This window comes from Dactylosporangium salmoneum, assembly GCF_039532525.1.
Lineage (GTDB): Bacteria > Actinomycetota > Actinomycetes > Mycobacteriales > Micromonosporaceae > Dactylosporangium > Dactylosporangium salmoneum.
This window is the reverse complement of the sequence record NZ_BAAARV010000081.1, coordinates 55,945-112,672: the sequence shown is the minus strand read 5'-3', so window position 1 is coordinate 112,672 and position 56,728 is coordinate 55,945. Positions and strand designations below refer to the sequence as shown.

At 71.9% G+C, this 56,728-nt stretch carries 54 protein-coding genes and 1 riboswitch (2 of these 55 running past the window's edge); of the genes, 16 read left to right on the top strand and 38 right to left on the bottom strand.

Annotation, left to right across the window (positions count from 1 at the left end; all coding sequences use genetic code 11):
• On the bottom strand, positions 1-13 hold the start of the coding sequence (locus ABD352_RS41300; protein WP_344618044.1) for a hypothetical protein. The gene continues 350 nt to the left of window position 1, outside the view; 13 of the gene's 363 nt are visible here — the first part of the coding sequence; it begins with the start codon at positions 11-13; the stop codon falls past the left edge of the window.
• A gap of 141 nt (positions 14-154) precedes the next feature.
• Between ABD352_RS41300 and ABD352_RS41295 the strand changes: the two genes are divergently transcribed.
• Complete coding sequence (locus tag ABD352_RS41295) at positions 155-499, top strand: YciI family protein (RefSeq protein WP_344618043.1); 345 nt, start codon at positions 155-157, stop codon at positions 497-499.
• 124 nt (positions 500-623) lie between these two features.
• Here the strand turns inward: ABD352_RS41295 and ABD352_RS41290 are convergent, their stop codons facing one another.
• From ABD352_RS41290 to ABD352_RS41245, 10 genes are all read right to left on the bottom strand, one after another.
• Entirely contained in the window at positions 624-1,823 is a 1,200-nt protein-coding gene (locus ABD352_RS41290; RefSeq protein ID WP_344618042.1) for an MFS transporter, read from the bottom strand.
• Positions 1,824-1,907: 84 nt separating this feature from the next.
• Positions 1,908-3,545 (bottom strand): phosphoenolpyruvate--protein phosphotransferase, encoded by a 1,638-nt coding sequence (gene ptsP / locus ABD352_RS41285; RefSeq protein WP_344618041.1) that lies wholly within the window; start codon positions 3,543-3,545, stop codon positions 1,908-1,910.
• Positions 3,538-3,822, bottom strand: coding sequence for an HPr family phosphocarrier protein (locus tag ABD352_RS41280; RefSeq protein ID WP_344618040.1), 285 nt, complete (start codon positions 3,820-3,822; stop codon positions 3,538-3,540). The genes ptsP and ABD352_RS41280 overlap by 8 nt, the downstream gene beginning before the upstream one ends.
• An 18-nt stretch (positions 3,823-3,840) precedes the next feature.
• Positions 3,841-4,875, bottom strand: a complete 1,035-nt coding sequence (locus tag ABD352_RS41275; protein ID WP_344618039.1) for a zinc-dependent dehydrogenase — start codon at positions 4,873-4,875, stop codon at positions 3,841-3,843.
• A complete protein-coding gene (locus tag ABD352_RS41270; RefSeq protein WP_344618038.1) occupies positions 4,872-5,306 on the bottom strand; it encodes a PTS mannitol transporter subunit IIA in 435 nt (144 codons plus the stop codon). Before ABD352_RS41270 ends, ABD352_RS41275 begins: the two co-directional genes overlap by 4 nt.
• Complete coding sequence (locus ABD352_RS41265; protein WP_344618037.1) at positions 5,299-5,607, bottom strand: PTS sugar transporter subunit IIBC family protein; 309 nt, start codon at positions 5,605-5,607, stop codon at positions 5,299-5,301. Before ABD352_RS41265 ends, ABD352_RS41270 begins: the two co-directional genes overlap by 8 nt.
• Before the next feature lie 3 nt (positions 5,608-5,610).
• Complete coding sequence (mtlA, locus tag ABD352_RS41260; protein WP_344618036.1) at positions 5,611-6,753, bottom strand: mannitol-specific PTS transporter subunit IIC; 1,143 nt, start codon at positions 6,751-6,753, stop codon at positions 5,611-5,613.
• Between the two features lie 14 nt (positions 6,754-6,767).
• On the bottom strand, positions 6,768-7,712 hold the full coding sequence (pfkB, locus tag ABD352_RS41255; RefSeq protein WP_344618035.1) for a 1-phosphofructokinase: 945 nt from the start codon (positions 7,710-7,712) through the stop codon (positions 6,768-6,770).
• Positions 7,709-8,470: a DeoR/GlpR family DNA-binding transcription regulator gene (locus ABD352_RS41250; RefSeq protein WP_344618034.1), complete on the bottom strand. Its 762-nt coding sequence runs from the start codon at positions 8,468-8,470 to the stop codon at positions 7,709-7,711. The genes pfkB and ABD352_RS41250 overlap by 4 nt, the downstream gene beginning before the upstream one ends.
• A gap of 131 nt (positions 8,471-8,601) precedes the next feature.
• A complete protein-coding gene (locus ABD352_RS41245; RefSeq protein ID WP_344618033.1) occupies positions 8,602-9,600 on the bottom strand; it encodes a C40 family peptidase in 999 nt (332 codons plus the stop codon).
• Positions 9,601-9,605: 5 nt separating this feature from the next.
• Positions 9,606-9,748: riboswitch (cyclic di-AMP (ydaO/yuaA leader) on the bottom strand.
• 225 nt (positions 9,749-9,973) lie between these two features.
• Here ABD352_RS41245 and ABD352_RS41240 point away from each other — a divergent pair.
• Positions 9,974-10,318, top strand: coding sequence for a hypothetical protein (locus ABD352_RS41240; RefSeq protein WP_344618032.1), 345 nt, complete (start codon positions 9,974-9,976; stop codon positions 10,316-10,318).
• A gap of 11 nt (positions 10,319-10,329) precedes the next feature.
• Here the strand turns inward: ABD352_RS41240 and ABD352_RS41235 are convergent, their stop codons facing one another.
• From ABD352_RS41235 to ABD352_RS41160, 16 genes are all read right to left on the bottom strand, one after another.
• Positions 10,330-11,340, bottom strand: coding sequence for an ABC transporter permease (locus ABD352_RS41235; RefSeq protein WP_344618031.1), 1,011 nt, complete (start codon positions 11,338-11,340; stop codon positions 10,330-10,332).
• On the bottom strand, positions 11,337-12,800 hold the full coding sequence (locus ABD352_RS41230) for a sugar ABC transporter ATP-binding protein (protein WP_344618030.1): 1,464 nt from the start codon (positions 12,798-12,800) through the stop codon (positions 11,337-11,339). The genes ABD352_RS41235 and ABD352_RS41230 overlap by 4 nt, the downstream gene beginning before the upstream one ends.
• A complete protein-coding gene (locus ABD352_RS41225; RefSeq protein ID WP_344618029.1) occupies positions 12,800-13,837 on the bottom strand; it encodes a sugar ABC transporter substrate-binding protein in 1,038 nt (345 codons plus the stop codon). The genes ABD352_RS41230 and ABD352_RS41225 overlap by 1 nt, the downstream gene beginning before the upstream one ends.
• A gap of 9 nt (positions 13,838-13,846) precedes the next feature.
• Entirely contained in the window at positions 13,847-15,157 is a 1,311-nt protein-coding gene (locus ABD352_RS41220) for an enolase C-terminal domain-like protein (protein ID WP_344618028.1), read from the bottom strand.
• A gap of 277 nt (positions 15,158-15,434) precedes the next feature.
• A complete protein-coding gene (locus ABD352_RS41215) occupies positions 15,435-18,482 on the bottom strand; it encodes a DUF7910 domain-containing protein (RefSeq protein WP_344618027.1) in 3,048 nt (1,015 codons plus the stop codon).
• Between the two features lie 188 nt (positions 18,483-18,670).
• Positions 18,671-19,153 (bottom strand): SRPBCC family protein, encoded by a 483-nt coding sequence (locus ABD352_RS41210; protein WP_344618026.1) that lies wholly within the window; start codon positions 19,151-19,153, stop codon positions 18,671-18,673.
• Entirely contained in the window at positions 19,150-19,470 is a 321-nt protein-coding gene (locus tag ABD352_RS41205; RefSeq protein WP_344618025.1) for an ArsR/SmtB family transcription factor, read from the bottom strand. Before ABD352_RS41205 ends, ABD352_RS41210 begins: the two co-directional genes overlap by 4 nt.
• A 131-nt stretch (positions 19,471-19,601) precedes the next feature.
• A complete protein-coding gene (locus tag ABD352_RS41200) occupies positions 19,602-20,186 on the bottom strand; it encodes a hypothetical protein (RefSeq protein WP_344618024.1) in 585 nt (194 codons plus the stop codon).
• Between the two features lie 23 nt (positions 20,187-20,209).
• Entirely contained in the window at positions 20,210-21,052 is an 843-nt protein-coding gene (locus tag ABD352_RS41195; RefSeq protein ID WP_344618023.1) for an AAA family ATPase, read from the bottom strand.
• Positions 21,049-21,492 carry a hypothetical protein gene (locus ABD352_RS41190; protein ID WP_344618022.1) on the bottom strand — a complete coding sequence of 148 codons (444 nt, stop codon included), beginning with the start codon at positions 21,490-21,492 and terminating at the stop codon, positions 21,049-21,051. The genes ABD352_RS41195 and ABD352_RS41190 overlap by 4 nt, the downstream gene beginning before the upstream one ends.
• Before the next feature lie 116 nt (positions 21,493-21,608).
• On the bottom strand, positions 21,609-23,180 hold the full coding sequence (locus ABD352_RS41185; RefSeq protein ID WP_344618021.1) for a putative Ig domain-containing protein: 1,572 nt from the start codon (positions 23,178-23,180) through the stop codon (positions 21,609-21,611).
• A gap of 134 nt (positions 23,181-23,314) precedes the next feature.
• Positions 23,315-24,004: an RraA family protein gene (locus tag ABD352_RS41180; RefSeq protein WP_425553864.1), complete on the bottom strand. Its 690-nt coding sequence runs from the start codon at positions 24,002-24,004 to the stop codon at positions 23,315-23,317.
• Positions 24,005-24,072: 68 nt separating this feature from the next.
• Complete coding sequence (locus ABD352_RS41175) at positions 24,073-24,558, bottom strand: roadblock/LC7 domain-containing protein (RefSeq protein ID WP_344618019.1); 486 nt, start codon at positions 24,556-24,558, stop codon at positions 24,073-24,075.
• Positions 24,555-24,893, bottom strand: coding sequence for a hypothetical protein (locus ABD352_RS41170; RefSeq protein WP_425553868.1), 339 nt, complete (start codon positions 24,891-24,893; stop codon positions 24,555-24,557). The genes ABD352_RS41175 and ABD352_RS41170 overlap by 4 nt, the downstream gene beginning before the upstream one ends.
• Before the next feature lie 278 nt (positions 24,894-25,171).
• Positions 25,172-25,474, bottom strand: a complete 303-nt coding sequence (locus tag ABD352_RS41165) for a hypothetical protein (RefSeq protein WP_344618017.1) — start codon at positions 25,472-25,474, stop codon at positions 25,172-25,174.
• Between the two features lie 58 nt (positions 25,475-25,532).
• Positions 25,533-26,501 carry a cobalt transporter gene (locus tag ABD352_RS41160; RefSeq protein WP_344618016.1) on the bottom strand — a complete coding sequence of 323 codons (969 nt, stop codon included), beginning with the start codon at positions 26,499-26,501 and terminating at the stop codon, positions 25,533-25,535.
• A gap of 204 nt (positions 26,502-26,705) precedes the next feature.
• On the opposite strand from ABD352_RS41160, the gene ABD352_RS41155 reads away from it, so the two are divergent.
• Both ABD352_RS41155 and ABD352_RS41150 read left to right on the top strand, forming a co-directional pair.
• On the top strand, positions 26,706-28,142 hold the full coding sequence (locus tag ABD352_RS41155; RefSeq protein WP_344618015.1) for an MFS transporter: 1,437 nt from the start codon (positions 26,706-26,708) through the stop codon (positions 28,140-28,142).
• 240 nt (positions 28,143-28,382) lie between these two features.
• Positions 28,383-29,066 (top strand): GNAT family N-acetyltransferase, encoded by a 684-nt coding sequence (locus ABD352_RS41150; protein WP_344618014.1) that lies wholly within the window; start codon positions 28,383-28,385, stop codon positions 29,064-29,066.
• Positions 29,067-29,212: 146 nt separating this feature from the next.
• Here ABD352_RS41150 and ABD352_RS41145 read toward each other — a convergent pair whose 3' ends face one another.
• From ABD352_RS41145 to ABD352_RS41125, 5 genes are read right to left on the bottom strand one after another with little or no spacing between them, the layout of a single operon-like run.
• A complete protein-coding gene (locus tag ABD352_RS41145; RefSeq protein ID WP_344618013.1) occupies positions 29,213-30,049 on the bottom strand; it encodes a transglutaminase domain-containing protein in 837 nt (278 codons plus the stop codon).
• Positions 30,050-30,081: 32 nt separating this feature from the next.
• Entirely contained in the window at positions 30,082-31,773 is a 1,692-nt protein-coding gene (locus ABD352_RS41140; RefSeq protein ID WP_344618012.1) for a glycoside hydrolase family 13 protein, read from the bottom strand.
• Entirely contained in the window at positions 31,770-32,600 is an 831-nt protein-coding gene (locus ABD352_RS41135) for a sugar ABC transporter permease (RefSeq protein WP_344618011.1), read from the bottom strand. The genes ABD352_RS41140 and ABD352_RS41135 overlap by 4 nt, the downstream gene beginning before the upstream one ends.
• Positions 32,597-34,096, bottom strand: coding sequence for an ABC transporter permease subunit (locus ABD352_RS41130; RefSeq protein WP_344618010.1), 1,500 nt, complete (start codon positions 34,094-34,096; stop codon positions 32,597-32,599). Before ABD352_RS41130 ends, ABD352_RS41135 begins: the two co-directional genes overlap by 4 nt.
• Before the next feature lie 6 nt (positions 34,097-34,102).
• Complete coding sequence (locus tag ABD352_RS41125) at positions 34,103-35,344, bottom strand: sugar ABC transporter substrate-binding protein (RefSeq protein WP_344618009.1); 1,242 nt, start codon at positions 35,342-35,344, stop codon at positions 34,103-34,105.
• Between the two features lie 152 nt (positions 35,345-35,496).
• Between ABD352_RS41125 and ABD352_RS41120 the strand changes: the two genes are divergently transcribed.
• The 3 genes from ABD352_RS41120 to ABD352_RS41110 all read left to right on the top strand — a co-directional run bounded on the left by ABD352_RS41120 (position 35,497) and on the right by ABD352_RS41110 (position 40,357).
• Positions 35,497-36,504: a LacI family DNA-binding transcriptional regulator gene (locus ABD352_RS41120; protein ID WP_344618048.1), complete on the top strand. Its 1,008-nt coding sequence runs from the start codon at positions 35,497-35,499 to the stop codon at positions 36,502-36,504.
• 30 nt (positions 36,505-36,534) lie between these two features.
• Positions 36,535-38,097 carry a glycoside hydrolase family 13 protein gene (locus ABD352_RS41115; protein WP_344618008.1) on the top strand — a complete coding sequence of 521 codons (1,563 nt, stop codon included), beginning with the start codon at positions 36,535-36,537 and terminating at the stop codon, positions 38,095-38,097.
• A 133-nt stretch (positions 38,098-38,230) separates the two neighbouring features.
• On the top strand, positions 38,231-40,357 hold the full coding sequence (locus tag ABD352_RS41110) for a carbohydrate-binding module family 20 domain-containing protein (RefSeq protein WP_344618007.1): 2,127 nt from the start codon (positions 38,231-38,233) through the stop codon (positions 40,355-40,357).
• Between the two features lie 128 nt (positions 40,358-40,485).
• On the opposite strand, the gene ABD352_RS41105 is transcribed toward ABD352_RS41110, so the two are convergent.
• Positions 40,486-41,310, bottom strand: a complete 825-nt coding sequence (locus ABD352_RS41105; RefSeq protein ID WP_344618006.1) for an SAM-dependent methyltransferase — start codon at positions 41,308-41,310, stop codon at positions 40,486-40,488.
• A gap of 16 nt (positions 41,311-41,326) precedes the next feature.
• Between ABD352_RS41105 and ABD352_RS41100 the strand changes: the two genes are divergently transcribed.
• Positions 41,327-41,485, top strand: a complete 159-nt coding sequence (locus tag ABD352_RS41100) for a hypothetical protein (protein WP_344618005.1) — start codon at positions 41,327-41,329, stop codon at positions 41,483-41,485.
• Between the two features lie 56 nt (positions 41,486-41,541).
• On the opposite strand, the gene ABD352_RS41095 is transcribed toward ABD352_RS41100, so the two are convergent.
• Positions 41,542-42,174, bottom strand: coding sequence for a TetR/AcrR family transcriptional regulator (locus ABD352_RS41095; protein WP_344618004.1), 633 nt, complete (start codon positions 42,172-42,174; stop codon positions 41,542-41,544).
• Positions 42,175-42,260: 86 nt separating this feature from the next.
• Between ABD352_RS41095 and ABD352_RS41090 the strand changes: the two genes are divergently transcribed.
• Positions 42,261-42,680 (top strand): DUF1810 domain-containing protein, encoded by a 420-nt coding sequence (locus tag ABD352_RS41090; RefSeq protein ID WP_344618003.1) that lies wholly within the window; start codon positions 42,261-42,263, stop codon positions 42,678-42,680.
• A gap of 242 nt (positions 42,681-42,922) precedes the next feature.
• On the opposite strand, the gene ABD352_RS41085 is transcribed toward ABD352_RS41090, so the two are convergent.
• Positions 42,923-43,570, bottom strand: a complete 648-nt coding sequence (locus tag ABD352_RS41085; protein WP_344618047.1) for a lysophospholipid acyltransferase family protein — start codon at positions 43,568-43,570, stop codon at positions 42,923-42,925.
• 435 nt (positions 43,571-44,005) lie between these two features.
• Positions 44,006-44,545: a TetR/AcrR family transcriptional regulator gene (locus ABD352_RS41080; RefSeq protein WP_344618002.1), complete on the bottom strand. Its 540-nt coding sequence runs from the start codon at positions 44,543-44,545 to the stop codon at positions 44,006-44,008.
• 65 nt (positions 44,546-44,610) lie between these two features.
• On the opposite strand from ABD352_RS41080, the gene ABD352_RS41075 reads away from it, so the two are divergent.
• A complete protein-coding gene (locus ABD352_RS41075) occupies positions 44,611-45,069 on the top strand; it encodes a DUF427 domain-containing protein (protein WP_344618001.1) in 459 nt (152 codons plus the stop codon).
• A gap of 458 nt (positions 45,070-45,527) precedes the next feature.
• On the opposite strand, the gene ABD352_RS41070 is transcribed toward ABD352_RS41075, so the two are convergent.
• Entirely contained in the window at positions 45,528-46,721 is a 1,194-nt protein-coding gene (locus ABD352_RS41070) for an MFS transporter (protein ID WP_344618000.1), read from the bottom strand.
• A gap of 1 nt (position 46,722) precedes the next feature.
• On the bottom strand, positions 46,723-47,283 hold the full coding sequence (locus ABD352_RS41065) for an ArsR/SmtB family transcription factor (RefSeq protein ID WP_344617999.1): 561 nt from the start codon (positions 47,281-47,283) through the stop codon (positions 46,723-46,725).
• 107 nt (positions 47,284-47,390) lie between these two features.
• Between ABD352_RS41065 and ABD352_RS41060 the strand changes: the two genes are divergently transcribed.
• The 6 genes from ABD352_RS41060 to ABD352_RS41035 form a co-directional block, all read left to right on the top strand.
• Positions 47,391-48,194 carry a hypothetical protein gene (locus tag ABD352_RS41060; protein WP_344617998.1) on the top strand — a complete coding sequence of 268 codons (804 nt, stop codon included), beginning with the start codon at positions 47,391-47,393 and terminating at the stop codon, positions 48,192-48,194.
• A 1,704-nt stretch (positions 48,195-49,898) separates the two neighbouring features.
• The gene (locus ABD352_RS41055; RefSeq protein WP_344617997.1) at positions 49,899-50,876 is read left to right on the top strand and encodes a WD40 repeat domain-containing protein; all 978 of its coding nucleotides are present in this window, start codon (positions 49,899-49,901) and stop codon (positions 50,874-50,876) included.
• A gap of 146 nt (positions 50,877-51,022) precedes the next feature.
• Positions 51,023-52,246, top strand: a complete 1,224-nt coding sequence (locus tag ABD352_RS41050; protein ID WP_344617996.1) for an IS4 family transposase — start codon at positions 51,023-51,025, stop codon at positions 52,244-52,246.
• Positions 52,247-52,569: 323 nt separating this feature from the next.
• Positions 52,570-53,976 (top strand): IS1380 family transposase, encoded by a 1,407-nt coding sequence (locus ABD352_RS41045; RefSeq protein ID WP_425553863.1) that lies wholly within the window; start codon positions 52,570-52,572, stop codon positions 53,974-53,976.
• Between the two features lie 155 nt (positions 53,977-54,131).
• Entirely contained in the window at positions 54,132-54,926 is a 795-nt protein-coding gene (locus tag ABD352_RS41040) for a group II intron maturase-specific domain-containing protein (RefSeq protein ID WP_344617995.1), read from the top strand.
• A 239-nt stretch (positions 54,927-55,165) separates the two neighbouring features.
• On the top strand, positions 55,166-56,728 hold the 5' portion of the coding sequence (locus ABD352_RS41035) for a hypothetical protein (RefSeq protein WP_344617994.1). Its footprint extends 390 nt past the window's final position; 1,563 of the gene's 1,953 nt are visible here — the first part of the coding sequence; it begins with the start codon at positions 55,166-55,168; its stop codon lies beyond the right edge, outside the window.

Below are 56,728 nucleotides of genomic sequence, written 5' to 3'. Positions count from 1 at the left end.
GCCTGGCATCCATGCCGTCCCCGTCCCCCGATCGCATACGATCCAGATCGAGAGCCTTCGCCCCGGCGCACTCCCGTGCTGTCGATTTTCGGGACGCCCGTTCGACAGCAACGTGCAGGACGAACACGTCGCACCCGCATCGAGGAGGACGCCCATGGCGCAGTACGCGATCTTGATCTACGCCGCGGACCCGGCACCCGCCGGAGCCGAGTCGCAGGCCCACGAGCAGCACGCCGCGCGGCTGGCGGAGTCGGGCGCCCTGGCCGCGGCCTTCGCGCTGGAGCCCGCCGCAAAGGCGGCCACGGTCCGGGCCGGGGGCGTCACCGACGGCCCGTTCGTGGAGACCAAGGAGGTCGTCGCCGGCTTCTACGTCCTCGACGCCCCCGACCTGGACGCCGCCGTGCGCCTCGCGGCCACCAACCCGGCCGTCGCACAGGGCGGCGCGGTCGAGGTCCGCGCGGTCGAGGGCGCGTTCATCCGCCCACCGGCCACGCCATGAGCCCTGCCGCCGCGACGGCTGGCCGTGGCCTACACCGGCCACGGCCAGCCGTGAGCGTGGACCGCCCGGCAAGGGATCGCGCGAGCGAATGCAGCGTGAACGCGCAGCCAGGCTCAGTTCCTACCTACAGCTGAGCCTGGCGGGCCTCCGGCGGCGCCGGGGTCGCGGCCAGCAGCAGCGCCGAGGCGGCGGCGAAGGCGGCCGCGACCAGGAACGGCAGGCCCGGCAGGGGTCCGGCGAGCGACCAGGCGAACAGTGCGCTCGCGGCGGCCGGGACCGCCGTGTCGGCCAGCGCGCCGATGCCCGTCACCGCGCCCTGCACCGTGCCCTGCTCGTCGTCGCCGGTGGCCCGGGACAGCCAGGACCGGGCCGCGGCGCCGCCGATCGAGCCGAGCAGCCCCAGGCCCTGCAGGACGTAGACCTCCCAGGGGGCCGAGGCGAGGGCGGTGCCGGCCAGGGTCAGGGCGCCGGCCGCCCCGCCGAGGACCGCGGCGCGCCGGTCGCCCAGGCGGCGCACCACCGGACCGGTGGCGAGGGCCTGGAAGAGCGCGCCGGCCAGGGCGGAGGCGGCCATCACGAGGCCGAGGTGGGCGGTGGACCAGCCGAAGCGGTGCACGACGAGGAACGTCCACAGCACCTGGCCGGTGATGCGGGCGACGTCGGCGGCGCCGCGGGCCAGGGCCAGGCGGCCGAGCACCGGGCGGCGCAGCACGTCGAGCACGGCGAAGGCCGGGCGCGCGGACAGGGCCGTGGTGCGGTCGCCGGGGCGGGACTCCGGCAGCACGAACAGGCCGTAGGCGACGTTGGCCAGGGCGAGGGCGGCCGCGGCGACGAAGGGCAGGCGGACGTCGACGGCGCCGAGGAGGCCGCCCAGGGCCGGGCCGGCGGTGAAGCCCAGGGCGAAGGCGGCGCCGAGCAGGCCGTAGGCGCGGGCCCGGGCGGGCGGGGCGGTCACGTCGGCGACGTAGGCGTCGACGACCGTGGTCGTGCCCGCGCAGGCGCCGGCCAGGGCGTGGAAGGCCAGCAGCCAGCCGGCGGCCGGGGCGGTGGCGTGGGCGAGGTAGTCCACGCCCAGGCAGGACAGCGACAGCAGGAGCACGGGGCGGCGGCCGTACCGGTCGGCGGCCCGGCCGAGCACCGGGGCGGCGAGGAACTGCAGCAGGCCGTAGCTGGACTGGATCCAGCCGGCCCAGCGGGCGCCGCCGGCGGGGTCGCCGGTGAGGGCGGTCAGCAGGGCCGGCGTGATGGGCACGATCAGGCCCAGGCCGAGCATGTCGACGAAGACGGTGACGAGGAGGAACGACAGGGCGGGGGCCCGGCGCATGGGAACGCTCCGTGAGGCTGGGAGGGACACTGGGTCCCCCCACCGCGCCTCACGAAGGCACGGAGGATCAGATTATCGGTACCGTCAAATGGTTTTTTGCAGAGCGCGTCGCGCGGCCTCGGGCGTGTCGGCGGCGAGGGCGGCCTTGGCGATCCGGCGGCACTCCTCGAGGGTGTGGGCGGCCAGGGCCTCGCGCACGGCGGGGATGCTGCGCGGCGCCATGGACAGGCTGGAGATGCCCAGCCCGGCGAGGACCAGCGCGAAGCCGGGGTCGGCGGCCGACTCCCCGCACACGCCGACCGGCTTGCCGGCCTCGAGCCCGGCGGCGGCGCAGGCGGCGATGAGCGAGATGAGCGCGGGCTGCCACGGGTCGAGCAGCTCGGCGAGGTCGCCGCACATGCGGTCGGCCGCGAAGGTGTACTGGCTGAGGTCGTTCGTCCCGAGACTGAGGAAGTCGGCGTCGCGCAGGATCGCGCCCGCGCGCAGGGCGGCGGCCGGCACCTCGATCATCACGCCGGCGGCCGGGAGCCCGTGGGCGCGGCAGGCGGCCGTGAACTCGGCGGCCTCGGCGGCGGTGGCGACCATCGGGGCCATCACCCACACCTCGGCCTCGCACGCGGCCGCGGCGGTGGCGATCGCGGCGAGCTGGGTGGCCAGCACGCCGGGGTCGCGGCGGGCGACCCGCAGGCCGCGCACGCCCAGGGCGGGGTTGGGCTCGGGGGCCTGGCGCAGGAACGGCAGGGGCTTGTCGGCGCCGGCGTCGAGGGTGCGCACCACGACCTTGCGGCCGGGCAGGGCCGAGAACACCGCGGTGTACGCGGCGACCTGCTCCTGCTCGCTCGGCGGGTCGGCGTGGTCGAGGTACAGCAGCTCGGTGCGGAACAGCCCGACGCCCTCGACGTCGCCGGTGAGGTCGCGGGCGGAGCCGATGTTGGCCAGCAGCGCGACGGGGTGCCCGTCGGCGGTCCGCCCCGGCCCCGTGGAGCTCGCCCGTGCTGTCCGGACCAGCGCCTCCGCCTCGTTCACCGCGGCGGCCTCGTCCTCGCCGACCCCCACCACGACCACGCCGGCGGCACCGTCGATGGAGAGCACCGACATGTCCGGAATATCGGCAATGCCGCCGCACCGCACGACGGCCGGGATGCCCAGGGTCCGTGCCAGGATCGCGGTGTGGCTCGTCGGGCCGCCCTCGGCGGTCACCAGGCCGAGGACCACCGCGGGGTCCAGCCCCGCCGTGTCGGCCGGGGCCAGGTCGCGGGCGGCCAGGATGAACGGGTGGCCGGGCGACGGCACGCCCGGCATGGGCAGGCCCAGGCAGGCCGCGACGAGCCGGTCGCGCAGGTCGTCGAGGTCGGTGACCCGCTCGGCGAGGTATCCCCCGGCCGCCTCGAACGCCGCCCGGTGCTCGGCGAGGACCGCGGCGAGCGCGTGCGGGGCCGGGGCGCCGGCGTCGATCGCCGCGAAGGCCGCGTCGGCGAGCATCTCGTCGGTCGCCATGAGCACCTGCGCCCGCAGCACCTCCGCCGCCGTCGGGTCGGCGGCCGCGTCGGCCCGGCGGGTGAGCTCGGCGGCGACGATAGCCACAGCCCGCCGTACCGCATCCCGCTCCTCGGCGGCCGAGAGCACCGCGGCCGGCGAGGGCAGCGACGGCGGCGACGCGAGGTGCAGCACCGGGCCCGCGGCCCGCCCGGGGCTCACCCCGAGTCCGTTGAGCTCAGGCATCGGACGCGTCCAGATCCAGGTCGCGGGCGAGGAGCGCGGCCAGTTCGTCGAGGGCGGCCTCCGCCCCCTCGCCGGAGGCCTCCAGGGTCACCGCCGTGCCCTGCTTGGCGCCGAGGGACAGCACTCCAAGCATGCTACGGGCCGGGACGGGCTTCCTGCCGTTGTCCGTGCTGATCGTCACGGCCACGGGTTGCTTCGCCGCAGCGGCGACGAACAGGGCGGCGGGGCGGGCGTGCAGGCCGCTCGACGACCCTACGATCACGGTCCGGGTGGGCACGACAGACCTCCTGAAGCTCTAGGGCTCGACGGTGACCTTGATCGCCTCGCCGCGGGCGACGATGCCGAACGCGTCGAGGGCGCGGTCCAGCGGCAGGCGGTGGGTGATGAGGTCGGCGACCGGCACGGCGCCGGTGGCGATGAGGCGCAGCGCCTCCTTGTTGTGCGCGGGGCTGGAGCCGTTGGCACCGACGATGGTCAGCTCCCGGTAGTGCACGAGGTTGGAGTCCAGCGCGATGACCGGCTTGTCCTTGGGCAGGCCGCCGAAGAAGCTGATCCGGCCCTGGCGCGCGGCCATCTGCACGGCCTGCTCCTGTGCGGCGCCGGCCGCGGCGGCGGTGATGACGACGTCGGCGCCGCGGCCCTCGGTGAGCTTGAGCACCGCGTCGACGACGTCGGTCTCGGCGCCGCAGATCGCCGCGTCCGGACCGACCAGGGCGGCGGCCAGGTCGAGCCGCTCCCGGTTGAGGTCGACCAGGAACACCCGGCCCGCGCCCCGGGCCCGGGCCAGGCGCACGTGCAGGCAGCCGATCGGGCCGGAGCCCATGACCACCACGTCGTCGCCGTCGCCGACCCGGGCCAGGCCCTGGCCGTTGAGCACGCAGGCGAGGGGCTCGGCGACCGAGGCCTCGGCGTAGCTCAGGCCGTCGGGGATGCGGTTGAGCCCGTCGACGGCGAGCACGTTGACCGGCACGATCATGTGCTCGGCGAAGCCGCCGTCGAAGTGGTACCCCATGGAGACCTGGTTCGGGCACACGGTCATCCGCCCGCGGCGGCACTCCGCGCACGTCCCGCAGGGGATCGCGGCGATGACCTGGACCCGGTCGCCGGGCACCCAGCCGTCCGCGCCGGACTCGACGACCTCGCCGGCGATCTCGTGCCCCATCACCCGCGGCGGGACGATGTGGTGGTGCCCGAAACGCAGGATCTTCACGTCGGTACCGCAGGTCGAGCACGCCCGGACCCGGATCTTGACCTCGCCGGGCCCCGGCGACGGCTCGGGCGCGTCCTCGATGCGCACGTCGCCGGGGGCGTGGAACCGTACAACTCTCACGATCGCTCCATCACTAGCAGGTCGAGCACGTCGTCGGCCGTCTGCGCGGCGCGCAGCCGGGCGGCCTGGTCGGGGTCCATGAGGATCTCGGCGAGCTGGGCGAGGATGTCGACGTGGCCGTCGCCGGCGGCGGCGATCGCCACGCAGACCCGCACGTCCTCGCCGTCCCAGTCGACGCCGCCGGGAAAGCCCAGCACCGCCAGCGCGTCGCGGGCGACGGTCTCCTTGCTGCCCAGGGTGCCGTGCGGGATGGCGACGCCCTCGCCGATGTACGTGGAGACGCTGCGCTCCCGCTCCAGCATCGCCTCGACGTAGGCGGGGGCGACGGCGCCGATCTCGACCAGCACCTCGCCGCAGCGGCGGATCGCCTCCTCGCGCGATCCGGCCCGCTCGCCGAGCCGGATCGCGTCGCGGGCCAGCAGGTCAGCCACTGAGCTCGCCGCCGCGCTGGACCGCGTTGACCACCCTGGTGACGGCCGGGTCGCCGATGAACACCTGGAACGGGATGATCACCTTGTCGGGGGCGCTGACCCGGGCCCGGGCGGCGAGGCCCTTGTGGCACAGCACCACGTCGGCGTCGGCCGGGATCGAGTTCACCGGGGTGTGCACGACGGTGACGCTGTTCTTGGCCAGCTGCCGCTTGAGCTGGCTGGCCAGCATCACGCTGCTGCCCATGCCGGCGTCGCAGGCCACGACGACCTTCTTCACGTCGCTTCCGCTGATGGTGGGCACGGCTCACGCCTCCTGTCGAGTCAGCTTGGCCCGGGCGTTGGCGACCTCGTCCGGGTCGACGACCGTCTCCTCGTCCGGGCCGAGGACCTCCTCCTCGGCCGGCTCGTTGCGGCCGAAGCCCAGCAGCAGCGAGGCGATCGCGAAGGTGACGGCGGCGGCGACCACGATGCCGAGCAGGACGACGAAGTACCCGCCCTTGGGGGTGACGGCCATGTAGGCGAAGATGCTGCCCGGCGACGGGGTGGCGACCAGGCCCGCGCCGGTGACCATGAAGGTGCCCACGCCGGCCGCGCCGCCGCAGATCATGGCGAGGATCAGCTTCGGCTTCATGAGCACGTACGGGAAGTAGATCTCGTGGATGCCGCCGAGGAACTGCACGATGATCGCGGCCGGCACGGTCGGGCGCAGGGAGCGCGGGCCGAAGAGGAAGAACGCCAGCAGCAGGCCGAGGCCCGGGCCCGGGTTCGACTCGATCATGAACAGGATCGACTTGCCCTTGTCGGCCGCCTCGGCGACGCCGAGCGGGCCGAACACGCCGTGGTTGATGGCGTTGTTGAGGAACAGGACCTTGGCCGGCTCGACCACCACCGAGGTCAGCGGCAGCAGGTCGTGCCCGACGAGCCAGTCGGCGCCGTGGCCGGCCTGCCTGGTCAGCCACTGCACGACCGGGCCGATGCCGTAGAGGCCGCCGATGGCCATCGCGCCGCCGAGGATGCCGGCGCTGAAGTTGTCCACGAGCATCTCGAAGCCGGGCCGGATCCGGTTCTCCAGCAGGCCGTCCCACAGCTTCAGCAGGTACGCGGTGAGCGGTCCGATGAGCATGGCGCCGAGGAACATCGGCACGTCGGCGCCGACCACGATGCCCATCGTGGCGACCGCGCCGACGACCGCGCCGCGCTGGCCGTGCACGAGACGGCCGCCGGTGTAGCCGATGAGCAGCGGCAGCAGCACCTTGATCATCGGGCCGACCATCTGGGCGATGTGCCCGTTGGGCAGCCAGCCGGTCGGGATGAACAGGGCGGTGATGAGGCCCCAGGCGATGAACGCGCCGATGTTCGGCATGACCATCGAGGCGAGGTAGCCGCCGACGCGTTGCACGGAGGCCCGGAAGCCCGAGCCGGTGACCTCAGGTGTGTAGGTCGTCACGGGGGTGTCTCCATTCAGGAGGGCGTGTTGTGCACGGGGGCTTGTTCCAAGGGGGTGTTGATGGTGACGTTGTGCCGGATCAGGTCGGCCGGGCCGGGCATCCGGCTGCCGGGCAGGCTCACCGCGGCGGCGCCCCAGGCGAGGCCCTCGGCCAGGGCGGCGGCGCCCCGGGCCCCGGCCGCCAGGAACCCGGCGAGCAGCGCGTCCCCGGCGCCGACGGTGCTGCGCGGGCGGGTGACCGGGCAGGTGCCGGTGACCACGCCGTCGTCGTCGACGAGGACGGCCCCGTCGGCGCCGAGGCTGGCCACCACGGTCCCGGCCCCCCACGCGCGCAGCTCCCGCGCGGCGGCGACCACCGCGCCGACGTCGGGCAGCGGCCGCCCGACGACCTCGGCGAGCTCGTCCCGGTTGGGCTTGAGCAGCGTCGCGCCGGCCGCGGCGGCCTCGCGCAGCGCCGGCCCGCTGGTGTCGACCGCGACCCGCAGGCCGGCCGCCCGCAGGCGCCGGCACAACTGCGCGTAGGCGTCGGACCCGAGGCCCGGCGGGACGCTGCCGCACAGCACGACCCAGTCGGCGCTGCCGGCCCGGGCCAGCACCACGTCGGTGACGGCGTCGAACTCGGCCCGCACGAGCCGCGGCCCGGGCTCGTTGACCTTGGTCACGGTGCCGTCGGGCTCGGCCAAGGTGAGGTTGGAGCGGGTCCGGCCGCCGATCGGCACGGCGAGGACCTCGACGCCCTCGGCCTCGAGCAGCCGGACCAGCTGGCCGCCCTCGTCCCCGCCGCACGGCAGGACCGCGACCGACGGCACGCCGTTGGCCAGCAGCGCCCGGGACACGTTGACGCCCTTGCCGCCGGGGTCGAGGCGGGCCTCGCGGGCCCGGATGACCTCACCCCGGGCGAGCCGTCCCACCTCCATGGCCCGGTCCAGGCTGGGGTTGAGCGTGACGGTGACGATCATGCCCGCACCACCCGGACGCCGGCGGCCTCGATGTCGCCGGCGAGGTCGGTGTCGGCGCGGCTGTCGGTGACGAACAGGTCCAGGTCGGACAGATCGCCGAAGCGGGACAGGTAGTCGTTGCCGAGCTTGGTGTGGTCGGCCAGCAGGACCGTGCGCCGGGCGGCGCGGATCATCGCCCGCTTGACCGCGGCCTCGGCCGGGTCAGGGGTGGTGAGGCCACGCTCGACCGAGATGCCGTTGGTGCCGAGGAAGGCCACGTCGACGTACAGGTCCGCGAGGGGCCGCAGCGACCAGTCGTCGACGGTGGCGAGGGTCTTGCCCCGCACCCGCCCGCCGAGCAGCAGCACGTTGAGGTTGGTGCGGGTGCCGAGGACCGTGGCGATCACCGGGGAGTTGACCACCACGGTCAGTTCCCGGTCGGCCGGCAGCAGGTGGGCCAGCTTGATGGTGGTGGTGCCGGCGTCGAGGATGATGGCGCCCTCCTCGGGCACCTCGGCGAGCGCGAGCTTGGCGATGCGCTCCTTCTCCTCGACGAGCACGGCGTCGCGGGCGGCGAGGGCCGGCTCGAAGCCGATGCGCTCGACCGGGATGGCACCGCCGTGCACCCGGCGCAGCACCCCGGCCCGTTCGAGGGTGGTGAGGTCGCGCCGGATCGTCTCCGACGTGACATTGAGCTCGTCGGCCAGCCCGGCCACGTCGACCCGCCCCTGCTCGCGGGCGATCCGCACGATGGCCTGCTGGCGCTCCTCGGCGTACATGATGTGGTTTCACCGCCGTTTCGTTTTGCTTCAGCTTTGTTTACGCCCGTTTATGTGGGACGTCAAGAGCTGAACAACACAGCACGGCCCGCCGCGGGTGCGACGGGCCGTGCTGGAGGCGGTGCGGGGCGTTACGGGCGGCCGTAGCCGTAGAGCGTGTCGATGTCGATCGGGGCCACTTTCACCACGGTCCGGCTGTTCGGCGCGTGAATGATCTGGTTGTTGCCGATGTAGATGCCGACGTGCCCGAGCCCGTTGTAGAACACCAGGTCACCGGGGGCGAGCTGGCTGCGGGAGATGTGCTTGACCCGGGAGTACTGCTCGGCCGCGTTGTGCGGCAGCGTCACCCCGGCCGCCTTCCAGGCCATCATGGTCAGCCCAGAGCAGTCGAAGGTGTCCGGCCCGGCGGTGCCCCAGACGTACTTCTTGCCCAGCTGGGCCCACGCGTAGGAGACCGCCTTGCCGGCCGCGCCGGAGACCGCCGGCGGCGGACCCGGGTTCGGTGCCGGGTTGGCCGGGGTGGTCTTCGTCTGGGCCTTCGCGGCCGCCGCGGCGGCGGCCTGCTCGGCCTTGCGCTGCATCTGGTCGAGCCGGGCGATGTCGCCCTCGATCTGCTTGCGCCGGGTCTCCAGCTCGGTCTTCTGCCGGCTCTGCGCGGCGAGCTGGTCGTTGAGCCGCCGCTGCTCCGCATCGACCGCGCCCTTGGCCGCGCTGTACGCGTCGAGGTCACGCTGCTGGCTGCGGGAGATCTGCTCGAGGGTGCCGACCCGGTCGGTGAAGCTGTCGGACGAGGCCGCCCCGAGCATGAGCGACCAGGTGCCGAGGCTGCCGCCGGTCTTGTAGGCGCCGACGGCGACCCGGCCGGCGTTCTCCCGGGCCGCGTCCATGCTGGTCTGCAGCGGCGCCAGGTCGGCCTGCGCCTTCGCGATCGCCGCCTGGGTCGCCTCGAGATCGCCGTTGACCTTGTTGTACTGCTCGACGACGAGCTCGACTTCCTTGTTGCCCTTGTCGATCTGGGCCTGGATCTCTTCCGGTGACGGGTCCGCGTGGGCCGCGCACGCGGGCGCGACCATCGCCGCCACCGCCAGCCCGGCCACCACGGCGCGCAGCGCCGTCCGTCCGTTGAACACAGCAGGTTCCTTCTTCCCGCCGCCTACCGGGTTAGCTGACGGGTTCGGGCGAGAAGAAGGCGCGCCCTACCGCGGGTTCCGCGGATTCACCCCGATGGGGATTGATGGGTCCCCGGCTCGCGCGCACGCGACTCGGCGGAGCCTGCCCGGGCCACCCGGGGTTTGGGCGACGACGGCCGGCCAGGCCACGACCCAACGTAACGGGAAGGCTCGGGCGGCGAAACCGCCCAGCGGGGATCTAAGAGGGACTTAACGAAGACCTGAACCTGAACGGGGGACGCGCCCCATCGCCCGCACGGTCTATGGCCGCGCGGGCCTGCCGCCGCCATCATCGTCACGCCACTTCGTGCGGTGCCCGGGCCGGGAGGACCCCATGGACGCCTACTCGCTCGGTCAGCTGTTCGGCTGCGGCCTGGTGTGCCTCTGCCCCATCATCCTGGCGATCGTCGTCGGTGTGGTGGCCGGCAACCGCCGCGGCAGGAACGTCTCCGGCGGCGGTTCCGAGCCCCCGCCGGCGCAGCCGTGGGAGCCGGCGAAGCCGTGGCAGCCGCCGCAGCCGCCCCCGTTGTGCGGCAGCTGCGGCGGCAGCGGCAAGCAGGCGGACACCTGCAACGGCGGCTACGTCTACGACGCCGACGGCCGCCCCCAGAACCACCACTTCTGCGGCGGCACCGGCTACGTGCGCTGCACCGGCTGCAACGGCACCGGCCACCGCTGAGGCCGGGCGGCTCAGTCCTGGGCGCGGCCCGTCGTGAGACGGGCGAGCACCAGGGCGACGAGGATGACCAGGCCGTACACCGCCTGAATCCACTGCGCCGAGACGCCGGCCAGGGTGAGCACGTTCTCGACCAGGCCGAGCACGAGCACGCCGCACAGGGCGCCGAAGAGGGTGCCCTTGCCCCCGTTCATGCTCACGCCGCCGATGACCGCGGCGGCGAACACCTTGAAGATCATGCCGTCGCCCTGTGCGGCGGCGATGGAGCCGAGGCGGCCGGTCATGAGCAGGCCGGCCAGCGCGGCGAGCAGGCCGGCGATCATGAAGACCGCGTACATGACCCGGTCGGTGCGGATGCCGGCGGCCCGGGCGGCGTCGGTGTTGCCGCCGATGGCGTAGACGGCCCGGCCGTGGCGGAACCAGCCGAGCGCGGCGATGCCGGCGGCGAAGATCACCGCGCACACCCAGATCGACAGGGGCAGGCCCAGCCAGGCGGTGTTGCCGAGGTACATCACCGACGGCGGCAGGTCGAAGAGGCTCTGCCCGCCGGTGATGCCGATCTGCACGCCCCGCAGCGTGATGAGCATGCCGAGCGTGACGATGAACGCCGACAGCCCGAAGCGCAGGATGAGCACCCCGTTCAGCGCGCCGACGAGCACGCCGGCGAGCAGGCACAGCGGCACGGCCAGGGCGGTGGCCCACTCGGTGCCGAGGCCGTGGCTGGCGGCCGGAATGACCAGCGCCACGCCGAGGGCGGGGGCGAGCCCGACGGTCGACTCCAGCGACAGGTCGAAGCGCCCGCCGATGAGGATGAGCGTCTCGGCGAGCACCAGCAGCGACAGCTCGGTCTGCTGCTGCAGCACGTTGACGAGGTTGGCCCGGGTCAGGAAGACCGGGTCGATGAGCGCGCCGACGACGAGCAGCGCGACGATCGCCGGCACGAGCGCCAGGTCGCGCATCCGGGCCAGCCTCGGCACGGCGCGCCGCCGGACGGGCATTTCCCCAGCGGGAAGCGTGGTGGTCATGCGGAGACTCCTTCGACGGCGGCGACCACGTCGGTGTCGCTCCAACCTGCCTGCAGCTCGGCGGTGACCCGCCCGTGGAACATGACGAGGACCCGGTCGCAGTGGCGCAGGTCGTCGAGCTCGTCGGAGACCATGAGCACCCCGGTGCCGGCGTCGGCGGCGGCGCGGACCGCCCCGAGCAGCGACTCCTTGGAGCGCACGTCGACGCCCGCGGTCGGGTTGATGAGCACGAGGACCCGGGGCCGGGTGGACAGCGCGCGGGCGAGGACGACCTTCTGGGCGTTGCCGCCGGAGAGGCTGGCGACGGGCGCCCCGGGGCCCTCGGCGCGGATGTCGTACCGCCGGATGAGCTCTTCGGCGATGGCCCGGCGCCGGGCGGGCACGATCACGCCCGCGGGCCCGAGCTCGCCGGCGATCGGGAGGGTGGCGTTCTCGGCCACGGACAGCAGCGGCACGAGCCCTTCCCGGTGCCGGTCCTGCGGCACCAGGCCGATCCCGGCCGCGAGCGCCGCCGGCACGCCGGTCCCGACCGGCTCGCCGCCGACCTGCACGGTGCCGGCGCTCGCCCGGCGCAATCCGCCGACGGTCTCGGCGAGGGACACCTTGCCGCTGCTGCCGGAGCCGGTGACCCCGACGATCTCCCCGGCCCGGATCCGCAGGTCGAGGGGCTCGTAGGCGCCGTGCAGGCCGAGCCCGGACAGCTCCAGCACGGCCGGGGCGGCGGCGTCGGCCGGGCGCCGGTCGGTGGCGCCCGCGAGCCCGGCCGCCTCCCCCGTCATCGCCGCGACGAGCTCGTCGTGGCCGATGTCGGCGACCGGCCGGGTCAGCACCCAGCGGGCGTCGCGCAGGACGGTGACCGTGTCGCACACGGCGAACACCTCCTGCAGGTGGTGGGAGATGAACAGCATCGTGACCCCGGACGCGGACAGCGACCGCATCCGGGCGAAGAGCCGTTCGATGGCTGGGCCGTCGAGGCGGGCGGTGGGCTCGTCGAGGATGATGAACCGGGCGCCCTGCGACAGCGCCCGGGCGATCTCGACGAGCTGCCGCTGCTCGACGTCGAGCTCGCCGGCGAGGGCGGCCGGGTCGACGCCGACGTCGTACTCCGCCAGCAGCTCCCCCGCCCGGCGGCGTAGCGCGCCCCAGCGGATCGGGCCGCGCCCGGCCTGCCGGTTGAGGAACAGGTTCTCGGCCACCGACAGCGAGGGGATGATCGTGGAGCGCTGGAAGACGCAGGCGACCCGGCCCCGCCAGGCGTCACCGAAGCGGATCTCGCCCTCGTCGGGGCGCTGCAGGCCGGTCAGCAGGGACACGAGCGTGGACTTGCCGGCGCCGTTGCGCCCGACGAGCGCGTGGGTCTCGCCGGGCGCGATGCGCATGGTCACGCCGGACAGCGCGGTGGTGGCGCCGAAGTGCTTGGACACCCCGACGGCCGCCACCGCGTCCTCAAGAACCGTCATCACTTCCCGATCTGGTTTCCCCACAACGCCGTGTCGTCGACGTTGTCCTTGGTGACCAGCGGGGCGGGCAGCTGGTCCTCGAGCACCCCGTCGCGGACCTGCACGATCGTGCTGTCGTGGTCGGTCTTGCCGGGCTGGAACGTCTTGCCGTCCACCGCCGCCTTGGCGTAGAAGAGGGCGTACTTCGCGTAGAGGTCGGCCGGCTGCGACACGGTCGCGTCGATCTCGCCCTTGCGGATCGCGTCGAACTCCTGCGGGATGCCGTCGTTGGACACGATGAACACGTGCTTGGGGTCGCTCGGCGGCACGATGAGGTTCTTCGAGCGCAGCAGCTGCAGCGTCGGGGCCAGGAACACGCCGCCGGCCTGCATGTAGATGCCGTTGATGTCCGGGTGCTGGGCCAGGCGCGTCTGCAGCGCCGCGGAGGCCTTGGCGCCCTCCCACTCGGTCGGCTCGGCGAAGACGGTGATCCCCGGGTACTTCTGCTGCATGCACTCGGCGAAGGCCTCGGACCGGTCGCGGCCGTTGACGCTGGACAGCGAGCCCTGGAACTCCACGACCTTGCCCTTGCCGCCGAGCTTCTCGCCGAGGAACTCGCACGCCTTCTGCCCGTAGGCCCGGTTGTCGGCGCGCACCACCATGAACACCTTGCCCTTGTCGGGTCGCGTGTCGACGGTGACCACGGGAATCTTCTTCTGCTCCAGGGTGGTGAGCGTGGTGGCGATCGCTCCGGTGTCCTGCGGTGCCATCACGATCGCCTTCGCGCCCTGGCTCGTCAATGCCTGGGTGTTGGCGACCAGCTTGGCGATGTCGTTCTGCGAGTTGGTCGGCGTCATCAGGTTGATGCCGCTGTCCTTGGCGTACTGCGGGATGTACTTGGCGTAGGAGTTCCAGAAGTCGGAGTCGGCCCGGGGCAGGTCGACGGCGATCGGCGCGCCGCCTGCGCCGGAGGCGGCGGCCCCCGGCGAGTCGTTCGTGCTCCCGCACGCGGCGAGCGTCAGCACCAGCGCGGCGCCGGCAAAACCGAGCAATCTCATGGCGAATCCTCAGGGGGTGTCGGAGTTCCAGATGGGTCCGTCGGGAAACGCAAAGCGGGCCAGGCTCTCGGCCCGCATGGTGGAGCTGAACCCGGGCTCGGTCGGCGCGAGGTAGCGGCCCCCGCGCAGCCGGACCGGGTCGATGAAGTGTTCGTGCAGGTGGTCCACGTACTCGATCACGCGGTCGTGCATGCTGCGCGAGACCGCGACGTAGTCGAACATCGACAGGTGTTGCACCAGCTCGCACAGGCCGACCCCGCCGGCGTGCGGGCAGACCGGCACGCCGAACTTGGCCGCCAGGAGCAGGATCGCCACGTTCTCGTTCACCCCGGCGACCCGGGCGGCGTCGAGCTGGACGAACGAGACCGCGTGCAGCTGCAGCAGCTGCTTGAACACCACCCGGTTCTGCACGTGCTCGCCGGTGGCCACCGGCACGGGCGCGATGCGCCGGGCGATCTCGGCGTGCCCGACCACGTCGTCGGGCGATGTGGGCTCCTCGACCCACCACGGGTCGTACGGGGCGAGGGCCCGCACCCACTCGACGGCGGCGCCGACGTCCCAGCGCTGGTTGGCGTCGACGGCGATGCGCACGTGCGGCCCGCACACCTGCCGGGCGATGCGCATCCGGCGCAGGTCGTCGTCGAGGTCGGCGCCGACCTTGAGCTTGATCTGCGTGAACCCGGCGTCGATGGCCTCGCGGCACAGCCGGGCGAGCTTGTCGTCGTCGTAGCCGAGCCAGCCGGGCGAGGTGGCGTAGGCCGGGTAGCCGTCGGCGAGCAGGGTGGCGATGCGCTCGTCGCGCCCCTCCGCGCCGGGCCGCAGGATCTCCAGGGCCTCGGCGCGGGTGAGGGCGTCGGTGAGGTACCGGAAGTCGACGAGGTCGACGAGCTCCTCCGGCGGCATCGAGGACAGCAGCTGCCACAGCGGCAGCCCGGCCCGCTTCGCCTTGAGGTCCCACAGGGCGTTGACCACGGCGGAGATCGCCATGTGCATGACGCCCTTCTCCGGGCCGAGCCAGCGCAGCTGCGAGTCGTGCACCAGTTCCCGCCACAGGCCCCCGAGGTCGTCGAGGACCTCCTTGACGAGACGTCCGACGAGATACGGGCGGAGGGCCAGGATCGCCGTCGTCTGTACCTCGTTGCCGCGCCCGATGGTGAAGGCGAACCCGTGCCCCTCGTGGCCACCGACAGCGTCCGTGCGCAGCACCACGTACGCGGCCGAGTAGTCCGGATCCGGGTTCATCGCGTCGGAGCCGTCCAGCTGCCGGGACGTGGGGAACCGCACGTCGTAGGTGTCCAGCGCCACGAACCGGTTGGTCATCGGCCCCGCCTTATCGTTGATGCTCGCGAATACATCCGATGTTTAGCAGGCGCGGGCGGGCAAAGGCAAGGCTTTTGGTCGGGCAAACAGAAGTCCGCCCGCGACTTGACGGACGGAGACATCGGATGTTCACTCTCTCTTCGAGGGTTGCCTATGGTTCGATGGCGGAGCCGCCGTCACGGATCGTCGGTGACGCCCTGTTGTCGTGACGCCGACGCGGCAACCGGGACGAGATGCCGCCCGCGGGGCCCCGCGGGCGGCATTTTCACGTCTGGCGCTACTGGGCCACGAGGTCGAACTTCTCCCAGGGCCCGATGGCGTCGCGGTTGGCGATGAGCGGGTTGGCGCCCGCGCTCTCCGCGGTCACGTACTTGCCGTTCACCGTGGCCTGCAGGCTCACGCTGCCGTCGGCGTTGCGGATGAGCCGGAACGTCTCCCACGAGCCGGCCGAGGCCCGGTTGGCGATGAGCGGGTTGGCGCCGGCGTTCTCCGCGCAGACGTACTGCCCGTTGACCCGCGCCTTGAGCGCCACGTTGCCCGCCCCCAGGTCCACCACGTCGAACTTCTCCGCGGTGCCCACGGCCGTCGAGGAGGCGATCAGCGCGCTGGTGCCGCCGTTCGGCGCCGTGACGTAGCGGGTGTTGACCTGGGCCCGCAGCGCCGAGCCGGCCCCACCGCCGGTCGTGGCCACCCGCAGCGAGGAGATCTGGTCGTTGTTGCCGGTGGCGATGAGGCTCGGGGTGTCGGCGGTGAACGTCCACGACGTCCCGGTGAAGCCGCCGTCGGCGTACGCGGTGACCGTGTAGCCGGCCGGCACCCGGATCGAGGAGATGCTGTCGTTGGCGATGCCGGCCGCCTGCAGCTGGGCGATGTCGTAGTTGCCGGCCGCGAGGGTCACGCCGGTGCCGCCGTAGTTGATGTCGGGGTAGAAGGTCGGACCATTGCCCGGGTTGCCGCCGCCGGGGCCGGTGCCCAGCGAGGAGGCGGTGCCGGAGAGCGTCTTGACGCCGTTGTTGGCCGTGCCGGTCAGCGTCGTGTGGGTGTAGGAGCTCAGCGGCTTGGCGGTGCGCTCCACGACGTACACCGTGCCGGCGGCCGTGGCGAAGGTGACGTCGGCGGCCGTGGTGGTGGCCAGGACCGCGTTGTCGGAGGCCCGGCGCACCCGGATCTCCTGCGACCCCCACGGGTTCACCACGCGGGCCTGCTTGCCGTAGAGGCTCTTGAGGCCCACGTACTTCGTCTCGTTGCCCTCCCGCTCGGAGCTGACCAGGAAGCCGTCCTTGGCCAGGAGCGTGAACTTCCCGGCGAAGTTGCTGTCGTTCGGCGCGGCCGGGAACACCCGGATCTTGTCGTTGTAGGACTGCATGAGCGACTCGTTCGTGGCGGCCAGGTGCACGCCGAGGTACTCGAACACGCCGTTGGTGTTGTTCGTCATGCCGTTGGGGTAGTTCTGGTACCGCTGCAGCATCAGCTTCATGCCGGACAGCGCCTGGTCGCCCAGGCCCAGCCGGGCCGCCTGGACGGCGTCGTTGGCCCAGACGTTGCTGTAGGGGTTCGGGCGGGTGTTCCAGCTGTTGAGCGCGGTCTGGTAGTCGCCCGCCCCGATGCCGGTCAGGTCGTAGGGCCAGATCAGCTCGGAGGTGACGTTCTCGCCGTTGCGCTGCTGCACCGTCGGCGGGTCGTAGGCCAGCCAAGCGCCGTTGCTCACCTTGTACGGCTCGATGTTGTCGAGCACCTGCTGCCACCCGGCCCGCAGGTTCGCGTCCAGGCCGAGCTGGTTGCTCACCGCGATCGTCAGCGGGAAGATCAGCCGGACCGCGGCGAGGTCGGTGATCGCGTTCTTGACGTCCCAGTAGGTCTCGTGCGCGTTCGAGGAGGCCATGTAGTACCGCCCGGTGCCCGCGTCACGCGAGAGCTTGGACTGGTAGAACTTCACCACCTCGCGCATGTACGGGTAGGCGGTGGACTGCAGGTAGGCGGTGTCGTTGGTGTACCGGTACTGCAGGTACATGTTGTAGGCGGCCTCGGTGCCGGTCGTGTAGATGTCGTTGACGTAGTCGCTGTTGATCGTGCCCCGGGCGTTGCCGTCCCAGCCCATGGTCTCCGGGGTCCACAGCCCGTCGATGCTGTAGCGCGTCTGGGTGTACGCCTTCAGGGCGTTGAAGTTGCGGCTGTAGAGCTTGTTCTCGGTGGCGAAGAGGTCGGCGTGGTTGGAGGCGAGCAGCGAGTTGTAGACGTCGCGCTGGTTCCAGTACCAGTAGCCGTTGCTCCACTTCGTGTTGTCCTGCGTCGCGCGGAACACGCCGTTGATGAAGTGGAACGGGTAGTTGCCCTGGCCGCCCGCCGCGATCATGTACGTGGCCAGGTAGTACACGTTCTCCAGGTAGTCGCCGGTGCCGGCCGCGCCGCCGTACTGCACGAACGACTTCGCCCAGAACGCGTGCCAGGCGTTGCGGTAGTTGTTGAGGTTCGTCAGGTAGCCGGCGCCCTTGGCCGTGCTGAGCTGGCTGCGGGCCTGGGCGACGGAGTCGCGGTTGGCCGCGTTGATCCGGCTCGCGGCGGTGAACCAGATCGTGTAGCTCGCCGTCGGGGTGATGGTGAGCCGCACCCGGGTGCCGTTGACCACCGAGGTGCTGTAGCCGGCCCCCTCGACGGTGGCGGCGAAGGTGTACCCGAAGCCGTTCGGGTCGGCCTGGCCGCGGCTGAACCCGGCCACCGAGGCGTCGTTGAACGTGCTCACCTGCCGCCAGGTGTCGAGGTTGGGCACGTCGGCGCTGTTGGTGACCGTCGCCGGGTCCCACATGCTCAGCTCGAACGTCGTGTTGCCCAGGCCGGTGCGCGAGTCGTCGACGTGGATGCCCATGACCTCGGAGCCGGGCACGCCCATGACGGTCACGGTGCGGTTGTTGTCGTACTTGGTGGTGAGGGTGCCGTCGTACAGCGACAGCCGCTGCTGGTAGGTGGTGGACCCGCTGTCCAGGGCCGGGCTGGTGTTGAGGTTGAACGTCCCGGCGGCGTACGCGGACTGCTCGGACAGGTCGGCGCCGGACACCTGCCCGGTGAGGCCGCCCGCGTTCCAGACCATCGCGCCGGTCTTGCCGTTGCCGACGGTGAGGCCGTAGATCGGGTTGGTCTGCGGGCTGTTGTAGACGACGTCGTGCTTGGACAGGTAGCCGGCGTAGTCCACGTCGAGCACGCCGGTGCCCTGGTTGAACGCATGGTCTGTGGTTGCGGCGGTGGCGCTGCCGCCGTGCGCGACGGCGGCGAGCGTGCCCAGTACGGCGGTGGCGGCCGCCAGTAGGGCCAGTCGGCGGGGCTTGCCCACGGTCGGACTCCTTCTGCGTGTCGTGCGGCGACCGCCCGCGGCCCACACCCGCCGATCGCGGGGCCACGGACGGTCGTCCGCCTTGGTGACAAGCAGTCAACATGGGACCATTGCGTTCGTCAATGGCCTCGGGTTGCTGGGGCCGATGCGGTTTATCCCGATTTCATCCTCGCAAAAGGTTGGATGATTCAGCCGGCGAACGCGGAACCCGTCTCGAGCAGGGACTTGAGGTCGCTGAGCACCCAGGCCCAGCCGCCGCCGGCCCCCATGTCCTCGAACTGCCCGGAGAACAGCGCCGCCAGGGTGGGCGCCTCGCCCAGCTCGTGCGTGACGGTGAGGGCGCAGACCCCGTCCTTGCCCTCCTTGATCTCGTACGTCAGCCGGGTGAACCCCTCGGCGGCGGCCCGCGGGTCCATGAGCATCCGGACCGTCTGCACGAGCCGGTGCGGCGGGTCGACCTCGAGGACCTCGCCGTCGGTGCCGATCTCGGGCGCCCCGGCCGCGATCATGCCCTCGTTGGACCGCCCGGTGACCGCGCCGCCCGGCTTGAGCTCGTACTCGGTGCGCCCGCGGTAGCCGTACTGCGAGTTCCAGTCCGCCGAGGTGATCGCCTCCCAGATCCGCTCCGGGGTGGCCTTGATGTAGATCTTGTACACCTGCGTGCCGCTCATTCGGTCTCCTCCAGCCGGCTCTTGAGCTTGAGCAGCGCCCCGGCGGTCTCGGACGTGTACTTGTCGATCCACCGGTCGTGGATCTGCCGGATCGGCACCGCGTTGAGAAAATGCAGCTTCTCCCGGCCGTTACGCCGGGTCACTACGAGGTTCGCCTCTTCGAGGACCTTGAGGTGCTTCATCACGCCGAACCGGGTCATCTCCAGCTCCGACTCGAGCTCCGTGAGCGTGCGGCCGTCACGCGCGAAGAGCAGGTCGAGCAGGAACCGCCGGCTCGGATCGGCGAGTGCCTTGAAGACGCGATCGTCGTCGTCCACCACCGTAAGTTACGTGACCTTTTGGTCACACGTCAAGCCGTCCGGGAGGGACGCGAAAGATCCGGACTTCTGCCGAAGTCCGGATCTTTCGTACGTTTCGCCTGGCGGGGGATACGCCCGATACAGCGCGGCTACTGGCGGCGCGCCGCGTGCCGCTGGGTCAGGCTCAGCTCGGGCAGGTCCTCGAACTGCCGCGGCGCCTGCTCCCGCGGCTCCCCGCCCCGCCACGCCGGCAGGTCGGTGCCCTCCTCCAGGCCGTGCAGGGCGCACAGCCGCCGGTGCAGCTCGGCGTCGGCCAGCACCCGCGGCGTGAACTGGACCCAGTGCGCGGTGCGCACCTCCTCGCCGATGCTGTCGGCCTGGCGCAGGAACTTGCTCAGCCGGTCCCCGGCCAGGTACGCCTCCGGTCCGATGAGCAGGTCGTCCTCGAGGTCCCAGCCGGGCCGGTTGCTCGTCAGGTTCGGGTCGGTCTGCACGTACTGCGCGTGCGCCTCCCAGTCGACGGCCAGCACGATCTCCAGCACCCGTTCGCGGTGCCCGTCCAGGCAGAAGACGCCGACGGCGGCGATGTCCGGCGGGGTGCACCGCATGCCCTGGAGGATCCGGTCGATCTGCGCCCGGCCGGCCCCCGAGATGCGCAGCAGGTGCTGCACCTGGTCGGCGATGGCGCCGACCCTGGTGTACGTGAGCGTCTGGGTGTAGGTCCGCGGGTGCATGGGTCGCCTCCTGGAGGGGGTCGCTAGTCGGCGTAGCCGGCGAGGTGGTCGCGCCCGGCGTCGGACCGGCCGTCCTTCAGCCGCTGCGCGACGTGCAGCAGGGACGGCCCGTCCAGCAGCTCCGACGGCGCGAACCTGGCCAGCCCGGCGAACGTGTCCCGGTTCTTGAGCAGGATGGCGAGGTCGTCGGGGAAGGCCGCCAGCCGGCGGTCCAGGCCGGCGTCGACGACCGCGCGGCGCACGTCGGCGAAGAACGCCAGCGGCTCGGCGCCGTACTCACGGACCAGGGCGTCGACCGCCGATGGCGCGGCGACGTCGCCGAGCACGTGGTGGGCGATGACCCACACCTCGCCCAGCGTCGGCCGCCAGGCGAACAGGTGCATGCGGCCCGGGCGGCGCAGCGGCGGGTAGAGCCGGCCCAGGTTGTTGCCGGTGACGAAGATCGGCACCCGGTTGGGCCACTCCCGGTCCGGGTCGATCGGCCGGTCCGCGATGTGCATCAGCTCCGCCAGCACCTGCAGGTGGTTCACGGTACCGGTGTGGTTCTCCCACTCCCCCACCGTGGTGTCGACGTCGTCGACGATGAGCGCCGCCGGCGTGCCGTTCGCGATCGCGGCGCTGGCGTCGCGGTACATCCTCGCCAGCAGCCGGCCGGGCTCACCGGCGTGGCTGCTCTCGAGGCGGCTCGCCACGACCCGCCGGGCGTCCACGCCCCGCGCGGCCAGGCTCGCGGCGAGCTGGGCCGACTTGCCGTCGCCGGCCCGGCCGAAGATGCCCAGCGTCACCGGCCGCAGGTCGGTGTTGAGCAGGTTGCACAGCAGGTGCTTGTGCACCTCGGCGGCGAAGCGGGGCAGCAGCGAGATCATGCGGTCCCCCGGGTGCGGCGCAGCCGCAGCAGCGCGCCGTCGAAGTCGTCGCCGAACTCGTCCAGGGCGTCGTCGAGGTCCCCGGCCGGCACCTGCGGGGCCGCGCGCTCGCGCCGGCGCTCGACGGCGTGGTGCAGCGTGGTCGTGTACTGCCCGAGGGCGATCGGCACCAGCTCCCGCTGCGGCGGGCTCACCGCCAGGACCTCGGCGTCGCGCCAGAACAGCTCCGGGTTGGCCACCACCAGCATCCGCACCAGGATCATGATCATGCGGCGCAGCTCGGCGTTCTCCATGGCGGTCTCACGCTGGGCGTCGACCATCCGCCGCACGGCGTCCTCGAGCTCGGCGAGACGGACCTTCGTGCTGCGGCGGTTCACCAGCTCCTCTGTCAGCTTGCTGATCATCGGCGGGCAGATCAGGCTGAGCGCCTCGGCGAGCATGCCTCGATGATCCCGGGCGGCGCCGTGCGGCCGGATCGACGTTCACGGCACAAGTGGCTGGCCGTCCAACCGACGCATTCCGGCGGGTGGGACTCGCGCCCCACCCGCCGGCCGGGTCAGCTCAGCGTGACCGCGGTGTCGTCAATGACGAACGACGTCTGCAGCGAGGAGTCCTCGGTGCCGTTCCACTTCAGGGCGACCGTCTGCCCGGCGAAGGCGTTGAGGCTGTAGGACTTCTGGACGTACCCGCTGGCCTTGTTCAGGTTGGACAGCGTGGCCAGCGTCGTCGAGCCGGCCGTCACGGTCAGCTTGTCGTAGGCCGTCGTGGTCGTGGTCTCCGCCGTGTCGATGTGCACCCAGAACGTCAGCGTGGCGCTGCACCCGGCCGGGATGGTGACCGACTGGGAGACGCTCTCGGTGTGGGTCGAGCCGTAGCCGAGCAGCCAGGCGCTGTAGGTGCCGCCGTGCGCGGCCTGACCCGACGACGCCCACTGGCCGATCGCGCCCGTGGTGCCGCTCCAGCTGCTCGCGCCCGACTCGAAGCCCGGGTTGAGCAGCTTCTGCCCGCTGCAGGTGCCGCCGCCCCCGCCGCTGACCGTCCAGGCGAAGGTCGTGCTGCCGCTGGCACCGGTCGTGTCGGTCGCCGTCACGGTGCTGGACGTCGTCTGGGCGGTGGTGGGCGTACCGCTGATGAGACCCGTGCTGCTGTTGATGCTCAGGCCCGCGGGCAGCCCCGTCGCCGAGTAGGTCAGGGTCTGGCCCGACGCCGAGTCGGTCGCGGTGATCTGCAGCGACGTCGCCGTGCCCACGGTCGCCGTCTGCGCGCCCGGGTTGGTCACGGTGACCGTGTTGCCCGGCGCGCTGGCCCCGGTGAGCATGCAGCCGGCGACGGTCAGGTCGATGGCCCGGGACGAGTTCAGGCAGGTGGTGAACCAGTACGTCTCCTCGCCGTACGACTGGCCCTGGTGGACGGTCACGTTGCCGTTCGCGTCGACCTCGCACGGGTTGTTCAGCGTGCAGCTCTGCCCGTCGTCGTTGCCGGTGTTGTTGATGCCGATGATCTGCCGGTCCGAGCTGCGGATGATCGGCGAGCCGGAGGTGCCGTGGGTGGTCTGGCAGCCGGTGTCGTACCGAATCGAGTCATGCCAGGTCCACTGGTCCTCCTTCAGCGTGGGGACGAACCCGTTGATGCTGCAGGTCCAGACCTGCTTCCAGTAGCTGGACGGGATCGTCATCGCCGTGCCGTCGGCCGGACGGGCGGCGGCCACGGTCAGGGCGGTGGTGTTGTACTTCGACTTGATCGACGCGAAGGTGTCGGTGAGCTGGTACAGCGCCACGTCGGTGTTCGTCATGGTCCCGTAGATGAGCTTGTCGGCCTTCACGGTCCCCAGCGCTGCCCCGCTGTCGCTGAGCAGCGTCCCGGACCGCGTGCTGGTGCGGTTCTGCAGCACCTGGCCGGCGTTGATGAACCCGTTCTCGTAGCAGTGCCCGTTGGTGAGCAGCATGGCCCGGTCGGCGTCGACCGACTGCGGCCAGCGGATCAGCGAGCCGGAGCAGTTGTTCAGCGCGATCGTGGCCCCGAGCCCGGTCACCGACAACGCCTGCGCCGGCGCCGCCCCGGCGACCACGCCGCCGGCGACGGCGAGGATGGCCGCGCCGACGGCGAGGAGGGTCCGTCTCTTACGCATGGTGGGGGTCCCTTCGTTGGGTTACGCGCGGCTGTCGTGGGCTACGCGCGTAGCCGCCCGTCAATGTGATTGACAAACTCACATTGATGAACGTGCACGTCAACGGAGGCTGACCCTTTGTCCTGCCCTGCGTTTCACTCCTCGATGGCGCCCCCGATGCGCCGCAGGTGCTGCCGGAAGGTGTACTGCGGATCCTCCCGCCGCCGCGCGAGGTACTCCGCGAAGCGCGTCTGCTGCCGCAGCGTCTCCCCCGCCGTGATGCGCCGCGCCTGCTCCCGCTCGGTCTCGTGGATCGCCCGCGCCACCGCCAGCACCTCGCCGGCCCGGTCGCCCGGGATGAACAGCACCCCGTCGTCGTCGGCCAGCACCAGGTCCTCGCCGGTCACGACGTGCCCGCCGAACCGCACGGGCGCGTCGTCGCGCGGATCGACCCGCAGCGGCCCGGCCGCCAGCGCGCCGTAGCTGAACACGGGCACCCCGATCTCGGCCAGCTCCCGGGTGTCGCGGTGCAGCCCCCAGACGACGAGCCCGGCGACGCCGGCGGCGGCCGCCTCGAGCACGGTGAGGTCCCCGATGCACGCCTCGTCGCTCCGCCCGCCGTTGTCGATGACGAGCACGTCGCCGGGGCCGGCGTCGCCGTACGCCTCCAGGAACACGTCGACGCTGCCGTAGTGCCGCACCGGCCGGGCCCGCCCCGCGACGCGCATCCCCGCGGTGACGGGCCGGACCCCGGCCGGCGCCACCCGCAACGCCACCCCGGCCCGCACGCAGGCGTCGGCGACGAGCGGCGTGGTGAGCTCCCCAAATTCGATCACGCCCGCCATCATCCCCGCGTGCCCGCGCGCCGGGACGGTCCAATCGCCATCGGGTGGCCCGGTGCTGCGTCGATCCGCTAAGGCAGCGCGGCGACCATCCGGGCGACCGCGGGGCGCGCCTCGAGGTGCAGCCGGGCCACGTTCATGCCGTCGTTGCCGAGGACCGCGAGCAGGGCGTGCTCGCCGACGGCGTACACGATGAAGTAGCCGCCCTCGCTGCGCAGCGTGGCGTCGCGGAAGGGGCTCTGGCTCAGCACGAGCGCGGTCTGGCGGCCCAGGCCGAACGTGGTCGCGGCCAGGGCGGCCAGGTCGTGCGGCTCCAGCTCCCGGGGCAGGTCGTGGGTGATCAGCAGGCCGTCGACGCCGCCCAGGGCCGACCCGCGCACGCCCGGGACGCGCAGGCGCAGGTCGGCCATCTCCGCGCGGACGGCGGCCAGCCCCGCCGCCATCGGGTCGATGCTGGTGCCGAACGCCGGGGCCCGCACCTGCGACCGGTCCTGCTCCGCCCGCCCCTCGCGCATCGGCAGCCCGCCGGCGCTCGGCGCAGTGTCGAAGAAGGTCACAGCTGCAGGCCCTCTTCGATGCCGCGCAGCTGGTGGCGGGCCAGGGCCAGGTTGGCGCGGGACTTCGCCAGGGCCAGGTACAGGAACAGGCCGTGGCCGTTGACCGAGGACAGCGGGCGGATGATGTGGTACTGGTTGTTGAGCGTGATCAGGATGTCCTCGACCGTGTCGGGCAGGCCCAGCATCTCGATCGTGCGCAGCTTGGCCCGGACCACGTCGGTGTTGCCGGCCGCCGCGACCGTGATGTCGAACTCCGGCCCGCCGCCCATGGTGCCGAGCGTCATGCCGCTGGTGTAGTCGACGAGCGCGACCGCGAAGGCCCCGTCGATGGTCATCGCGCTCTTCAGCGCCACGTCGAGATTGCTGGTCAAGCCTGCCTCCGGGGGGTGCACCGACATTTTGACGGAGGCGAGCCTTTCACAACCCGATCTTCACCGGCAGATGTCCGAGCAGGTTTGAGACGTCCGGCTCGTCGTCGTGTCCTACCGCACGATGCCGCGATGACGCGGCGTGCTGCCCCGCGCGCTCGCCGTGCTCAACGCGGCGGCTGGCCCCGCGCGGTCGCCGTGCTCAACGCGGCGGCCGGCCCCGCGCGGTCGCCGTGCTCAACGCGTCATGCCGGGAAGTTGTACGCGCCGACGACGGTGGCCTCCTCCCGGGCCGGGCCCACGGCCACGCGCTCCCCGGCGCCGGCCGCGAACTCCTTGAACGCCACCAGGTCGCTCAGCTCGGCGCCGCCCTCCTCGCGCTGCACGACGTGGACGAAGGTCACGCCGTCGGCGAGGCGGAAGGCCGCGTACCGCAGCCCGTGCGGCCGTTGCTGCGCCAGTTCCGCGAACACGGCCGCGACCAGCCGCTGGTTCTCCTCGGCCGCGTCGGGCCTGGTGGTGTACCGGATGATGGACGTCTCGGACATCTGCCGTCTCCCTTCGAGTGGTACCGCAGAAACCGACGCCACCCGCGACGGAAACTGGTCAGGCGACGGCGGCCAGGTGGACGGCGGCGACGGTGACCAGGCCCGCGCCGAAGACGGTGATGCCGGACGCGGCCACGATCGGCGCCACGCGGGCGGCCAGGCCCAGCAGCCTGCGCGAGCGGGCGCCGCGGGTGACGACGGCGCTGCCGGCGACGGCCATCACGCCCACGCCGAAGAGCACGACGGCCATGCCGAGGCCGAACGTGAGCACCAGGAGCAGCGCGAACCCGGCCCGGCCGAGAAAGAGCCCGGTGGCGAAGACGAGAAACGCCGACGGCGACGGGGTGAGCCCGCCCGACATCCCGAGCAGGAGCAGCCCGGGCCGCCGCCCTTCCCCGAGCCCATGGTCGTGGCCGTGCGGGTGCTCGTGGTTGTGGCCGTGCGGGTGCCCGTGGTCGTGGTCGTGGTCGGGCCCTTCTTCCGCGCCGTGCGGGTGCTCGTGGTTGTGGCCGTGGTCGGGCCCTTCTTCCGCGCCGTGCGGGTGCTCGTCGTCGTGGCCGTGCCCGTCCCCCGCCGCGTGGGCGTGGTCGTGGGCCGCGGCGTGGGCGTGGGCCGGCCCGTGCGTGTGCGAGTGGCCGTGGTGATGGTGGTGGCCGTGCGCGTGGCCCCGCACGTGCCGCCGGAGCATCCACAGCCCGGTGGCGAGGACGAGCAGCCCGGCCGCCACCTGCAGCCAGCTCGTCAGCTCCTCCATCCGGATCGCGTCGGACAGCGACAGGAACGTCCAGGCGACCCCGATCACGAGCACCGACAGCGTGTGCATCGCGGCCACCGAGCCACCGAGCCAGGCCGCGTCGCGGATGCGCCCCTTGGACCCGGCGAGGTACGCGGCGGCCAGGCTCTTGCCGTGCCCGGGCGCCACGGCGTGCCCTGCCCCGGCGAGGAACGCCAGCGCGAAGGCCAGGACCGGAATGCCGGGCGCGTGCAGCAGCTCCTGCAGGCGATCGGAGAGCGAGCCGGCGTTCACGGCGCCGCCCGGCGAAGCTGTGGTTCCAAGGCCGGCGCCCCCGTCGTGTGCAGCTGTGCGGATCGCGCAACAGTCTGCCCGGACGCCGGTGATCGCCCGACGACAACGGCGTGAACAATCGCCGCCGCGCGGTGCGATTCCCGTCACGCCCGGAATACCCCGCAAGCCGGTTGACCGGAGGGGTGCCTCCAGTATTGTGGAGGCATGCCTCAAGTTTCCACCAGGTCCTCGTACCGTCTGACGTTCGGGGTCCTCGCGGCCTCGACGGCGGCGTTCTCCATGCTGCAGTCGCTGGTCAGCCCGGTGCTGCCGGTCATCCAGCGCGACCTGCACACCGGGGCGGGCACGGTGACGTGGGTGCTGACCGCCTGGCTGCTCGCCGCGTCGGTCGCCACCCCGCTCATGGGGCGCATCGGCGACATGATCGGCAAGGAGCGCACCCTGCTGGTCGCGCTCGCGGCGATCGCCGCCGGGTGCCTGCTGGCGGCGCTGGCGCCCAACATCGGGGTACTCATCGTCGCCCGGGTCGTCCAGGGCCTCGGCGGGGCACTGTTCCCGCTGTCGTTCGGCATCATCCGCGACGAGTTCCCGCCCGGCCGCGTCGTCTCCGCGGTCGGGGCGATGTCGGCGGTCATCGCGCTGGGCGGCGGCATGGGCATCGTGCTCGCCGGCCCGGTCGTCGCGGCGCTGAACTGGCGCTGGCTGTTCTGGATCCCCCTGGCCGTGGTCATCGTGACCGGCCTGCTGGCCTGGCGGTTCGTGCCGCCGTCGCCGGTCCGCTCGGCCGGGCGGGTCAACTGGCTCGCCGCCGCGCTGCTGTCCGGCTGGCTCGTCGCGCTGCTGCTCCCGCTGAGCAAGGGCAACGCGTGGGGCTGGGGCGCACCGCTCACGGTCGGGCTGCTGGCGCTGGCCGCGGTGCTGGCGGCCGGCTGGATCGCGGTCGAGGTACGCTCCGGCAACCCCCTCATCGACATGCGCATGATGCGCCTGCCCGCCGTCTGGACCACCAACATCGTCGCGCTGCTCTTCGGCGCCGGCATGTTCGGCGTCTACGCCTTCCTGCCCCAGTTCATGCAGATCCCGCACTCCACCGGCTATGGCTTCGGCGCCTCCGTCGGCGAGGCCGGCCTGCTCATGGTCCCGATGCTGGCCACGATGGCGGTCACCGGCATGCTCAGCGGCCCGATCGCGAGCTGGTTCCCGAGCCGCGCCCAGGTCGTCGCGGGCTCGCTGCTCATCACGCTGGCCAGCGTCGCGTTCGCCTTCGCCCACGACCACCCGTGGCAGGTCGCCACCGCCGCCGCGGTCTTCGGCGTCGGCGTAGGCCTGGCCTACGCGGCCATGACCAGCCTGATCGTGCACTCGGTCCCGATGGCCCAGACCGGCGCGGCGAGCGGCATGAACGCCAACATCCGCACCATCGGCGCCTCCATCGGCACGGCGATCGTCAGCTCCGTCGTCACCGGCGACCTGCGCCCGGACGGCCTGCCGACGGAGTCCGCGTTCACCGCCGCCTTCGTGGCCCTGGCCGCGGCCGGCGCCCTGTCGGTAGGTGTGGCCCTCCTGATCCCCCGCCACCGCCACGAGACCCCCGCGACCACCCCGGCCACCCCCGAACCGGAGTTGGCCGCGGCCCGCTGATCCCCGAACCGCGCTACCCGAAGCCCGCCGGCAGGTTTCCCCCTGCCGGCGGGCCGGTCTGTTCCGCCGTGCGCCACGAACTGCACCAAGCAGCCCGGCCCCACCCCGAAGCGTCGTCGCACGACCACACCATCACCGCGCAGGAGCGCCGGCACGGCGAAACGCGCAACGGTAACCGGCAATACGCCCCGAACGCGAGGACACCAATTCCTCCAAGCTCCAGGAACACCCACAATTCCAATGGACCACCGCCGATTCCCGGACGTCTGGATTCGTGCGCCGCCGCGACGCAAATCGGCGCTTCTCACCGGGTGCCGAAAGCGTGCGGCCGCGGCGAATCTCGGCTGCCTGACGTTGCGGAAGCCGCCGCCAAATTCCGTGGAGCGGCATCTGGCTGCGGCCTACGATGCGGCGATGAACGCCTCGCTGACCGTTCGCCCGGCCCGGGTCGAGGACGTTGCGCAGATAGCACGGGTCCATGTGCGGTGCTGGCAGGAGACGTACCGGGGGCTCATGCCGGACGTGGTGCTCGACGATCCGGGCTTCCCGGCCGCCCGGGAGCGCATGTGGACCGCCGTGCTGACCGACGAGCGATATCGTGAGCATCGGGCGGCCGTCGCCGAGCGGGATGGCGAGGTGATCGGGATCGCCATGTCGGGCCCGCCCCTGGAGGCTGCGGCGGCGGGAACGAGACAGCTGTACGTGCTCTACGTGCATGCTGCCGGCCACGGCACCGGTGCCGGGCCGGCGTTGCTGGAGGCCGTCATCGATCCCGCGCACCCGGCGACGCTGTGGGTGGCCGATCCCAACCCGCGCGCCCAAGCCTTCTACCGCAAGCACGGCTTCATCGCAGACGGGACGGCCCAGCTCGACGACGGCGTGCGGGAGATTCGCATGGTCCGGGACGCGCGGAACCGCCGATAGCTCCAGACCGGCGGACACAGCTACGGGACGCACCGGGCACAGGCATTCCGGGGGCGCCCCGGCTCCCGGAGTCAACGACCGACGCAAGCCACACGGCCGACGCGGGCCACACAGTGCCGAGCAGGCGGAGCGGGGCGACACGGGCGTCAGGCGCCAAGGTCCGGTGGAGCGGGGACGCGCGGATCGCTGCGGTACGCGGCCTCGAGAGCGGAAGGCGGGCCGGCGGCGGCGCCCGCCGTGGCCAGGCGGTCGAGCAGGGCCAGGTCGGGCGGCGGGAGCTGGTCGTAGTGGACCGGGATCAGCCCCCACGCGTCCCACGGCAGCGTCTCCGCCTTGTTCAGGGCGGCGAGGTCGCGCACGACGTTGCCCTGGATCTCCCACATGCCGGTGAGGCCGGCCGCGGCGACGCCGAAGGTGGACGGGTCCAGCGTGCCGTCGCGGGCGCCGAGCCACGCCTGGCCGCCGACGATGAAGGCGTCGCGGGGGACGTCGAAGGGGTCCAGGTCGCCGGTGCCGTAGGTGCCGGGCGGGTAGGCGGCCACCTGGGCGTCGAGCAGGTGCCAGGAGCCGGTGGCCTCGGACCAGACCTCGGCGACCCAGTGGTCGTCGTGGAACTCGTGGCCGGGGGTGAAGTAGCCGGCGAAGCCGGCCCTGGCCCGGCCCGGGGTGCCGGTCTCGCGGAGCAGGGCGACCAGGAGCACGGTGAAGTCGCGGCAGGTGCCGGCGAAGCGCTCCCCCGCGGGGCGCTCGTCGAGGGAGCCGAGGTGCTCAAGCATGGCCGAGACGTGACGGGTGTTGGCCTCGTCGCGCCGCTCCTCGGTCAGGGTGACGCCGAAGCGCCAGGCCCAGTCGCGGTGCACGACCAGGCCGCCGACGATCCGGGCCAGCGCGGCCGGGTCGGTGGGCAGGGCCCGGAGCAGGGTTCGGTGGACTCCCGGATCGGTCGCCGGGCTGTGGGTCCGGTACGAGTCAAGTTCGTCCATGCCCGAACCCTAGCCGCGGGGTACGACACTTCTCAGGGCCCGCAGGACCAGATCTGCAGGGTGGGCCCGTCGGCCGGCAGGGAGCCGGCCAGGGTCGCGCCCCCGTACAGGTTGGTCGCCTCCGGCACGGCGACAGGCACCGGGGTGCCGGGGGCGCGGCGGGCCAGCACCAGCAGCCGCTCGTCCTGGGTTTCGCGCCAGAAGGCCACGGCGTCGGCGGACACGTGCTCGAAGCGCAGGCCGCCGCCGCGCAGGGCCGGGTGCTTGCGGCGCAGCGAGAGCAGCCGGGCGTACCACGGCAGGACCGTCGCGTCGCGGCGCCAGGGCATCGGGGTGCGGGAGGCCTCGCCGTTGGCGCCGGTGAGGCCGAACTCGTCGCCGGCGAAGAGCATCGGGACGCCGGGCAGGGTGGCGAGCAGGCCGGCGGCGACCTCCAGCCGCTGCGGGGAGCCGGCGACGGTGGCGATGCGGGCCGTGTCGTGGCTGCCGAGCAGGTTCCAGGAGTGGTTCCACGAGCGCCAGCTCATCGTGGCCATCACGGCGAGCATGGCGCGGACCATGGCGGTGCCGTCGCGGCGGGGCACGCCGCCGGGGACGCCGAGGAAGTCGGGCAGGTCGAGGTCCTCGCGGCGCAGCCAGGTCCACAGTGGACGCAGGAAGCCGGCGTAGTTCATCGTGCCCTGCCAGCCGCCGGCGTCGAGGTCCGCCCCGGCGCCGTGGGCGTGCTCGGCGACGAGCAGGCCGTCGGGGCGGGCGGCCCGCACCGCCTCGGCGATGAGGCGGGAGACCTCGAGGGTGAGGTCGTCGGCGCCGCGGCGGCCCGTCATGTTGGCCACGTCGACGCGCCAGCCGTCGAGGTACCGCAGCCACCGCTTCACGATCGAGTCCGGTGCGGTGACGAAGCGCGAGCGCAGGCGGGCGGAGTGCCAGTCGAGCTTGGGCAGCGAGGGCACGCCCATCCAGGTCTCGCCCTCGTAGTACAGGTCGGGCTGGTCGAACCACGGGTGCTCGACGCCGGTGTGGTTGGTGGTGAGGTCGCCGACGAGGCGCATGCCGCGGGTGTGCAGGGCGTCGGCGAGGCGGCGCAGGGCCCGGTCGCCGCCGAGCAGCGGGTCGACGCGGTCGAAGGCGACGGCGTCGTAGCGGTGGTTGGAGCGAGCCGGGAAGACCGGGGTGAGGTAGACGGTGTCGGCGCCGAGGTCCTGGATGTGGTCGAGGCGGCGGGCGATGCCGTCGAGGTCGCCGCCGTACCACTGCCGGGCGGCGAGCGGGCCGGCGCCGGCGACCGGGTCGTCCCACTCGCAGCGCTCGGCCCAGTCGGGGGTGGCCGGCGCGGTGGCGGAGCGGGCGAAGCGGTCGGGGAAGATCTGGTAGACGATCGCCTCGCGGGTCCACGGGGCCGGGCCGGGGTGGGCGACGAGCCGGAAGTCGGTGTCGTCGGGCACGTCGTGGCCGAAGCGGCCGAGCACGGTGTACCAGTCGCCGTCGACGAGGAAGCGGTAGCGGGTGACCGGGTTGCGCACCAGCACGGCGGCACGCCACCACAGCACGGCGCCCCGGCGTTCGGCGACGGCCTGGGTGAACCTCGGCTCGCCGTCCTCGATGGACCTCACATGGACGGTACGCACGTCCAGCGGGGATCGCAGCCAGACGTCCACTGTGGACCCGAGCCGCGGGTTCTGGTCCGGCACGAACAGCGAGGAGCCGTCGTGGTGCAGCGTCATCCCTTCACCGCCCCGGCCGTCAGGCCCGACACGATGTACCGCTGCAGGGCCTGGAAGACCACGACCGTGGGGATCGCGGTGAGCAGCGAGCCCGCGCAGAACATGCCGAAGTTGGCGTTGCGCTGCTCGGCGACCAGGCCGTAGAGCCCGACGGCGAGGGTCTTCGCGCCGTCGCTACGCAGGAACACGTTGGCCAGCAGCACCTCGTTGATGGTCCCGATGAAGCCCAGCAGCGCGGTGACGGCGAGGATCGGCGCCACGAGGGGCAGCGTCACCCGGAAGAAGATCTGCGCGTGCCCGGCGCCGTCGATGACCGCGGACTCGTCGAGCTCCTTCGGTACCGTGTCGAGGAAGCCCTTCATGAGCCACGTGTTCACGCCCAGCGCACCGCCGAGGTACAGCAGCATCAGCCCCCACGGCGAGTCGAGCCCGAGCGCCGGGTAGTAGTCGCCGACCCGGGCGAAGATGAGGTAGATGGTGACGACCGACAGGAACTGCGGGAAGGTCTGGATGAGCAGCAGCGACATCAGGCCGACCCGCCGGCCGTGGAAGCGCATCCGGGAGAACGCGTAGGCGGCGAGGATCGACAGGAACACGCCCGCGGCGGCGGCCAGGCCGGCGACGAGGACGGAGTTGAGGTACCACCGCGGGAACCCGGTCTTCGTGAACAGCGCGGCGAAGTTGTCCAGCCCTGCCCCGGCCGGCACGAGTCCGGTGGAGCTGAGGGTGCCGAGCGGGTTCACGGCGGCGGAGACCACGAACACGATCGGGAAGAGGGAGAAGGCCACGGCGGCGAGGCCGCACAGATGGCGCCACCAGTGTTTCACGAGTAGACCTCCTCCTGCTTGCGGGTGCGCCGGAAGCCGACGACCGAGACGAGCGCGACGATGGCGAAGATGTAGGTGGTGACGGCGGCGGCGAAGCCGAACTCGGCGCCGGAGCCGCCGAAGGCGAGCCGGTAGGTGTAGGTGATGAGCAGGTCGGTGGCGCCGGCGCCCGAGGCGCCGGGCGGGAACGGCGCGCCGTCGGTGGTGAGGTAGATGGCGTTGAAGTTGTTGAAGTTGAAGGCGAACGAGGAGATGAGCAGCGGGCTCAGCGCCACCAGCAGCAGCGGCAGGGTGACCCGGCGGAAGCGCTGCGCGGGCGTGGCGCCGTCGACGGCGGCGGCCTCGGTCATCTCCCGCGGGATGGCCTGCAGGGCGCCGGTGGCGACGAGGAACATGTACGGGTAGCCGAGCCACAGCTGCACCAGGATGACGGCGAGGCGGGCGGTCCAGGGCTCGCCGAACCAGTCGACGTGCAGCCCGGTGATGCGGTTGATGAGCCCGAAGTCCTGGTTGAACAGGTCCCGCCAGACGAGCAGCATGGCGAAGGACGGCATGGCGTACGGCAGCACGAGCAGCACCCGGTAGAGCGAGCGCCCGCGCAGCCGGTCGGCGTGCAGGGCGAGGGCGCAGGCCAGCCCGAGGGCGAACGTGGCGAGCACCGAGGCGACCGCGAAGCCGAGGTTCCACACCAGGGTCTTCAGGAACGGCCCGGACACCCGCGGGTCGGTGAGGACCCGGGCGAAGTTGTGCAGCCCGACGTTGACCTTCCAGCCCTGCGCCAGGTGCTCGCCGCCGGCGGCGACGAACGCGCCCTCTTCCGGCGCGGCGACCCAGCGCTGGCCACTCACGCGATCGGTGACGCAGTCGCAGGCGGCGTCGTAGAAGCGGGTCGCCTCGCCGGTGTAGGCGCGGGTCAGCCCGGAGGCCCGGACCGCACCGCCCGGGGTGGGCACGGTGAACGCCAGGATCTCGTCGTTGCGCAGGGTCGCCTGCCCGAGGTCGAGCAGCTGGAAGCCGTCCGCCGCGGTGATGCGCCCGGCGGCGACGGTGGCGCCGGGCAGGTCGTGCAGACCCTGCCCGTCGCCCACGAACGTCTTGCCGTCGGCCGACAGCAGCAGGAACTTCAGGCCACCGTCGTCGAGCGCCACCGACAACGCGAACTCCGATGAACCCGGCACCTGCCGCACCGATGAGGACTCGATGGCGGTGATCGCCTCCTGCTTGCTGCCGCGGTGCCCGTCGCCGGCGTTGGTGAACGCGGTGGCCACGGTCAGCAGCACCGGCACCACCTGGAAGGCCAGCAGGAACAGGACCCCCGGCACGAGGTACTTCGCCGGGACGGGCCGCGGCGACAGGTAGATCGCGAAGATCAGCCCGGTGACCGCGACGAGGACGGCGAGCCATCCCCAGGCGTGGGCGGCGGCGAGCGGGAATGCGGCGTAGACGGCGAGCGCCAGGGCCAGGCCCAGGACCGCGATCTTCGCGAGCTTCGTCATGGCGCGCTACTTGGCGATCGCGTCGCTGATCGTCTTGGCCGCGCCGGTCAGCGTGGCCGCCGGGTCGGCGCCGCCGACGATCGCCGACTCAGCCTTGCCCAGCGGGTCCCACACGGCGGCCATGGCCGGGATGGCGGGCAGCACCGCGCCGCCCTTGCCGGCGGTCAGCCACTTCTCCAGGTCCGGGTCGCTGCCCTTGACCTGGTCCAGCGCCGCGGTGAGGGCCGGCGGGCGCGGGTTGGCCTGGTACAGCGCGACCTGCAGGTCGGGCTTGGTGAGGTAGTTGGTGATGAACTCGTTGGCCAGGGCCTTGCTCTTGCCCTTGCTGGCCACGTAGAAGGCCTGCACGCCGACGAACGGCTGGGCGGGCTTGCCGCCGGCGAAGGGCGGGACCGGGGTGATGTCGTAGTGCAGCCCGGCCTTCTTGATGTCGGCGACCGCCCACGGCCCGGAGATGAGGAACGGCGCCTTGCCGCCGGTGAAGGTGGGGATGGCGTTGTCGCTGTTCACGGAGCGGGTCAGGGCGCCGGCGCCCTTCTCGCCCAGGGCCGCGATCTTCTTGAACGCCTCGATCGAGGCGGGCTTGCCGACGCCGAGGTCGGCCGGGTCGTAGTCGCCGTTGGGCTTGGTGCCGAACAGGTAGCCGCCGGCCGAGGCGAACAGCGGGTAGATGTGGTAGGCGTCGCCGTTCTGGCCGACCTGCAGCGACATGACGGTGCTGACCTTGCCGGCGTCCTTGAGGGCCTTGCCGGCGGCGACGAGGTCCTCGATGGTGGCCGGCGCGGCCGGGGCGAGGTCGGTGTTGCGGATCAGGGCCAGGTTCTCGATCGCGTACGGCACGCCGTAGACCTGGCCGTTGAACGTGACGGCCTTGACCGCGACGTCGGCGAAGCCGGCCTTCTGCTGCTCGGAGAGCTGGATCGGGTCGATGGTGCCGTTCTGCACCAGGTTGCCGATCCAGTCGTGGGCGCCCACGACGATGTCGGGGCCCTTGCCGGACTGGGCGGCGGTGACGTACACGGTCTGCAGGTCCTTGGAGACCGCCTGGACCTGCACGTCGACGTGGTTGGCCTTGCCGAACGCCTCGGCGAAGGGCTTCAGGGCGGCGGAGCGCTGGTCGTCGGCCCAGATGGTGAGTGTGGCGGCCGGCTGCGTGGAAGAGCTTGCGGGGGTTTTCGTCGAGCTGCAGGCGGTCAGCGATAACGCGACGAGGGCGCACGCGCCCACAGCGCGCAGGGAAATGCGCATGGGGAACTCCCAGGGGGAATGGTGAGCCGGCACGGAAATGGGGTGTGGTCGATGCCGGTGGCGCAGACCGTAGCAAGGACTTGCAAAGAATGAAAGAGCTTCCAGTCGACTTTCATTTTCGGCGCGCGGCCGCTTACCCTCGACCCATGGCCATGGACGCACCCCGCGCACGCCTCGCCGACATCGCCCGCCAGGCGGAGGTCAGCGAGGCCACCGTCTCGCGGGTGCTCAACGACCGGCCCGGGGTCAGCGCCGACACCCGCCACGCCGTGCTGACCGCGCTCGACGTGCTCGGCTACGAGCGGCCCGAGCGGCTGCGCAAACGCAGCGCCGGCCTCGTCGGCCTGGTCACGCCCGAGCTGGAGAACCCGATCTTCCCGCTCTTCGCCCAGGTCATCGAGTCGGCGCTGTCCCGGCACGGCTACACGCCGGTGCTGTGCACGCAGACCCCGGGCGGCGTCACCGAGGACGAGTACGTGGAGATGCTGCTCGACCGCGCGGTGGCCGGCATCATCTTCGTCTCCGGCCTGCACGCCGACACCACCGCCGACCACGACCGCTACCGCAAGCTCATCGAGCGGCCGCTGCCGATCGTCATGGTCACCGGCTGGGCCCCCGGCCTCGAGGCGCCCTGCTTCTCGTGCGACGACGCCCGGGCCAGCGAGCTGGCCGTCGATCACCTGGCCTCGCTCGGCCACACCCGCATCGGGCTCATCTCCGGCCCCGAGCGGTTCCTGCCGGTGCAGCGCAAGCTTTCCGGGTACCGCGAGGCCATCCGCCGCCGCGGCCTGGACGAGGCGATCGAGCTGTCACTGTTCGGCGTCGAGGGCGGGCACGCCGCCGCCGACCGGCTGATCAGCCGGGGCGTCACCGGCCTGGTCTGCGGCTCCGACCTCATGGCGCTGGGCGCGGTGCGGGCGGCCCGGGCCCGGGGGCTGTCGGTGCCCGGCGACGTGTCCGTGGTCGGCTACGACGACTCGCCGCTCATCGCGTTCACCGACCCGCCGCTGACCACCCTGCGCCAGCCCGTGCGGGCGATGTCCAACGCGGCCGCCCAGTCGCTCATCGACGCCATCCACGGGCAGGCCAGCCCGCACTCGGAGTACCTGTTCGCGCCCGAGCTGGTGGTGCGCGGCTCCACCGGCATCGCGCCCCGCTGAACCACCCCGACCCGCTTCGAAGGGACCACCATGCCCGAAACACCCGACAAATGGTGGCGAAACGCCGTCATCTACGAGGTGTACGTCAGGAGCTTCGCCGACGGCAACGGCGACGGGGTCGGCGACCTCGTCGGCCTGCGCGACCGGCTGCCGTACCTGCGCGACCTCGGCGTCGACGCCCTCTGGCTCACCCCGATCTTCCGCTCCCCCATGGTCGACGGCGGCTACGACGTGGCCGACTACCGCGACATCGACCCGCTCTTCGGCACCCTGGCCGACTTCGACGCCATGCTGGCCGGCGCGCACGCCCTGGACCTGCGGGTCATCATCGACCTGGTGCCCAACCACACGTCCAGCACCCACGAATGGTTCCAGCAAGCCCTGCAAGCCCTTCCGGGCGAGCCGGCCCGGGCCCGCTACCACTTCCACCCGCCGACCGCGGACGACCTGCCCCCGAACGACTGGGAGTCCATGTTCGGCGGCGCGGCCTGGACCCGGGTGCCCGACGGCGAGTGGTACCTGCACATCTTCGACCCCACCCAGCCCGACCTCAACTGGGACCACCCCGACGTGCGGGCCGAGTTCGAGTCCGTGCTGCGGTTCTGGCTCGACCGCGGCGTCGACGGCTTCCGGGTCGACGTCGCCCACGGCATGGTCAAGGCGCCCGGCTACCCGCACGCCGGCGCCGCCGACCAGATCGGGCTGCTCGGCCGCCGCCCGCTGCCCTTCTTCGACCAGGACGGCGTGCACGACATCCACCGGGCCTGGCGCAAGATCCTCGACTCCTACCCCGAGGAGCGCATCGCCGTGGCCGAGGCGTGGGCGTCCACGCCGCAGCGCCTGGCCCGCTACACCGCGCCGGACGAGCTGCACCAGGCCTTCAACTTCGAGTTCCTGCAGGCCGACTGGGCCGACCCGGCCGCGGTGAAGGCCAGCATCGACTCGTGCATCCACGCCGCCGAGGCCGTCGGCGCGCCGACCACGTGGGTGCTGTCCAACCACGACGTGCACCGGCACCCGACGCGGCTGGGCTCCCTCGCGCGGGCCAACGCGGCCGCGCTGCTCATGCTGGCGCTGCCCGGGTCGGCGTACGTGTACCAGGGCGACGAGCTCGGCCTGTTCGAGGTGCTCGACCTGCCGGACGAGGCGCGGCAGGACCCGCGCTGGTTCCGCTCCGGCGGCACCAACCCGGGCCGCGACGGGTGCCGGGTGCCGCTGCCGTGGGAGGCCGGCGAGCCGGCGCTCGGCTTCTCGCCCTCCGGGGCCGCGTGGCTGCCGCAGCCGCCGTCGTGGAAGGGGATCGCGGCCGACGTCCAGGCCGGGGATCCGGCGTCCACATTGGAGCTGTACCGCGCGGCGCTCGCCCTGCGCCGGACGGTCACCGGGCCGCTGCGGTGGCACGGGTCCGCGCCCGGCGTCCTCGACTTCAGCCGCGACGGGCTGCGCTGCGTGGCGAACCTGTCCGACGCGCCGGTGCCGCTGCCCGAGGTGCCGGGCTCGGAGGTCGCGCTGGCCAGCGGTACCGTCGCCGGGACGACCCTGCCGCCCGACACCACGGTGTGGATCATTGCAAGAACTGCCAGATCTTCCTGATCATTTCCGCTGTTCAAGGGCCTTGTCCGCCGTACGACGGCGGGATTTTCTGCAAGGTCCTTGACAGCGGGTTTCAGCCAGGACCACGATCTGCGTCAATCGCTCCTCCGCTACCGCCATTCCGGAGGTCTCTGTGCGCAAACCCCGCCTGTCCCTAGCGCCCTTCGCGTCCTCGCCATCGGCGCGCAAAACCCTTTCCGCCGTCGCCGGTCTCCTCCTCGGCGCCGCCGCCCTCACCGTGCCGCTGCTGTCGGCGAACCGGGAGGCCGAGGCGGCGACCGGCACCAACGACGTCATCGCCAACCTGTGGCTGTGGCCGTGGACCTCGGTCGCCGCCGAGTGCACGAACGTGCTCGGCCCGGCCGGCTACGGCGCGGTGCAGGTCGCCCCGCCCGAGGACTCGATCAGCGTCGCCGGCCACCCGTGGTGGGACATCTACCAGCCCGCCGCCTACGACCTCAACAGCAGGATGGGCACCCGGGCCCAGTTCACAGCCATGGTGAGCACCTGCCACGCGGCCGGGGTCAAGGTGTACGTCGACGCCGTCATCAACCACATGACCGGCGCGAACCAGTCGAGCACGACGGCGTACGGCGGCGCGAGCTTCACAAACAACTACAGCTACCCCAGCGCCGGCTACTCCTCGTCGGACTTCCACTTCTACCCCGCCGACTGCCCGCAGTCCGACAACCAGATCCACGACTACAACAACTCCGCCGAGGTCTGGAACTGCCAGCTGGTCGGCCTGTCCGACCTCAAGACCGGCACCGACTACGTACGCACGAAGATCGCCGGCTACCTCAACGACCTCATCTCGGTCGGCGTCGACGGGTTCCGGGTCGACGCGGCCAAGCACATCCCGCCCGCCGACCTGAGCGCCATCAAGGGCAAGCTCACCAACCAGGGCGTGTACATCGCCCAGGAGGTCATGCCCGGCGGCTCCGGCAGCCTCGCCCCGGCCGCCTACGAGGGCATCGGCGGCGTCCTGGAGTTCAACTACGCCACCAACCTGAAGAACCAGTTCAACGGCAGCATCGCCAACCTGCAGACGTTCGGCCCGAGCTGGGGCCTGGAGCCCAGCGCCAAGTCGACCGTGTTCGTGTCCAACCACGACACCGAGCGCAACGGCTCGACGCTCAACTACAAGGCCGGCACGACCGACACCCTCGCCAACGTGTTCATGCTGGCCTGGAACTTCGGCACACCGAACGTCATGTCGTCGTTCAGCTTCAGCAACAACGACGCCTCCCCGCCCGCCGACGGCAACGGCTACGTGACCGCGGTCAGCTGCGGCAGCGGGTGGGAGTGCCAGCACCGGCAGCGGGCGATCAAGAACATGGTCGGCTTCCACAACGCCACCCGGGCCGACACGACCGTGGGCAACTGGTGGTCGGACGGCTCGAACGCGATCGCCTTCTCCCGCGGTACCAACGGCTGGGTCGCCATCAACAACAGCGGCTCGGCGGTGGGGTCCCGCACGTTCGCGACCGGGCTGGCGGCGGGCACCTACTGCGACGTCATCCACGGCGACTTCAACGCCGCCGCCGGCACCTGCTCCGGGCCGACGGTGACGGTGAACGCGAGCGGCCAGGCCACGCTCGGCGTCGCCGCCAAGGACGCGGTGGCGCTGCACACCGACGCCCGCGTCACCGGCGGCGCCACCACCTCGCCCACGCCCGGCGGTGTCGCCTTCACCGTCACCGGCGCGCCGACCGGCAACCCGATCTACCTGGTCGGCTCCGTCGCGCAGCTCGGGTCGTGGAACACCGCCTCAGCGATCCCGATGACGGCGAGCGGGTCGTCGTGGACCACGACGGTGAGCCTGCCCGCGAGCACCGCCATCGAGTACAAGTTCATCGCCAAGACCTCCGGCGGCGCCGTCACGTGGGAGCCGGGCAGCAACCACACCTACACGGTCCCGGCCAGCGGCACAGGCACGATCAACACGACATGGAACGGCTCGTCGACGACCGACCCGGCGGTCACCTTCAACGCCAACGTGACCACCACCTACGGGCAGAACGTCTTCGTGGTCGGCTCGATCCCGGCGCTCGGCTCGTGGAACACCAGCAGCGCGATCGCCCTGTCCTCGGCGAACTACCCGATCTGGTCGGCGACGGTCACCCTGCCGGCGAACACCTCGGTGGAGTACAAGTTCATCAAGAAGAACCCCGACGGGTCGGTCATCTGGGAGAGCGGCGCCAACCGCACCCTCAGCACCGGCACGTCGGCGCAGACGGTCAACACGACCTGGAAGTAGTGCCCCGCCTGACCCTCGCCCCCGGCGGCCATCCGCCGGGGGCGTTGCGCGTCCGGGGTTCAGGGCTTGCGGCTTCCGGGCTCGGCCTCCGGGCTCCGGCCTCCGGCCTCCGGCCTGACGAGGCCGCTTCAGGGCTTGCGGGCGACGAGGCCGTAGATGCCGAGGTCGGGGCTGACCGGGCGGGGGTCGGCGGGGTTGTCGGGGCGCCACTCGGTGACCGGGACGATGCCGGGCTCGATCAGCTCCAGGCCGGTGAGGTAGCGCTGCAGGGTGGCCTTGGAGCGGGCCCGCACGTCGGTGCCGCCAGCGGCGAACATCTTCTCGTAGGCGGCGACGCCCTCCGGGGTGCTGAAGTCCATCGTGCCGTGGCTGAGCACGAGGTGGCTGCCGGAGGGCAGGGCGCCGACGAGGCGGCTCACCACGTCGGCGACCTGGTCGTCGTCGTGCACGAAGTGCAGGATCGCGACGAGCAGCAGGGCGACCGGGCGGTCGAGGTCGAGGGTGGCGAGCAGGTCCGGGTGGGCCAGGATGGCGTCCGGGTCGCGCACGTCGGCCTCGAGGTACGCGGTGCGACCGCGGGAGTCGCCGACGAGCAGCGCCTGGGCGTGGACCAGCACGATCGGGTCGTTGTCGACGTACACCACGCGGGACTCCGGCGCGATGCGCTGCGCCACCTCGTGGGTGTTGTCGGGGGCGGGCAGGCCGGTGCCGATGTCGAGGAACTGCCGGACGCCGGACTCGGCGAGGTAACGCGCGGCGCGGCGCAGGAACGCGCGGTTGGCCCGGGCCAGCTCCACCACGGCGGGAAAGGCGGCGGCGATCGCGTCGCCGGACTCGCGGTCGGCGGCGAAATGGTCCTTGCCGCCGAGCCAGTAGCTGTACCGCCGGGCCGGGTGGGGCACCGTCGTGTCGATCCGCAGCTGTCCGCCGTTGGCCACTCCGCCATTGTCCACCAAGCGAACTTACCGGATGTCCGGCCGTGCGCCGACAGCGGTCAGCCGCGGCCATGACCGCCAGGGCGACGTGGACACCGCGGAGGAGCCGGACCCGCTGCTGCCGCCAGAGCTCTGCACCCTCGCGCTGCAGGTCATCCGCGAAGAGCCCGAGGTCGAGGACCTCGACATCTGACGGGGCGCGCCCTCAGCCGAGCCGGCCGGCCTGTTCGTCGCCGGCCTGGCGCGCCCTCAGCCGAGCAGGCCGGCGACGAGCGCCTGCAGGCCGTGGCGGTACGTGTCCTCGCCGGTCAGCGCCGGCCAGCGCTCCGCCAGGGACGACAGCCGCGGGTGGGTGGCCGGGTCCAGCCGGCCGAGGACCTCGGCGTCGCTCGCGCGCCGGGCCGCCCGCACGATGATCTCGCCGGCGGTGTAGTACCAGATCGTGCGGTAGACACGCACGGCCTCGTCCGGGCCGAGCCCGCACGCCACGGCCGCGTCGACGATGGTCTCGACGATCCACAGCGCGGAGCCGGCGACCAGGTCCTCGGCGGTGAGCACCTCGACGATCCACGGGCACCGCGCCAGCACGTCGTGCATGGTGGTGGCGGCGGCGACCAGCCGGGCCCGCGGCTCGTCCGGCAGGCACGGCCGGTCGACGCCGCCGGCGTAGTCGTCGAGCAGCAGCAGGAGCAGCGCGTCGCGGTTCTGCACGTGGTAGTAGATGGCCATCGGGGTCGTGCCCAGCTCCGTGGCCAGCTGCCGCATCGTGAGCCGTCCGATGCCGCGGTCGTCGATCACCCGGCGAGCGGCGGCGAGGATCTCGGGCCGGGAGATCTTCGGCGGGCGCCCCTGCCTGACCCGCGGCCGCGTCGAATCGGACATGATCCGCACATCCTACGGCCGTTCGGCGAGCTTGATCGGCTCCTGCGCAGGTACCTCGCCGCGCGGCCGCCGGTACCGTGGGCGACATGGACGATCCGTACGAGCTGTCCCGTTTCGTCGCCGCCCAGGAGTACAGCTACGCCGAGGCCCTGTCCGAACTGCGCGCGGGCGTCAAGCGCAGCCACTGGATGTGGTACGTCTTCCCGCAGATCGCGGGCCTGGGCCGAAGCTCGATGGCCGAGCGCTACGCCATCCGCTCCCTGGACGAGGCCCGCGCCTACCTCCAGCACCCCGTCCTCGGCGCCCGCCTGCTGGAATGCGCCGACGCCCTGCTGGCCGACACAACCCACACGGCCGCCCAGATCCTCGGCGACATCGACGCCCTGAAGCTGCGCTCGAGCATGACCCTGTTCGCCCACGCCGAACCCGCCGAGCGCCGCTTCACCCGCGTCCTGGACCGCTTCTACGATGGCCTGGAGGACACCGAAACGGTCCGCCGCCTGTAGGTACTGGATCGACTACGCTGCGCATAGATGAAGATCGGTAATTTGCGTGGTGGGTTACGGTGAGATGAGCGGAGCCGCACCGGGCCGGGGGTTTCCGCAACGCATCCGGAACTCGCCACCCGCCAGCGCTGAGCAGCCCCGGCCAACCCACAGGAGGGTGTCACGCGCGCCGGCTGGGCTTGTTGGTCATCGGCTATCAGCAATCGGTCGTCGGCTCTCGGCTCTCGGTTATCGGCTCTCGGTTACCGGCCGAGTCGCAGGAGGGGGGCATAGCGGGCGACGTACTCACACCCGGACAGCGCGGCGATCCGGTCCATCACCACATCGGTGGCCTCCCGGGCCGTCCCTTCACCAACCCCGACCGGCGCCCCGAACCGAAACGTCACCCGGACCCTGCGCACGAGCCGCGGCACCCGGGCATCGATCGGCTGGACGAGGTCGGTCCCGCTCACCGCGAACGGCACGATCGGCACCCCGGCCTGCCGCGCGAGGCGCACTGCGCCGGTCCGCCCGCGGTACAGCCGCCCGTCGGGCGAGCGGGTACCTTCGGGGAAGACGGCGACCAGGCCGCCGGCGCACAGGACGGGCACTGCGGCGTCGAACGCGGTGAGCACCGCCCGCCCGCCGGCCCGCTCGACCGGGATCGCACCGAGGCCGGCGACGAGCCTGGCGGCGACCGGGTGGCCGCGGAAGTACTCCGCCTTCGCCCAGAACGCGATGTGCCTGGGCACGACGGCGCCGAGGAACAGCTCGTCGGCGACGGACAGGTGGTTGCCGGCCAGGATCGCGCCGCCGGCAGGGATGCGGTCCAGGCCGTGGACGTCGGGGCGCCAGGCCACGCGCAGGATGGTGCCGGCCGTTGCTCGGGCCAGGCGGTACAGCGGCGGCATGGAGGGCCGCCGCGAAGCCGGGCCGCGCTCGGACACGCCGGCCGAGACTGCCGCTGACGCGCTTCCGGACGGGTCGGATGCACCGCCGCCACCTGGTTGGGCGGGTCGCTCCTCCGTGGCTGAACCGCCGGGCCGCGCCGCCTCCTCCGCATCGCTGTCCGGCAGGCCGGGCCGTCCAGCCGCCGCACCGCCGGGCCGCCCCGGCGCCTCCGCGCCACTGTCTGGCAGGCCGCGTCGCTCAGGCACTGCCGTGCCGGGGTCCGGCGGGCCGAGCCGTTGCGCGGGCGGCGTGTCGGTGGGCGCTCCCGCCAGCCCGACGGGCATGCCGTTCGCCCGTGCGCGCTCCGTCGGGGCGCCTTCTGGTGCGCTTGAGATGCTATTTCGCGAAATATCGGGCATTGTCGTACTCCCTGGGTTTGCGGGTGAAGCGTGGGGTTATGACGGGCCCGCGTGGGCGGCTACGGCGGCGTCGATCAAGGCGGGCAGGGAGTCGGGGCCGGCGGCCAAGGGCAGGCTGCCCCACCACCACAGCTGGATGATGCCGTGCAGGTTCGACCACAGGGCGCCCGCGGCGGCGACGGGATCGGGCGTCGGGCGCGCCGCCGCCAGCAACGCAGCCAGGGACTCGAACAGCGGCAGGCTCGTCTCCCGCAGGCCCAGGCGGTCCGAGCGCAGCAGGTCGTGCCGGAACATCAGCTCGTACATGCCGCGGTTGGCCGTCGCGAACTCCACGTACGCGTGCGCCAGCGCCGATAGCCGGGCCCGCGGCGGGCCCTCCGGCGGGACCGCGGCCAGGCACGCGCCCAGCGACGCGAAGCCCTCCCCCGCGATGGCCGACAACAGCTCGACGTGCGTCGGGAAGTAGCGGCGCGGCGCGCCGTGTGAGACGCCGGCGCGCCGGGCGATCTCGCGCAGCGACACGGTGCCGCCCTCGGCCACCAGCTCCACGCCGGCCCGCACCAGTCGATCGCGCATAGACACTGTCTACCACGGGGGCGTAGACAGTGTCTACCGAGGAGACTTGAGGCATGCAGCGACCCATGGAGTCTGTCTGGGACTATCCGCGACCGCCGCGGGTCGAGCCGACGCCGCGGCGCATCGTGGTCCGGCACGGCGGGCGGACCGTGGCCGACTCACAACGGGCGGTCAGGGTGCTCGAGACGTCGCATCCGCCGGTGTACTACATCCCGCGCGACGACGTCGCGGCCCACCTGGAGCCGTCCCGTACCAGCACGCTCTGTGAGTTCAAGGGCGTGGCCGGCTATTGGGATCTGCACGTCGGCGACGCGGTAATCCAGGACGCCGCGTGGGAGTACGCTGCGCCATCGGCCGGGTACGAAGTGCTCCGTGGGCGGCTGGCGTTCTACCCGGGCAAGGTCGACGAGTGCACGGTCGACGGGGAACGGGTCGTGCCGCAGTCCGGGGACTTCTACGGCGGCTGGGTCACGGCCGAGATCGCGGGGCCGATCAAGGGCGCACCGGGGACCCAGGGCTGGTGACAAGAGCAGCGCCACGGTACGCCCCGGCCGATGCCGCGAATTTGGGCAGCTGGCCGGTCAACGACCAGGGCGTACCGCGTTGCTGCACACCACTGTGCCAACCGATCCTGACGCGGCACTGAAACGGCGCCACCCCGCCGCATCAGCCGAAGAGGCGAAGAGCCGACGAGGCAGAGAAGCGGAGAGCAAAGAGGAGGAGAGGCGGGGAGCCGGAGAGGCGGGGAGCCGGAGAGGCGGGGAGCCGGAGAGGCGGGGAGCCGGAGAGCCGGAGAGCCGGAGAGCCGGAGAGCCGGAGAGCCGGAGAGCCGGAGAGCCGGAGAGCCGGAGAGCCGGAGAGCCGGAGAGCCGGAGAGCCGGAGAGCCGGAGAGCCGGAGAGCCGGAGAGACCAGGGCGGATCGGGTAGCCGCAGAACAGGTCCGCGCGGCCGGAGCCGGCCCAGGCCCGCAGCGCCGCGGGGTTACGCGCGCACCCGGGCGGCCAGCAGCAGCGCGCCGGCCAGGCAGTAGCCGAGCCCGTTGACGACGAGGACCGGCACGACGCCGAGGCGGTCGCCGAGCACCCCGGCCGCGAGGGCACCGGCGAGCATGGCGGCGGCCTCGACGGCGTTGAACGCGCCGAAGACGCGGCCGCGGTGGCTGTCGGCGGTGTGGGTCTGGAAGAGCGTGAAGAGGCCGGCGAGCATGAGGGCGCCGGGCAGCCCGACGGCGAGCATGATCGCCACGGCGGGCCACCAGACGGGGGCGAGCGTCGGGTAGAGGAACAGGACGAGGTCGAGGGCGCCGAAGGCGAGCGCGCCGCCGCCGGCCAGGCGGCCCGGGCTCAGGCGGTGGCCGGCGGACGCGGCCAGCAGCCCGCCGGCGATGCCGCCGACGGCCTGGACGGCGACGATGAGACCGTAGATGCCGGGGCCGGCGTGCAGCACGTCGCGGACGAACGGGGCGAGCAGGGTGCCCATGGCGGCCTCGCCGACGCCGGTGACGAGGACGAAGACGAGCAGCAGGCGCAGGGCCGGCTCGGTGGTGGCGTGGCGCAGGCCGTCGGCCCACTCGCGCAGCAGGCCGTGGGCGAACTCGGCGCCGGGGGCCGGGGCGGGGCGCAGGCGCCACAGCAGCGCGGCGGCGGCGAGGAAGCTCGCGATGTCGACGGCGGCGAGCAGGGGGATGCCGCCGGCCGCGGCGACGACGCCGCCGGCGAGGGCGCCGAGGAGGCGGGCGATGTCGCGGTTCTGGGTGTTGAGGGCGTTGGCGGCGACCAGGTCCTGGGGTGGGACCAGGTGCGGTACCACGGCGGCCTCCGCGGCCACGAAGAACTGGCTCAGCGCGCTCTGCGCCGCCGTGACGAGGTAGACGATCCACACCTGGCCGGGTTCATGCACGGCCAGCAGCGGCAGCAGGCCCGCGGCGAGCAGCAGGTTGGAGCCGATCATGACCCGGCGGCGGTCCCACCGGTCGGCGAAGACCCCGGCGATCGAGGCGCAGGCTAGCTGGGGCAGCAGGCCGGCCAGCAGCGTGGTGGCGGCGGCGAGGGTGGAGCCGGTGAGCTGGTAGACGGCGTAGGCGAGCCCGGCGCGCAGGATCCAGTCGCCGGTGAGCGACACCAGGCCGGCCGCCAGCAGCAGCCGCAGGCCGGGGTGGCGGGCGAGGACGCGCACGTCAGCCTCCGGACCGGGTCGGCGGTAGCGGGGTGCAGATGATGGTGAGGTCGACCGGCCGGGCCCCCTCGGGGCGGGCGGCGGCGTCGCCGAGGCGGCGGCGGGCGACGAGCGGGTCGATGAGCGCGTCGAGGGCCTGGCGCAGCTCGGCCATCTCGTCGGCGGTGAGGTACACGAGGCTCTGGCCGATGCCGGTGTTGTCCCGCCAGACCGGCTCCTCCTCGCCGCGGCGGCGCTGCCATTCGGCCAGGTTGCCGACCGCCCGCTGGGCGACCAGCTGCTCGAGCGCGTCAGCGGCCAGGCCGGCCCCGGCGTCCCACGAGTAGGAGGTGGCGGTGACCCGCCACGGCCGCTCCCGGTTGTCGGCGGCCTCGGCCTGTTCCACGAAGCCGTACTTCGCCAGCTGCCGCAGGTGGTGCGAAGCCAGCGCCTGGCTGACCCCCAGCTCGCGGGCCGCCTGCGCGGCGGTCATCGGGCCTTCGCGCCCGATGAGCTCCCGCAGCTTGAGCCGCAGCGGGTGGGCGAGCGCCCGGATCGCCACCGGATCGGATACCAAAGACATGCTTGGATTCTCGGCCGCGGCTCGGATAGATGTCAAGCATATGTTTGGAATGCAGGTCGGGCGGCCGACGTATCGGGACCGTGGCCTGGTCGGGGTATCTTCGGGCGGTGCGGACCGTGACGCGGCTGGTCGCGCTGCGGCGCGCCGATCTGGACGGGGGACAGTGCCCCGTCCCGGACGAGTGCGTCGCGGCTCTGCGCGACGGCGCGGCGGTGCTGCTGAACCGCCACCCGCAGGAGGCGGCGCCGGCCGACGGCGTCCTCGAGGGCATCGCGTGGCCGCCTGACTTCCACCCCGGCGTGCTCGTCACCGTGTCCTGGTCGGCGGCCCGCAACGAGGTGACGCTGCGCACGACCCCGCTCGAGGAGCCGATGCGGGTCGACGGCGTCGATTACTTCCACGAGTACGACCCCGCGGTCGCCACCCGGGAGTGCCCGCCGGGCACCTCGAACCGGGGGAAGGTGCTGCACGCGGTACGGCGGATGGGCCGGGTCTTCGACGACGGCAGCGCGGTCTTCGCCGAGTCCGAGCTGACCCGCAAGGCCGGGCTGGGCCGCGGCACGAGAGGCCTGTTCCTGCTGCGCAACGCCGTGGAGCAGTTGATCCGCGAGGGCTTCGTCACCCGCGTGCCCGGCAGCGTCGACCGGGCCGGCGTCCCGTCCTACCCGGCGGTCGAGGGCGAGGAGCCCGCCGACATGCTCTTCTACGCCCCGCTGATCGAGCCTGCCCCGACCCCCGGCGCCGAGCCGGGCGAGCGCCGCGAGCACTGGGTCAACGGCTTCCTGCGCCGCCTGCCGGAGGGCTCTCAGCCGTCGCAGCGCCAGCGGGCCCTGCACGAGCGGATCACCGAGGGCGCCGAGGAGCTGGCCCCCGGCTACACGTTCGTGAAGAAGCACCACCGCAACGGCTAGTGTCCTGAGGCGTACTCGTGGCGATGTCGCAGGGGCAAAGTTGGGCACCTCACCCGTCGACCGGTGCACGGTGAACGTGGGAAGCGTCCCGGGCTCGGCCCGCCGTTCGGCCGTCCAGGCCGGTGGCGGGCAGGTTCGCGCTCGGCTGATGGGGTCGGGACGTGGTGGAGCCGCCATAGTAGTCGTGGGGGTAACGCCCCATCGTGGAGGACGGGAAAGCCGTCCACAGGGCGAAGGGCGGCAGCGAGTTCGCAGTGCAGGAACTGGCATGGCGGGAGATCGCCGGTGAACACCGGCGTGCCGGGACCGCAGGCCGAACTGGCTGAGGACCGGGTACTACGGATCCAGACCAAGCTGCACCAATGGGCGACCGTCGATCCTGGTCGCCGGTTCGATGATTTGTGGAATCTCGTCTGCGATCCCGCCATGCTGGTCGTGGCCTGGCGGCGGGTGCGGGGCAACCGAGGGAAGCGGTCCGCCGGGGTCGATGGGGTCAGACCTGACGCCATCGAAGCGCCGGAAGCGGGGTTCCTGGCCGAGCTACGAGATGATCTCAAGGCCCGCCGGTTCACCCCGATGCCGGTGCGGGAACGAATGATCCCGAAACCGGGAACGACGAAACGTCGTCGGCTGGGCATCCCCACCGCGTGGCGCAAGCGGAGCATAAGGTTTCTCGGGTCGACATCGCGAGTGCCTCCGACTTTCCGAGGATGCGGAAACTCGTGCGCGAAGCTCTGGTTAACGCCGGGATCGCGGAGCAGATAGAGCATGCGGTTGCCCGAATCGTTCCACCAATCGAGCCTTAAGCGCTGTCCAACCGGACCCAGCTAGGTGTTGACACGTACGCGTCAACACGCGGGCACGCCCGACATCGATTCCGGCCGCCCTCAGACAGCGGCGGGGCCCTCACCGGTGCCAGGTTCTCGTGATGGCCCAGCTTGTCAAGGTGGAGCGCCCTACCGGACGAACGACCTTGACAAGCTGGGCCATCACGTCAGAGAAGATGGCGGCGGGGAGGGTGTTGCCGCACCGCGAGTTCCGCTCAGAGCCCGAGTTGCTCCACCGATCGACCTTCACGCCCTGGTCCTCGGTTGCGCCGGCGGGCCGGGCGTTGTTTTGTCTTCCGTCAGTCTGGCGCTGCTGACTCCGGTGCGGGCGCCGGGGGCTTGCCGAGCTGGAGGGCGAAGCCCGCAGGCTCGGGCGCGAAGCGACCCCCAGGCGCCGCGGTGCGCCGCGTCAGCGGCGCCTTGACCCCGTACAGAAATTCATCACACGGCGCGTGTCGAGTCGCGTGTCGAGTCGCGTGTCGAGTCCGTCCGGCTCCATGTCGGTCCAGGCCATGCACCTTGTCTGCTAGTGCCGCATCTAGTCACGTTTGCCTCGTTCTGATCGACGCTCCAGTCTCCCCCGAGGTGTACACCTCATCAGGCGCCTGCACTGTCACCACAAGACACCACAGATGTCGTCGGGATCCCGACGTATCCACGGATTACGTGCTAACACCGATGTCCCGCTGCCGATGGATTTCTACCTTGGGCGCAATCCACCGACCGAGGAGCCAGGATGTCGGACCCGTCTTCACCACCGTCCCCGCACCGGCCGCAACCGGCGCCGGTGGCCGTCGACACTCCGGCGATTCCGGCACGCAGGAACCGGCGTCGACTGCTCGCCGTCGCGGCGGCTGCCGCGCTTGCGATCATCGTCGTGGTGATCGCCCTAGCCGCTCAAAACAGCTACAAGCCGACGCGGCTCGCCACCCTCACCGACCACAAGGCCGCGGTGTCTTCCGTGGCGTTCAGCCCGGACGGCAAGACCATGGCCACCGGCGACTACGACAGCAAGGTGATCATGTGGAACGTGACCGACCCGGCCGTGCCGACCCGGCTCGCTACCCTCACCGACCACAAGCATGTGGTGGAGTCGGTGGCGTTCAGCCCGGATGGCAAGACCATGGCCACCGCCAGCGACGACAAGGCGGTCATGGTGTGGAACGTGACCAACCCGGCCGCGCCGACCCGACTCGCCACCCTCACCGACCACGAGGACGAGGTGTATTCGGTGGCCTTCAGCCCGGACGGCAAGACCATGGCCACCGCCAGCCACGACCGCACGGTCATGGTGTGGAACGTGACCAACCCGGCCGAGCCGACCCGACTCGCCACCCTCACCGACCACAAGCACTGGGTATCTTCGGTGGCGTTCAGCCCGGACGGCAAGACCATGGCCACCGGCGGCTACGACGGCACGGTCATGGTGTGGAACATGACCAAGCCGGCCGCGCCGACCCGACTCGCCACCCTCACCGACCACAAGAACCTGGTGAAGTCGGTGGCGTTCAGCCCGGACGGCAAGACCATGGCCACCGCCAGCGACGACGAGACGGTCATCGTGTGGAACGTGACCAACCCGGCCGCGCCGACCCGACTCGTCACCCTCGCCGGCCACACGGATACGGTTCGGTCGGTGGCCTTCAGCCCGGATGGCAAGACCATGGCCACCGCCAGCGACGACAAGACGGTCATCGTGTGGAACGTGACCAACCCGGCCGCGCCGACCCGACTCGCCACCCTCACCGACCACAAGCACTTTGTATCTTCGGTGGCGTTCAGCCCGGATGGCAAGACCATGGCCACCGCCAGCCAAGACAGGACCGTCATGGTGTGGCGACTACCTGCCGCCTGACCTCTGCTACCGCAGGACGCCGACGATTGGGCCTGGTATGGGCTTGGACAACGCGCCGGCGGGATGAGCGTGAGGCAAACGCGACCAGATGCGGCACTAGCCTCAATACCGCTAACTTAGGGCGTCATCGATGGTAGCGTTGTGGCGTGCCGCGTGCGGGTCAGTCGAGGTCGGGTGAGCGTCTCTCAGATCGCGTTGCGATTGGGGTGTTGACGGCGGCGTTCCCGCCGTCGCTTGTGGATGCGGCGCTTGCCTCGACCGGGCGTCTGGAGCAACGCAGTCGGCTGCTGCCGGCCCGGCTGGTGGTCTACTTCGTGCTGGCGATGTGCTTGTTTTCCGGGCAGGGCTACGAGGAAGTCGCTCGGCTGTTGACCGAGGGGCTGCGTGAGCGGTGGCGCGGGCAGTGGACGGTGCCGTCTTCGGCGGCGATCGCGAAGGCCCGGTCACGGCTGGGTGTCGAACCGGTCAAGGACCTGTTCGCCACGGTGTGCCATCCGGTCGCTGATGACGCAACCCGAGGCGCTTTCTATCGTGGCTGGCGCCTGTGCGCGATCGACGGGACGACCTTCGACCTGCCGGACTCCACGGCAAACGTGGATGCGTTCGGGCGACCACCCCGATCCGGACGGGGTGAACTGCACGTCGGTCATCCGCAGATCCGGATGGTCGGCCTGGTCGAATGCGGCACTCACGCCGTGTTCGCCGCCGAGATCGGGCCGCTGCGCACCGGCGAGCACGCTCTGGCTCGCCAGGTCTTTGCGTCCCTTCGGCCGGACACGCTGCTGCTTGCCGACCGTGGATTCTTCGGTGTCGAGCTGTGGCAATCGGCAGCCGCGACCGGAGCGGACCTGCTGTGGCGGGTCCGCAAGGACATCGTGCTTGCCGTGGTCGAGCAGCTGCCCGACGGCTCGTATCTCAGCGAGATCTTCGACCAGAAGGACATCCACCACACCCGCCGCGGAGTACGGGTGCGCGTGGTGGAGTACATGATCACCGGCCACGAAGACGTCTACCGGCTGATCACCACCATCATGGACCCGATCGCCGCGCCAGCGGCGGAACTGGCCGCGGTCTACGCCCAACGATGGGAGTTCGAGTCCACCCTGGACGAGATCAAAACCCATCTCGGCGGTCCGCATCTGGTTCTGCGTTCCCAGTATCCCGACGGGGCCGAGCAGGAGCTCTACGGATTTCTGCTCGTCCACCACGCCATCCGGACCCTGATGCACCAGGCAGCCCGCGAAGGCGACCACGACCCCGATCGGATCTCCTTCATCCGCTCACTGCGAGTCGCACGCCGCCAGGTCACTGACCAGGCGGCATTTTCCCCCCGGCAAACTCGCCCGCGCACTCAACGCCACGCTCACTGAGCTCCGTCACCGTCTCCTACCCGAACGACGGCGGCGATCCAATCCTCGCGTCATCAAACGAAAAGTCGCCGGCTGGCCCCTCAAACGGTCCCAGCACTACGAACCACACCGCCCACCCGAACCGATCGTCACCATCGTCGGCGCCACCAAACCCACCCGGGTCAAACGAACAAGACCCCTTTAAGTTAGCGGTATTGGCACTAGCCTGGGCCCTTCGTTGAGGGCTGCCCACATGGTGGGTCGATAAGGAACGGGTGCCTTCTGAGCTGGGAAGATAGGACTTGCTGAGGGTCGTATCCATCCCAACGAAAGGCACCCGCAGGGTGAAGGTTACCGGAACACGCCCGAAGATCGTCGTGAGTGCGGACGGGCGTGGCGTGGTCGGACATGCCGGCGCCCGGCTGCTCGCTGACGTCGCTGATGCGACCGGGCTGACCGCTGCCTGCGGCGACGCCCTCGCTGACTTGCGGCAGCGGCGCGGTGTGCATGACCCGGGCCGGGTCGCGGTCGATCTGGCGGTGATGCTCGCCGACGGTGGCGAAGCGATCTCGGACCTGGCCGTGCTGCGCGATCAGACGCAACTGTTCGGGCCGGTCGCGTCGGACTCCACGGCGTGGCGGCTGCTGTCCGATATGGACAGTGCGGTCCTCGCCCGGCTGCATGCCGCTCGCGCTGCGGCACGGGAACTGGCCTGGGCGCAGCGGATCGAGACCCGCGGCGGCCTGCCCATGACGACCGCGGCCGGTCTGCCGGTCCCGGGCCTGGTCCTCGATCTGGACGCCTCCATCGTGATCTGCCACTCCGAGAAGGAGTCCGCGACCCCGACCTGGAAACACACGTTCGGGTTCCATCCGCTGTTCTGCCTCCTGGACAACACCCGTGAAGCGCTGTCCGGGATGCTGCGCGAAGGCCGGGCCGGGTCCAACACCACCGCTGATCACATCACCGTCCTCGACGACGCCCTGGCCCAGATTCCCGACGCGCACCGGCACGGCACCCCGATCCTGATCCGCTCCGACTCGGCCGGCTGCACCCACGGCCTGCTCGCCCACATCCGCGAACTGCGCGGACACGGCCTGGACACCCGCTTCTCCGTCGGCGTTGCGATCACCGAACCGATCCGGCAGGCGATCCTTGCCGCCAAACAGCACGGCCAGTGGGTGTCCGCTCTTGATGGCGACGGAGAACCCCGCGACGGCGCCGAGATCTGCGAGCTGACCGGCCTCGTCGCCGCCGACGGGTTCCCGGCCGGGACCCAGTTCATCGTGCGCCGCGAACGACCGCACCCCGGCGCGCAGCTGTCGCTGTTCGACACCATCGAAGGCATGCGCCACCAGGTCCTCGCGACCGACACCCCACCCAGCCAGGGTTCGATCCAGTACCTCGAGGCCCGCCACCGCGGTCACGCCCGCGTCGAGGACCGCATCCGCACCGGAAAGGACACCGGCTTCGGCCGGTTCCCGTCCCGCGTGTTCGCGATCAACGCCGCCTGGCTGCAACTCGCCCTCACCGCCATCGACCTGCTCGCCTGGACCCAGATGCTGCTCCTGGACGGCGACCTGGCCGCCGCCGAACCGAAGAAGCTGCGCTACCGGCTGCTGCACGTCGCGGCCCGCATCACCCGCACCGCCCGACGAACCCGGCTACGCATCGCCGAACACTGGCCCTGGGCCACCGATCTGGTCACCGCGTTCGACCGGCTCACCGCGCTACCCCGACCGCTCACCTGAACCCGCCGCCACGACCCGACGAGCAATCCTGGAGGAACCCGGTCATGCGCCGGGCCGCGACCATGCCCCGGGCATCAGCCGCCGTCCAATAGAGATCAACCAGACATCCGCGGCCCTTGATCAACACTTAACGAAAGACCGAGGCTAATCCGCCGTTGACAGGTCAGGCGCAGGCCACCATCGCCGGCACCCCGCAAGGGGGCATCCTTTCGCCCCTGCTCGCAAACGTGGCACTGTCCGTGCTCGACGAACACTTCACCGAGCGCTGGCAGACCAACAGCGGCACCGACTATCAACGGACCAAGCGTCGCCGGGCTGGGCTGCCCAACTACAGAATCGTCCGCTACGCGGACGATTTCGTGGTGATGGTCAGCGGCAGCCAGGCACACGCGGAAGCCCTCCGAGCAGAGGTCGCCGAGATCCTCGCGCCGATGGGTCTGCGCCTGTCGGAGGCAAAGACGAAGGTCTGCCACGTCGACGAGGGCTTCGACTTTCTGGGCTTCCGCATCCAGCGGAGGCGCAAGCGAGGCACCGGCAAGCATGTGGTCTACACCTACCCGTCGAAGAAGGCGCTGGCCTCCATCGTCGGGCGAGTCCGCACGCTGACCAACAGATCATCACACCCCGCTCTTGCCGTCCTGCTGCGCCAACTCAATCCGGTGCTGCAGGGCTGGTGCACCTACTTCCGCCACGGGGTGTCCAAAGCCACCTTCGGCTACCTCGACCAGTACGCCTGGCATCGGGTCGTCCGCTGGCTGCGCAAACGACACCCTCACACGAAGATGGCCGTCCTCATCCGCCGCTACCTACCCGGGTGGCGACCAACCGAGGGCGAGGCGACGCTGTTCCAGCCGCAGCAGGTGACGGTCAGCCGCTACCGCTACCGGGCGAACAACATCCCCACACCCTGGGCAAGAGCAACACCAGGACCCGCCGCGCAAACGGCATGAACTCGTGGAGAGCCCGGTGCTCGGAGACGGGCACGCCGGGTTCGGCGGGCGGGCTGCAGAAACGTAACGTGAGCAATCACATCAACGCGCTTCAGCCCGACCCAACTTAACGCTGCTGTCCGCAGGATGTGTCGCGGTTCCGGCAGGGTGGTGGCGTTGGGTAGTGTCGATGTGTGACGGGGGCAGGACCACGGCGGCGGGGGCCGAACCGGGCGGTGCCGTGGCGGTGCGAGGGTCCGGTGTCGGTGCTGCGCCTGCCGCTGGACGTCCACGAGCCGCGGACGCGGCGGACGCTGGAGCGGGTGTTCGCGGCCGCGTTCACCGTCCGGCGGGCCGTCCAGCGTGACGCCCGGGCCCGGGTCGACGCCTACTGGGCGGCGTGTCGTGAGCGGGCGGCGGCTGGGCCGGACGCGGTCCGGGGCCGGCTCGGGTTGTCCCGCAGCGGGCTGGAGCACGCCGCCTACCGGCATCTGGACAAGGCGCCACATGTGCGGCGGTATCTGACCAAGGCCCTGGCCATGCACCTGGCCGCCGGGGTGTGGGAAGCCACCGAGCGGCACCTGTTCCCCGACGCCTCCGGCCGCCGGCACGGCCGGCCCCGCCCGGGCGGCTGGTGGCAGTTCGCCACGATCCCGGGCCGGGCCCGTTCCCACACCCGCGCCCGGAAGTGGGAGACGTTCCGGCTGGTGGGGAGCCTGGCCGGGCATGGCGCCACGTTCGGGCACGCCGGCCGGTTGTGGCAGCCGCGGCGGATGCCGGCCGTGACCGCCACCACCGCCGGCCTGCCGGTGCGGTCATGGTGGGATCACGACGGCCCCCTCGCGGTGATCCTGACCGGCCTCGGCGGAGACGACCTCGTCCTGCCGGTGCGGCTGCCGCAAGGCCCCGCCCGCCGCCCCGTCCTGGAGCACTACCTCGCCGACCCGAACCGATGGCACAAGATCGACCTGGTCCGGCACCGCGACCCTGGCGCGGCGGGTGGGTGGCGGTACGAGGCGCACCTGATGATCCTCGGCCCCGGCTACACCTCACCCGCCGTAACCCAGCGCCGCCAGGCAGCCGCCCAACTCGAGCGGCGGGGCGGCGTGGACGTCAACGTGTCCAACCTGACCGTCGTGTCCGTCCCCACCAGCCCGGACGGCGAGTTGGCGGCCAGCCGGATCGCCCGTACTGGCGAGCACGACGCCGCCCTGGCCGCCGAGCGGCTGCGGCAGCGACGCCGTAACCGGGCCCTTGAGCGGTCCCGGCGCGCCGCCAACCCTGGCCAGTACCGGCTCTCGCCATGCCAGCAGCGCCGCGCCGACCGCCGCCACGCGGCCGGGCTGCCACCGGTGCAGACCACCATGCCCGCCGGGCCGCGGGTCGCCAACACCGCCGGGATACCGGTCCGTGCGTACCGGCGCGACACCCTGACCAACACCTACCAGCGGCTGCGAGGCCGGGCCGCGGCCGACGGTGCTGCCCGTACCCGGGCCGGGCACACCCGCGCCCGCATCGCCGCGGCGGCCCTGGTCGCCGTCCACGGCCACAGCCTGGTTGTCGAGGACACCGACATCCGTGTCTGGGCCCGCCGGTGGGGACGCGGCATCCACGCCTTCACCCCCGGCATGCTCCTGGCCGCCCTGCGCCGCGAAACCACCGCCGTCGCCGCCCAGGCCAGCTGCGGACTTGGGCTGGTGCGGGCCGGGACCCGGCACACCGCCTGGACCCAACACTGCCTCTGCAGCCAGCGCATCCCCAAGAGCTTGGCGGACCGCCGCCACCACTGCCCCAGCTGCGGGCTGACCGGCGACCGCGACCTC

Excerpts from the sequence above, each read along its gene's own strand:
- ABD352_RS41250 (WP_344618034.1), bottom strand. The coding sequence starts at position 8,470 with ATGTACGCCGAGGAGCGCCAGCAGGCCATCGTGCGGATCGCCCGCGAG.
- ABD352_RS41140 (WP_344618012.1), bottom strand. The coding sequence starts at position 31,773 with ATGACGCTGCACCACGACGGCTCCTCGCTGTTCGTGCCGGACCAGAAC.
- ABD352_RS41155 (WP_344618015.1), top strand. The coding sequence starts at position 26,706 with ATGCCTCAAGTTTCCACCAGGTCCTCGTACCGTCTGACGTTCGGGGTC.
- ABD352_RS41295 (WP_344618043.1), top strand. The coding sequence starts at position 155 with ATGGCGCAGTACGCGATCTTGATCTACGCCGCGGACCCGGCACCCGCC.
- ABD352_RS41195 (WP_344618023.1), bottom strand. The coding sequence starts at position 21,052 with ATGATCTCGCTGCTGCCCCGCTTCGCCGCCGAGGTGCACAAGCACCTG.
- ABD352_RS41120 (WP_344618048.1), top strand. The coding sequence starts at position 35,497 with ATGGACGCACCCCGCGCACGCCTCGCCGACATCGCCCGCCAGGCGGAG.
- ABD352_RS41115 (WP_344618008.1), top strand. The coding sequence starts at position 36,535 with ATGCCCGAAACACCCGACAAATGGTGGCGAAACGCCGTCATCTACGAG.
- ABD352_RS41095 (WP_344618004.1), bottom strand. The coding sequence starts at position 42,174 with ATGTCCGATTCGACGCGGCCGCGGGTCAGGCAGGGGCGCCCGCCGAAG.
- ABD352_RS41180 (WP_425553864.1), bottom strand. The coding sequence starts at position 24,004 with ATGGCGGGCGTGATCGAATTTGGGGAGCTCACCACGCCGCTCGTCGCC.
- pfkB (WP_344618035.1), bottom strand. The coding sequence starts at position 7,712 with ATGATCGTCACCGTCACGCTCAACCCCAGCCTGGACCGGGCCATGGAG.
- ABD352_RS41090 (WP_344618003.1), top strand. The coding sequence starts at position 42,261 with ATGGACGATCCGTACGAGCTGTCCCGTTTCGTCGCCGCCCAGGAGTAC.
- ABD352_RS41170 (WP_425553868.1), bottom strand. The coding sequence starts at position 24,893 with ATGACCATCGACGGGGCCTTCGCGGTCGCGCTCGTCGACTACACCAGC.
- ABD352_RS41075 (WP_344618001.1), top strand. The coding sequence starts at position 44,611 with ATGGAGTCTGTCTGGGACTATCCGCGACCGCCGCGGGTCGAGCCGACG.
- ABD352_RS41210 (WP_344618026.1), bottom strand. The coding sequence starts at position 19,153 with ATGAGCGGCACGCAGGTGTACAAGATCTACATCAAGGCCACCCCGGAG.
- ABD352_RS41225 (WP_344618029.1), bottom strand. The coding sequence starts at position 13,837 with ATGAGATTGCTCGGTTTTGCCGGCGCCGCGCTGGTGCTGACGCTCGCC.
- ABD352_RS41145 (WP_344618013.1), bottom strand. The coding sequence starts at position 30,049 with ATGGACGAACTTGACTCGTACCGGACCCACAGCCCGGCGACCGATCCG.
- ABD352_RS41240 (WP_344618032.1), top strand. The coding sequence starts at position 9,974 with ATGGACGCCTACTCGCTCGGTCAGCTGTTCGGCTGCGGCCTGGTGTGC.
- ABD352_RS41200 (WP_344618024.1), bottom strand. The coding sequence starts at position 20,186 with ATGCACCCGCGGACCTACACCCAGACGCTCACGTACACCAGGGTCGGC.
- ABD352_RS41150 (WP_344618014.1), top strand. The coding sequence starts at position 28,383 with ATGGACCACCGCCGATTCCCGGACGTCTGGATTCGTGCGCCGCCGCGA.
- ABD352_RS41220 (WP_344618028.1), bottom strand. The coding sequence starts at position 15,157 with ATGACCAACCGGTTCGTGGCGCTGGACACCTACGACGTGCGGTTCCCC.
- ABD352_RS41185 (WP_344618021.1), bottom strand. The coding sequence starts at position 23,180 with ATGCGTAAGAGACGGACCCTCCTCGCCGTCGGCGCGGCCATCCTCGCC.
- ABD352_RS41125 (WP_344618009.1), bottom strand. The coding sequence starts at position 35,344 with ATGCGCATTTCCCTGCGCGCTGTGGGCGCGTGCGCCCTCGTCGCGTTA.
- ABD352_RS41190 (WP_344618022.1), bottom strand. The coding sequence starts at position 21,492 with ATGCTCGCCGAGGCGCTCAGCCTGATCTGCCCGCCGATGATCAGCAAG.
- ABD352_RS41100 (WP_344618005.1), top strand. The coding sequence starts at position 41,327 with ATGTCCGGCCGTGCGCCGACAGCGGTCAGCCGCGGCCATGACCGCCAG.
- ABD352_RS41235 (WP_344618031.1), bottom strand. The coding sequence starts at position 11,340 with ATGACCACCACGCTTCCCGCTGGGGAAATGCCCGTCCGGCGGCGCGCC.
- ABD352_RS41085 (WP_344618047.1), bottom strand. The coding sequence starts at position 43,570 with ATGCCGCCGCTGTACCGCCTGGCCCGAGCAACGGCCGGCACCATCCTG.
- ABD352_RS41230 (WP_344618030.1), bottom strand. The coding sequence starts at position 12,800 with ATGACGGTTCTTGAGGACGCGGTGGCGGCCGTCGGGGTGTCCAAGCAC.
- ABD352_RS41165 (WP_344618017.1), bottom strand. The coding sequence starts at position 25,474 with ATGTCCGAGACGTCCATCATCCGGTACACCACCAGGCCCGACGCGGCC.
- ptsP (WP_344618041.1), bottom strand. The coding sequence starts at position 3,545 with ATGCCTGAGCTCAACGGACTCGGGGTGAGCCCCGGGCGGGCCGCGGGC.
- ABD352_RS41290 (WP_344618042.1), bottom strand. The coding sequence starts at position 1,823 with ATGCGCCGGGCCCCCGCCCTGTCGTTCCTCCTCGTCACCGTCTTCGTC.
- ABD352_RS41130 (WP_344618010.1), bottom strand. The coding sequence starts at position 34,096 with ATGACGAAGCTCGCGAAGATCGCGGTCCTGGGCCTGGCCCTGGCGCTC.
- ABD352_RS41065 (WP_344617999.1), bottom strand. The coding sequence starts at position 47,283 with ATGTCTTTGGTATCCGATCCGGTGGCGATCCGGGCGCTCGCCCACCCG.
- ABD352_RS41080 (WP_344618002.1), bottom strand. The coding sequence starts at position 44,545 with ATGCGCGATCGACTGGTGCGGGCCGGCGTGGAGCTGGTGGCCGAGGGC.